This is a genomic window from Virgisporangium ochraceum (assembly GCF_016863655.1).
Classification (GTDB): Bacteria; Actinomycetota; Actinomycetes; order Mycobacteriales; family Micromonosporaceae; genus Virgisporangium; species Virgisporangium ochraceum.
Genome location: NZ_BOPH01000130.1, coordinates 1 through 43,783 on the forward strand (window position 1 = coordinate 1; position 43,783 = coordinate 43,783).

The 43,783-nt window shown below is 68.5% G+C and carries 42 protein-coding genes and 1 pseudogene; 21 read left to right on the forward strand and 22 right to left on the reverse strand.

What is annotated here, in order from left to right:
* Nucleotides 1-13 precede the first annotated feature (13 nt).
* The 5 genes from Voc01_RS53735 (at nucleotide 14) to Voc01_RS45230 (ending at nucleotide 3,888) form a co-directional block, all read left to right on the forward strand.
* The gene (locus tag Voc01_RS53735) at nucleotides 14-133 is read left to right on the forward strand and encodes a helix-turn-helix domain-containing protein (RefSeq protein WP_373873951.1); all 120 of its coding nucleotides are present in this window, start codon (nucleotides 14-16) and stop codon (nucleotides 131-133) included.
* 288 nt (nucleotides 134-421) lie between these two features.
* Nucleotides 422-1,243, forward strand: a complete 822-nt coding sequence (locus Voc01_RS45215; RefSeq protein ID WP_203933980.1) for an SAM-dependent methyltransferase — start codon at nucleotides 422-424, stop codon at nucleotides 1,241-1,243.
* Nucleotides 1,244-1,427: 184 nt separating this feature from the next.
* Nucleotides 1,428-2,258, forward strand: coding sequence for a class I SAM-dependent methyltransferase (locus Voc01_RS45220; RefSeq protein ID WP_203933948.1), 831 nt, complete (start codon nucleotides 1,428-1,430; stop codon nucleotides 2,256-2,258).
* Nucleotides 2,259-2,262: 4 nt separating this feature from the next.
* The gene (locus tag Voc01_RS45225; protein ID WP_203933949.1) at nucleotides 2,263-3,288 is read left to right on the forward strand and encodes an ABC transporter substrate-binding protein; all 1,026 of its coding nucleotides are present in this window, start codon (nucleotides 2,263-2,265) and stop codon (nucleotides 3,286-3,288) included.
* Between the two features lie 213 nt (nucleotides 3,289-3,501).
* On the forward strand, nucleotides 3,502-3,888 hold the full coding sequence (locus tag Voc01_RS45230; RefSeq protein ID WP_203933950.1) for a helix-turn-helix domain-containing protein: 387 nt from the start codon (nucleotides 3,502-3,504) through the stop codon (nucleotides 3,886-3,888).
* A gap of 517 nt (nucleotides 3,889-4,405) precedes the next feature.
* Here the strand turns inward: Voc01_RS45230 and Voc01_RS54505 are convergent.
* Nucleotides 4,406-5,164 (reverse strand): prepilin peptidase, encoded by a 759-nt coding sequence (locus tag Voc01_RS54505; protein WP_307781615.1) that lies wholly within the window; start codon nucleotides 5,162-5,164, stop codon nucleotides 4,406-4,408.
* Nucleotides 5,127-6,371, reverse strand: coding sequence for an SAM-dependent methyltransferase (locus tag Voc01_RS45240; protein WP_239160945.1), 1,245 nt, complete (start codon nucleotides 6,369-6,371; stop codon nucleotides 5,127-5,129). Before Voc01_RS45240 ends, Voc01_RS54505 begins: the two co-directional genes overlap by 38 nt.
* A 564-nt stretch (nucleotides 6,372-6,935) precedes the next feature.
* Between Voc01_RS45240 and Voc01_RS45245 the strand changes: the two genes are divergently transcribed.
* From Voc01_RS45245 to Voc01_RS45310, 14 genes and pseudogenes are all read left to right on the forward strand, one after another.
* A complete protein-coding gene (locus Voc01_RS45245) occupies nucleotides 6,936-7,481 on the forward strand; it encodes a hypothetical protein (RefSeq protein WP_239160946.1) in 546 nt (181 codons plus the stop codon).
* Nucleotides 7,482-7,519: 38 nt separating this feature from the next.
* Nucleotides 7,520-8,341: a hypothetical protein gene (locus tag Voc01_RS45250; RefSeq protein ID WP_203933952.1), complete on the forward strand. Its 822-nt coding sequence runs from the start codon at nucleotides 7,520-7,522 to the stop codon at nucleotides 8,339-8,341.
* 150 nt (nucleotides 8,342-8,491) lie between these two features.
* Nucleotides 8,492-9,079, forward strand: a complete 588-nt coding sequence (locus Voc01_RS45255) for an SAF domain-containing protein (RefSeq protein ID WP_239160953.1) — start codon at nucleotides 8,492-8,494, stop codon at nucleotides 9,077-9,079.
* 1 nt (nucleotide 9,080) lies between these two features.
* Complete coding sequence (locus Voc01_RS45260) at nucleotides 9,081-9,893, forward strand: P-loop NTPase family protein (RefSeq protein ID WP_203933954.1); 813 nt, start codon at nucleotides 9,081-9,083, stop codon at nucleotides 9,891-9,893.
* Nucleotides 9,890-11,347: a TadA family conjugal transfer-associated ATPase gene (locus Voc01_RS45265; RefSeq protein ID WP_203933955.1), complete on the forward strand. Its 1,458-nt coding sequence runs from the start codon at nucleotides 9,890-9,892 to the stop codon at nucleotides 11,345-11,347. Before Voc01_RS45260 ends, Voc01_RS45265 begins: the two co-directional genes overlap by 4 nt.
* Nucleotides 11,344-12,273 (forward strand): type II secretion system F family protein, encoded by a 930-nt coding sequence (locus tag Voc01_RS45270; RefSeq protein ID WP_203933956.1) that lies wholly within the window; start codon nucleotides 11,344-11,346, stop codon nucleotides 12,271-12,273. Before Voc01_RS45265 ends, Voc01_RS45270 begins: the two co-directional genes overlap by 4 nt.
* A complete protein-coding gene (locus tag Voc01_RS45275) occupies nucleotides 12,270-13,175 on the forward strand; it encodes a type II secretion system F family protein (RefSeq protein WP_203933957.1) in 906 nt (301 codons plus the stop codon). The genes Voc01_RS45270 and Voc01_RS45275 overlap by 4 nt, the downstream gene beginning before the upstream one ends.
* 16 nt (nucleotides 13,176-13,191) lie before the next feature.
* Entirely contained in the window at nucleotides 13,192-13,380 is a 189-nt protein-coding gene (locus Voc01_RS45280; RefSeq protein WP_203933958.1) for a hypothetical protein, read from the forward strand.
* Nucleotide 13,381: 1 nt separating this feature from the next.
* Nucleotides 13,382-13,870: a TadE family protein gene (locus Voc01_RS45285; protein WP_203933959.1), complete on the forward strand. Its 489-nt coding sequence runs from the start codon at nucleotides 13,382-13,384 to the stop codon at nucleotides 13,868-13,870.
* Nucleotides 13,867-14,419 (forward strand): annotated as a pseudogene (locus Voc01_RS45290) (TadE/TadG family type IV pilus assembly protein). Before Voc01_RS45285 ends, Voc01_RS45290 begins: the two are co-directional and overlap by 4 nt.
* Nucleotides 14,420-14,432: 13 nt before the next feature.
* Nucleotides 14,433-14,732, forward strand: coding sequence for a hypothetical protein (locus Voc01_RS45295; protein ID WP_203933961.1), 300 nt, complete (start codon nucleotides 14,433-14,435; stop codon nucleotides 14,730-14,732).
* Between the two features lie 50 nt (nucleotides 14,733-14,782).
* Nucleotides 14,783-15,244: a pilus assembly protein TadG-related protein gene (locus Voc01_RS45300; RefSeq protein WP_203933983.1), complete on the forward strand. Its 462-nt coding sequence runs from the start codon at nucleotides 14,783-14,785 to the stop codon at nucleotides 15,242-15,244.
* 20 nt (nucleotides 15,245-15,264) lie between these two features.
* Nucleotides 15,265-18,081 carry an AfsR/SARP family transcriptional regulator gene (locus tag Voc01_RS45305; protein WP_203933962.1) on the forward strand — a complete coding sequence of 939 codons (2,817 nt, stop codon included), beginning with the start codon at nucleotides 15,265-15,267 and terminating at the stop codon, nucleotides 18,079-18,081.
* Entirely contained in the window at nucleotides 18,078-19,067 is a 990-nt protein-coding gene (locus Voc01_RS45310) for a DUF2637 domain-containing protein (RefSeq protein ID WP_203933963.1), read from the forward strand. The genes Voc01_RS45305 and Voc01_RS45310 overlap by 4 nt, the downstream gene beginning before the upstream one ends.
* Nucleotides 19,068-19,176: 109 nt before the next feature.
* Here the strand turns inward: Voc01_RS45310 and Voc01_RS45315 are convergent, their stop codons facing one another.
* The 20 genes from Voc01_RS45315 to Voc01_RS45410 form a co-directional block, all read right to left on the reverse strand.
* Nucleotides 19,177-20,898, reverse strand: a complete 1,722-nt coding sequence (locus Voc01_RS45315; RefSeq protein ID WP_203933964.1) for a pentapeptide repeat-containing protein — start codon at nucleotides 20,896-20,898, stop codon at nucleotides 19,177-19,179.
* Nucleotides 20,899-21,035: 137 nt separating this feature from the next.
* Nucleotides 21,036-21,677 (reverse strand): hypothetical protein, encoded by a 642-nt coding sequence (locus Voc01_RS45320; protein ID WP_203933965.1) that lies wholly within the window; start codon nucleotides 21,675-21,677, stop codon nucleotides 21,036-21,038.
* Nucleotides 21,678-21,883: 206 nt separating this feature from the next.
* Nucleotides 21,884-22,414 (reverse strand): hypothetical protein, encoded by a 531-nt coding sequence (locus Voc01_RS45325; protein WP_203933966.1) that lies wholly within the window; start codon nucleotides 22,412-22,414, stop codon nucleotides 21,884-21,886.
* Nucleotides 22,415-22,438: 24 nt separating this feature from the next.
* The gene (locus Voc01_RS45330; RefSeq protein ID WP_203933988.1) at nucleotides 22,439-23,053 is read right to left on the reverse strand and encodes a hypothetical protein; all 615 of its coding nucleotides are present in this window, start codon (nucleotides 23,051-23,053) and stop codon (nucleotides 22,439-22,441) included.
* Nucleotides 23,050-23,415 (reverse strand): hypothetical protein, encoded by a 366-nt coding sequence (locus tag Voc01_RS45335; protein ID WP_203933967.1) that lies wholly within the window; start codon nucleotides 23,413-23,415, stop codon nucleotides 23,050-23,052. The genes Voc01_RS45330 and Voc01_RS45335 overlap by 4 nt, the downstream gene beginning before the upstream one ends.
* Before the next feature lie 42 nt (nucleotides 23,416-23,457).
* On the reverse strand, nucleotides 23,458-23,901 hold the full coding sequence (locus Voc01_RS45340) for a hypothetical protein (RefSeq protein WP_203933968.1): 444 nt from the start codon (nucleotides 23,899-23,901) through the stop codon (nucleotides 23,458-23,460).
* The gene (locus Voc01_RS45345; RefSeq protein ID WP_203933969.1) at nucleotides 23,898-24,320 is read right to left on the reverse strand and encodes a hypothetical protein; all 423 of its coding nucleotides are present in this window, start codon (nucleotides 24,318-24,320) and stop codon (nucleotides 23,898-23,900) included. Before Voc01_RS45345 ends, Voc01_RS45340 begins: the two co-directional genes overlap by 4 nt.
* Nucleotides 24,321-24,457: 137 nt before the next feature.
* A complete protein-coding gene (locus Voc01_RS45350; protein ID WP_203933984.1) occupies nucleotides 24,458-25,444 on the reverse strand; it encodes a DUF932 domain-containing protein in 987 nt (328 codons plus the stop codon).
* A gap of 282 nt (nucleotides 25,445-25,726) precedes the next feature.
* Nucleotides 25,727-25,981 (reverse strand): hypothetical protein, encoded by a 255-nt coding sequence (locus tag Voc01_RS45355; protein ID WP_203933970.1) that lies wholly within the window; start codon nucleotides 25,979-25,981, stop codon nucleotides 25,727-25,729.
* Nucleotides 25,982-26,397: 416 nt separating this feature from the next.
* Nucleotides 26,398-27,516, reverse strand: a complete 1,119-nt coding sequence (locus Voc01_RS45360; RefSeq protein WP_203933971.1) for a MarR family transcriptional regulator — start codon at nucleotides 27,514-27,516, stop codon at nucleotides 26,398-26,400.
* A gap of 346 nt (nucleotides 27,517-27,862) precedes the next feature.
* Entirely contained in the window at nucleotides 27,863-28,918 is a 1,056-nt protein-coding gene (locus Voc01_RS45365) for a M23 family metallopeptidase (RefSeq protein WP_203933972.1), read from the reverse strand.
* Nucleotides 28,906-29,721, reverse strand: a complete 816-nt coding sequence (locus tag Voc01_RS45370) for a replication-relaxation family protein (RefSeq protein ID WP_203933985.1) — start codon at nucleotides 29,719-29,721, stop codon at nucleotides 28,906-28,908. The genes Voc01_RS45365 and Voc01_RS45370 overlap by 13 nt, the downstream gene beginning before the upstream one ends.
* A 59-nt stretch (nucleotides 29,722-29,780) precedes the next feature.
* Entirely contained in the window at nucleotides 29,781-31,382 is a 1,602-nt protein-coding gene (locus tag Voc01_RS45375; RefSeq protein WP_239160948.1) for a type IV secretory system conjugative DNA transfer family protein, read from the reverse strand.
* The gene (locus Voc01_RS45380; RefSeq protein WP_203933974.1) at nucleotides 31,379-32,689 is read right to left on the reverse strand and encodes a hypothetical protein; all 1,311 of its coding nucleotides are present in this window, start codon (nucleotides 32,687-32,689) and stop codon (nucleotides 31,379-31,381) included. The genes Voc01_RS45375 and Voc01_RS45380 overlap by 4 nt, the downstream gene beginning before the upstream one ends.
* Before the next feature lie 24 nt (nucleotides 32,690-32,713).
* A complete protein-coding gene (locus Voc01_RS45385; protein ID WP_203933986.1) occupies nucleotides 32,714-34,492 on the reverse strand; it encodes a VirB4 family type IV secretion system protein in 1,779 nt (592 codons plus the stop codon).
* Nucleotides 34,492-35,430 carry a PrgI family protein gene (locus tag Voc01_RS45390; RefSeq protein WP_203933975.1) on the reverse strand — a complete coding sequence of 313 codons (939 nt, stop codon included), beginning with the start codon at nucleotides 35,428-35,430 and terminating at the stop codon, nucleotides 34,492-34,494. The genes Voc01_RS45385 and Voc01_RS45390 overlap by 1 nt, the downstream gene beginning before the upstream one ends.
* Before the next feature lie 107 nt (nucleotides 35,431-35,537).
* Complete coding sequence (locus Voc01_RS45395; protein ID WP_203933976.1) at nucleotides 35,538-36,995, reverse strand: conjugal transfer protein TrbL family protein; 1,458 nt, start codon at nucleotides 36,993-36,995, stop codon at nucleotides 35,538-35,540.
* 382 nt (nucleotides 36,996-37,377) lie between these two features.
* The gene (locus Voc01_RS53740) at nucleotides 37,378-37,800 is read right to left on the reverse strand and encodes a pilin (RefSeq protein ID WP_239160949.1); all 423 of its coding nucleotides are present in this window, start codon (nucleotides 37,798-37,800) and stop codon (nucleotides 37,378-37,380) included.
* Between the two features lie 293 nt (nucleotides 37,801-38,093).
* Nucleotides 38,094-38,927 (reverse strand): hypothetical protein, encoded by an 834-nt coding sequence (locus tag Voc01_RS45405; RefSeq protein WP_203933977.1) that lies wholly within the window; start codon nucleotides 38,925-38,927, stop codon nucleotides 38,094-38,096.
* Between the two features lie 846 nt (nucleotides 38,928-39,773).
* On the reverse strand, nucleotides 39,774-42,134 hold the full coding sequence (locus Voc01_RS45410) for an AAA family ATPase (RefSeq protein ID WP_203933978.1): 2,361 nt from the start codon (nucleotides 42,132-42,134) through the stop codon (nucleotides 39,774-39,776).
* 928 nt (nucleotides 42,135-43,062) lie between these two features.
* On the opposite strand from Voc01_RS45410, the gene Voc01_RS45415 reads away from it, so the two are divergent.
* Both Voc01_RS45415 and Voc01_RS45420 read left to right on the forward strand, forming a co-directional pair.
* Nucleotides 43,063-43,362, forward strand: a complete 300-nt coding sequence (locus Voc01_RS45415) for a hypothetical protein (RefSeq protein ID WP_203933979.1) — start codon at nucleotides 43,063-43,065, stop codon at nucleotides 43,360-43,362.
* Nucleotides 43,355-43,783: TRM11 family SAM-dependent methyltransferase (locus tag Voc01_RS45420; RefSeq protein ID WP_239160950.1), on the forward strand; the 429-nt coding region annotated here is incomplete at its 3' end. The genes Voc01_RS45415 and Voc01_RS45420, both read left to right, overlap by 8 nt.

Sequence of the window (43,783 nt, forward strand, 5' to 3'; positions counted from 1 at the left end):
CAGCAAGGAGTCGATCCGCGACATCGCTGCAGGGTTGGGCCGCAGCTACGGCTTCGTCCACACACTTCTCGGCGAGGCCGGCGTGCCGATGCGTTCACGCGGCGGCAAACGACGACAGCGTCGAAGTCCCTGAACCGGTGCCGGGTCCCACCCGGCGACCGACACCCCTGGCAACCCTGAAGGCACGCCCACCCATCCCGGCTCCCATGTATCGAATCCGAAAGAGCCGTCAAAGGAAGCATCGAAGGAATGTGGTCGAAGTGGTGAACACACCATGAGTAGCGAGTCGGAGCCGGTGCCGCCGGGTAAGGAATGGGCTGCGGCGCAGCGGCGCCAGAACCGGGGTGGACGCGACGGGGAGCCCTCGGGTCGAGGGCTGTCGGGAGCCGTCGGCGGTACCTCGGAAGAGCGTGTCGGCGTGATGCAGGTTGACCCGAGTTCGGGGCTGGACACGTCGGTGGTGCATCCGGCTCGACGGTACAACTACTGGCTGGATGGCAAGGACAACTTCGCTGTCGACCGGGATTCCGGGGACGAGATCGCGAAGATCTACCCGTCGGTGCGCACGGCAGCCCTCCATAACCGGGCGTTTCTGCGACGGGCGGTCACCTACCTGGCCGGACAGCGGGGTGTGCGCCAGTTCCTCGACATCGGCACCGGTCTGCCCACGGCCGACAACACTCACGAGGTGGCCCAGCAGATCGCGCCGGAGTGCAGGGTGGTGTATGTCGACAACGACCCGATGGTGATGACCCACGCCCGTGCCCTGCTCACCTCCACGCCGCAGGGGCAGACCGCCTACATCGAGCAGGATCTGCGTGACCCGGACGGGATCGTCGGTGATGCGGCCATGTCGGTGCTGGACTTCGACGAGCCGGTCGCGTTGATGCTGGTCGCCGTCGCGCACTTCGTCCTCGACGACGAGGTCCTGGCCTGGGCGGTCGCCGCGCTGCGTGATGCGATGCCGGTCGGGAGCTACCTGGTACTCAGCCACGCCACCGCTGACCCGGTCGACCCGGTTGTCCGTGCCGCCTGGGACCAGGCCGTGGCTAGCGGCCGGCACGGCGACTTCAAGTACCGCAGCAAGGAGCAGATCCTGCCGCTGCTAGGTGACTGGCGGCCCGTCCCGCCGGGCCTGGTCCCGGTCGCCGACTGGCGTCGCCCCGCCGTCGACCCGGTGCCGTTCACCGACGCCGCAGCCTACGGCGCCGTGGCCGTCAAACCCCGCCCCCGCGCACGGTAGCGGACTGAAAGGCACGGCCGCCTCTGTTGCCGGCCGCCCTGCTACCGGCCGCCTGTTCCGGAGCGTGTGCCTCTTGGCGGCTGCCGTGTCGTGGCCGCTCTGCTGGCTGCGTCATTGCCGGCCATTCCCGATTGCCTCAGGGCTGGCCGGTGTTCCCAACCCCTCTTGTAGAGATGGAGTAGCGATGACGACCGCCCCTGGTCGGTATGCCCTGGACAACGCCCACGAGGGTGCACCGGGTATGCACGAGTGCCTGTCCGGTGTGCTGGACACCAACACGACCGACCTCCTCGTGAAGTACCTGTCCATCGCAGACGGCGCCCTGCGGCACGACACACGCACCCTGCTGCTCGGCGCGGGCAACGGCAGCATGGCGCTGAAGGTCGCCGACGAGATCAGTTACGGCGCGATCGTGGTCCTGGACCTGGACACCAGCCGGATCCGGCCTGAGGTGCGCGATCATCACCAGGTCGAGGTGATCACCTGCGACCTGCTCGCCGAACCACTGCCGCCGGGTCCGTGGGATCTGGTCCACGCCCGGCTGCTGTTTGCCCACCTGCCCAACCGCGACAAGCTCCTGTTGGACGTGGTCGACACGTTGGCACCCGGCGGCACCCTCATGATCGAGGACTGGGGGGTGGCCGGCCCGGGACTGGTCCTGGATGCGCCGAGCCCGCGTACTAAACGTCTGTTCCAGCGGTATCAGCAGGCGCTGATCGCGGTGTTCGCCGACGCCGGTAACGATCCGCGCTGGGCGACCCGCACCCACGCCGCAATGAGAGATGCCGGCCTGGTCGATGTCGAGACTCATACCCGCGCCCGGTCCTGGACCGGTGGCAGCCCCGGCTGCCAGCTGCCCATCGCCGTGTCCACCGAGTTGGAAGACCGGCTCGTCACCCACGGGCTTACCCGCAGCGATCTCGACGAGCTACGCCACGACCTGACCGACCCCCGTGTCGTGCTCACCGGCAACCTGACCTGGTCCACCATCGGCCGCACACCACTGGAGGACTGAACAGATGCTGTCTGCGGACAAGGTGGCCGCACTCGGCCGCCGCTCACTGCTCACCGCCGGCAGCGGCGTCGTGGCCGCGTCGCTCGTCGGCTGTGGTAGTGACAAGCCGAAGAACTCCAGCGCACAGACCGACGAGGTCACCTTCGTCACCGGGTTCAACATCACCGGCCAGGACGCGTTCGTCTATGCCGCGATCGAGAACGGCTACTACCGGGAGGTCGGTCTTAGCGTCAAGGTGCAGCCAGGCAGGGGCACCCGAGAGAACCTGCTTGCGCTGAAGGCGGGCAACGCCCAGTTCGCGGTCATCGACATCACCGGTGGACTGCTGGAGATCGATCGCGGCACGCCGGCCGACTTTCGGGTCTTCGCGGCGATCTACCAGCAGACGGTGTCGTGCATCGTCTCGCTTTCGAAGGCGGGGATCAACTCGCCCAAAGACCTCGCCGGCAAGCGGATCGCCTACTTCGAAGGCGGCGTGAACAAGACCGTCTTCCCGGCGTACGCGCACCTGGCCGGCATCGACGAGGCGACGATCAAGTGGCAGCCGGTTCAGCCGCAGGCGATCCGGCAGGTCGTCGTCGCCGGCCAGGTCGACGCAGGCGTGGAGATCGTCGTCGGCCGCCCGGCCCTGGAGGCGCTCGCCAAGCAGCGGATCTCCATGCTGCCGTACTCCGACGTCGTGCGGGACCTCTACGGCAACGGGCTGGGCGCCTCGGCCGATCTCATCAGGAGCAACCCCGACCTGGTACGCCGCTTCCGCGACGCCACCCTACGAGGGGTCGCCTGGGCCATCGAGAACCCCGATCAAGCCGGCGCCATGGTGCACAAGCACGTGCCCGAATACAAGGCCGAGGTCGCAGCCGGTGAGATCCGAGAGTCCGTGAACTACATACGCGGCAGCGCCCGCGTCATCGGCCAGATCGACAGGCCTCGGGTCGCCCGGAACATCGCGATCCTGCAAGCGGTTGGCACGATCAAGCCGGACCTGAACCCGGATCGTGTCGTGGCGTTCGACCTCGTTCCGCAGTAGTGGCGGGAATCGGGCCAGCCCTGATCGCGCTCATGGTTGCGCTGGCGCCCTATCTCGGCCACGTGCTTGCCCACCTTGCGCGACTGGCGTGGTGGGTCGTGAACCTCCCCGTGTCGGCCCTGGCTGGCTAGACCAGCCATCGCGTAAGCGCACCGTTGCTCCAGCCCGTCCTCGTCCGCCGAGGGCGGGCTGGCCCACGCCAAGGAAGGCGCCATGCTCAGATCACCAACCGACCCGCCGTCCGACATGATCCTGTCGGTAGGTCGGGCGGCAAGCATCCTCGACCTCCTCGCCGACGCACGTCCGCCAGGCATGTCAATGCGCGGCATCACCACGCGCCTCGACCTCAGCTTCGGCACCACCACTCACTACATCCGCACATTGCAGTACCTCGACCTGGTACAGCGTTGGGACCCAGGCACCTACACCCTTGGGCTCGGCGTCTTCGACCTCGCTCGCGCTCTCTCCAGGCAACTGACAGTGGCCGGCGAGAACATGCCGGTGGACCTGATCGCGAGAGCCACGGACAGGGACCCCGGCGAGATCAAGGAAGCTCTTGACCTCGCGACAATGATCGTCCGGTCGAGCGACCCGGGGTAGTTCGGACAGGTGGATGACCTCGAAGCCTTCGTCGCTGGCCGGGTGGGCTGGACGTTCGAGGACGGGGTGGCGTCCTACGGCCGATGCCCCGCGGCCGTCGAACCTGGACCCGTTCAAGCCCTCATCGACGCAATCCTCCGCGTGGACCTGGACGCACCCGCAACAGCGGCACACCGTCAAGCGGATCCACGACCGGCTAATCGCCGAGCACGACATGCACGACTTCGTCCTACGCGGGGGTCCGCGCTACGTCGCCGACCGCGAGCCGACGATCCGCGTCGAGGCCGGCCCACGGTCAACGTGTTCTTCCCACAGATCCACCGGTTCAGACGAAGGAAGTCAACGACGCGACTACGACGATCAGCTGCAGTGAACGACCGGTCTGCACTCGGACGCGATTCGTGAGCAGCCGCTCTACCCCGCGTTCCTGCGGTAGACGGCGCCACGAGAGGTGGTCTGCCGACTCGTTTGACGAGTCGAAGGACGACTTCGTGGCCGGCGTCTCCCTGCTCCCTGATCACAGGGCGACCACCACCGCCGTGATCAGCCATCCTGCGACCAAAGACGGGCCGCATGGCAACCGTATGTTGCTCTCGGCGCTAGCAACGACTGCAACAGCTGCGACTACCGCTTGAAGAACCAGTCCAACGAGAACGGCAATCAGGCCGGTGGTCCAGCCGGACCACGCCAGCGACAGCACGACTGTGCCCGCGAGGTTCACGTCGCCGAGGCCGAGCTGCCCCGGTAGCGCGAAGGCGATGCCAAGGAGCAGCACAACGACACCGATTGTTGTCGTAAAGGCTTCGGCCGCCGGCGCGAGCTCGCCCCGAGCGGTGGCCTCTGTCAATGTCGCGAGCACCGCGGTCATCCAGGCCGCAGCGGTAAGCCGATGCGGAAGTCGGCGTACGCGTAAGTCGGAGACCGCAAGGACGGCGTATACAGTCGCCGTCGCGATGAGTGCAGCGCCCATCGCCACGCGATCCGTCGCGGCTGCAAGAAGACCTGCCGAAGCGGCGGTTGTTGCCACGATCGCGGCCCGCGCCGGAAGAGGCGCGGGCGCGCCGGACCACCAGCGGGATGGGACAGCGACAGGGCCGCGTGGCGGTACCGCATACGCGATCGCAGCGCCGGGCACGCTTGTAAGAGCCGCTGCAATAACGAGCGTACCTGCGGTCGCCACCGCGGTCACGGGTGTGCCCGCCACGGATTCGCTGGTACCAGCAGCGTCGACACGATCGCTACGGGACTCGCGCCACTCCGCCAAGGCAAGAAACATCCGCCGCCGGCGGCGGAGGCGACTCGTCGCGTTGCCAATCGGCAACTGAACAGATGCCCGGCGGAACCAAGTCGGTGCCCTCGAAGAACTGGCCGAGTTCGGCGGCGGATCGAAACCGCACCTGACCATGCCTGCCGGTGGAGGCGGCCGCGTTGACCACCTCGACCTGCTCCGCCGGCATAAAGTCCTGGGTGACGTTTGTGATTGCTACATAGCTGCCTGGCGCTAGCTTTCCCAGGAGGCGCGCAACCAGGCCGTACGGATCCTCGTCATCCACGATGAAGTGCAGGACGGCGATCAGCAGCAGCGCGACCGGCTGATCGAGATCCAGCGTTCCCCGGAGATCAGGATGACCCAGGATCTTCTCCGGCTCTCGCAGGTCAGCATCGATGTAGGCGGTCCGGCCCTCGGAGGTGCCGGTCAGCAGCGCACGGGCATTGGCGAGCACCAGCGGGTCGTTGTCGACATAGACGATGCGCGACGTCGGGTCGATCGCCTGGGCAACCTCATGGGTGTTGTCTGGGGCGGGCAGTCCGGTGCCGATGTCGAGGAACTGGCGAATGCCCGCTTCGGCAGCCAGGAACCGAACAACTCGGCGCTGGAACTTCCGGTTCTCTCGCGCACCCATCACCACCGACGGCATGACCTTCTCGATCTCGGCAGCCGACTGCCGATCCGCGGGATAGTGATCCTTTCCACCCAGCCAGTAGTTGTAGCGTCGAGCGGGGTGCGGCTTGAAGATGTCGAAGCGATTGGCGCTGCCATCGACCGGCTCCTGCGCCCCACCGGGATCGCGGTCGTCCCAGGCCATCGTCGAATCATCGGCCGAGGTGGACTGTCTTGCAATACCGTGCGTTGCACCATCCCGAGTGGCATGGGGCGGACGGGCCTCGGTCCGAGCCGCCGCGCCGGCCGATTGCAGGACACGAAGCTTCGCCAAGCGTGCGCGGCCTGCGTCAGTCAACGCATAGCGGGACACGGTGCGAGCCCCATCGTTGTCCTTGATCGTCTCGACCATTCCAGCACGGAACAGCCGCTTGACCGTCTGGGTCACCGTGCTGTCACTGAGGCGCTGGCCGCTCCACTCGCTCATCTGGGAACCGAGGTCCGTGTAGCGCAATGCATGATCTTCCAGGCAGAACAGTGCGGTGGCGTCCCAGACGTTGTGGACCAGGCTGTCGATGTGCTGAAGATCAGCAAACCTCATTCAATCTCCCCGTCAGGCTCCACGCCGGACGTTGGTCATACGACCCGGCGCACTCCGCATATCGACGCTGACGAGTGTAGCTGCGTATTCAAGCCGTTTCAGCGAGTAGTAAGCCGAGGTGGACGGCGGCGTCGGGGTCGATGACTGCAGATGCACGTGCATGTTGACGGGACCACTCGGCGGACGACGCGAGCCGAGATCGCAGTCGGTAGCCAACTGACACGAGCGGAAGTTGAGCAGTCAGATTCAGGTTGCGGACACGGTCCCCAGCGACCAGGGATCATCTCGACAGTCGCCTTCTCGGCCAGCCCGCGATCGCTGCGAAAGGCCGCGCGCGATCACGGTCAGCTACGACAGGCTTGAACGTTTGCGTTGAACGTGACGCCCGAACGAAATAGGTCAGCGTAGCGATGGAGTGACATATTGCGATATGACATGTAGCGAGAACGTGACCTTCGCGATGATTGTGGATCTTCATCAGCGGTCGTGGTGAGGATTTGGTATGCGGTCCGGTCAAGGCTCGTAACGTCTGTGCGCAAGGAGCCGAGTGGGATAGGAAGCCGGATGAAGATTCCGACGCGGGTGTTCGCCAGCATCCTCGTGGTCGTGGCTGTCGTTGGTGGCTGCTCGAAGGACGATGACCCAGACGTCGAGCAACCGCCGTCGCCGACTGGGGCGCCGGCGAGTTCTGCGGATGCGCGAGGCGCGGCGGAGCGGGACGCTGTCGCGGCGTACCGGGGCATGTGGGACGCCTTCGTAGCGGCAGGCAAGACAGCTGACCCGGACGCTGCCGCCCTTCGTACATACGCGTCGGACGACGCGCTTAAGTTGATCGTCACTGCGCTGCTGCAACATCGGCAGAACCAGCAGGTGATCCTCGGCGAGCTCGTCATCGATCCGAAGCCAACCGAGGTACGTCCGGCTGACGCACCAACTGAGGTCATGATCCTCGACTGCGTCAACGACGAGGACTGGCTCGTTTACAAGGCATCTGGTGGTCTTGCTGACGATGAGCCTGGCGGCAAGCACCAGACGACAGCCGTAGTGACGCGCTCAGGCGGGGCGTGGAAGGTGAAGTCCTTCGAGCTGGGGCGGTCCGGGACATGCTGAGGCTTGTTCGCGGAGCGCTGGTGATCGTGCTGTTAACGATGATCGCGCCGCTGATCTCCTCAGCCGCCCATGCGGGTGGCGGCGGAGGGGGCGTCGTCTGCTCGAACCCGGCCAACCCGGTCTGCGACCCGTGGGTGAAGACACCCGGCGGGCCTGGCCAGAGCGGCAGCAACGGCGGTAGTGGCGGCAGCGGAGGTTCCGGCGGCGGCACCAGTGACGTGCAATGCACGTACACGCCGGCCGACCTGTCCGCCACGAGCGTCGCGGCCCTCGGCGGCCAGCCCTCCGGTGAAGGCGGTTGGTACTTCAAGCGGTGCTACGGGCCGGACGGCAGGGCGATTGCCTTTGAAGGACCAATGTGGATATCCGGTCTGCCGCCGACGGTGTCGCCGGAAATCCTGGCGCGGCAGGCACGGTCCCGCCTCCGCCTTCCGACCGTGGTGGTCGCGCTCAACCCGGCAGGTGACCAGATCGTCCAGCTGCCGACGTGGCTCGCGCTCGACCCGGAATCATGGCGGACCCAATCGGCGACGGCCTCGGTCCCAGGGCTGTCGGTGACGGCGACGGCCCGCCCGGTGAGCGCCTCGTGGTCGATGGGCGACGGTGGTTCGGTCAGCTGTCAGGGTCCGGGCTCGGTGTGGACGCCGGCCGCGGACCCGCGCGCGCCGTCGCCGGACTGCGGCTACACCTACCGGGCTTCGTCCGCGGCGAGCCCTGGCGGTCGGCACACCGTGACCGTGATGGTCATGTGGGAGGTGACGTGGGCCGGCGCGGGTCAATCGGGCTCGGTGCCGGGGTTGACGACGACGGGTGCCGTTCAGGTGCGCGTTGAGGAGTCGCAGGCGGTCGTTACGAGGTAGTCCATCGACAGGATTTTGTGCGCCTGAGCGGAGGTGTGTGCCATGGCGCTGGGTTCCGTGCGTCCATCAACCGGAGTGGAGCAGCGTCCGGTTGTCAATCAGGCCCGGGTCGGCCGGGGTCCGTGGCTGGCGGTCCGGCGTCGGCGACGGTTGCCGTTCGTCGCTCTGGGCGGCCTGCTGGTGATCGTGTCGGTGCTCGGCTATGCCTACGGTGCTGTGCGGTTGGGTGACCGGGTTCAGGTGCTGGCCGTCGCGCGTGCGTTGGCGGCGGGGCAGGTGATCACGGTGTCGGACCTGCGGACGGTGTCGGCGGCGTCCGATCCGGCGGTGCCGCTGATCCTGGCGTCGCGGGCCGCGTCGGTGGTGGGCCGGTCGGCGGTGGTGCCGCTGCTGCCCGGAACGCTGCTGACACCTTCGCTGGTTGGGGAGGCGGCGTTCCCGCCGGCGGGAAAGGTGGCGGCGTCCGTTGTGGTGAAGCCGGGTCAATTCCCGCGCGGTCTGGTCGCCGGGGCTCGGGTCGCGGTGTTCGTCTCGGCCGGTGCACCCGGCGCGGGACCGGCAGCGACGGCCGCCACCCAGGTCCGCTTGGAGGCAGCTGTCCTTGACGTGGATCCGGCCGGGGACGGGCAGGGCGGAACCGTTGTAACGCTGCTGGTCGATGAGGCCGACAGCGAACGTTTGGCTGCGGCGCCTTCCGGCGGTGTGGTGCTGATGCAGCTGACGCCGGGCGGTGGTTGAGATGGCGTTGCTGGCTGTGACCTCTGTGAAGGGTCGCCCGGGCGTGACCACGACAGCCGTGGGACTGGCGCTGACAGCGGCCCGCGCGGTGCTGGTGGAGTGCGATCCGTCCGGTGGCGACCTGATGCTGCGCCATCGGCTCGCGGCCCGGCCGACTCTGGTCGACCTGGCCGCAGCCTCACGCATTGCCGGAACCGCCCCGGACGCCGCGCTTGCGGCCGGCTCGCAGGTGCTACGGCTCGGCGACGCGTCGACGGCGGTCGTGCCCGCGCCACCGGGTGGAGCGCAGGCGCGGGCGGCGTTGCCGGAACTGATGGCCGCGCAGGCACCGGTCCTGACCATGCCCGACCGGCTCGTGGTCGCAGACTGCGGCCGCCTTACGGCGGAGTCCGTAGCCGGCTCACCGACAGCGCCGCCGATATGGCAGCTGCTCGCGGCTGCCGATGTGGTGCTGGTGTTGGCTCGCGGTCGGGCGGATGAGCTGGCGCATCTCCGCGAGCATCTGGGCGGGCTGCTTGATGCCGGTCCGGGCCTGCTGGTGGTGCTGCTGGCCCCGGGCGGCGTGTATAACGCGGACGAGGTGGCGAACGTGCTGCGTTCTCACGCGGTCACGGGGCTGGCTCGTGATCCCACCGCCGTGGCGGTGCTCGGCCCGCTACCGAACGATCCGAAAGCAGCGGCGGCTCTCAACGGGGAGCTGCTCGCCGGCCGCCGCTGGTGGCGCCTGCCACTGATCGCCGCGCTCGAACGTCTGCTGACCGACTTCGCGCCCCGCCTCCAGACCACTGCTGCGAACAGTTGGCCCGCGCGATGAGTCATCCCATCACCTCGATCCCGGTCGCACGGGTGAACGGCCACTCGCTGACTCCGACCGGGCAGCATCTACCGCTACCCGCTCTGCCACCGGCATCGGCGACCGATGATGCCGCCGTCGTGCGGCTGGTTCGCCGACGCGTCGCGGATCGGCTGACGCGGGAGGCGAAGGCCCACGAGTCGGCCGCCGGGTCTGCGATGACCATGGAGGCGCGCGTTGCGGCGGTGCACCGGCTGATCACCCAGGCGCTCGACGAGCACGCCACAGACGAGATGAACGCCGGCCGGCCGCCGCTGCGCCCGCAAGCGGAGTCCCGGATTGGTCGGGCGGTGGCGGACTCGCTCCTCGGTGCCGGCGGACTGGAGCCGCTACTTGCCGACAGCCGGGTGGAGGAGGTCAACGCCAACGGCTGCGACCGGGTGTTCGTCCGCTACGCCGACGGCACCCGGGTGATGGTCGCGCCGATCGCCGACAGCGACGCGGAGATGGTCGATCTGATCCGCCGCCTGGCGGCGGACGCCGGCCGGGCAATGCTCGGCGGCGAGGGTGGCGAGGAACGTCGCTGGGACCGCGCAGCGCCGCTGCTGAACCTGCAGCTGCCGGACGGGTCGCGGCTGCATGCGGTCATGTCGGTGACCCGCCGGCCGTCGCTGTCGATCCGCCGCCACCGCCACCCCCGCGTCACGCTTGCCGACCTGCAGCGGCTCGGCACGGTCAGCCCGGCCCTGCGGGCGCTGTTGGCTGCGGCGGTGCGGGCGCGGTTGAACATCCTCGTCGCCGGGCCGGTCGGGGCGGGCAAGACGACGCTGCTGCGGGCGTTGGCGGCCGAGATCGCGCCGCAGGAGCGGATCGTCACGATCGAGGACACCTACGAACTGGCCCTCGACGCAGATCCGATCGCCCATCCGGATGTGATGCCGCTGCAGACCCGCGACGCCAACGTCGAAGGCGAAGGCGCGATCGACATGAGCACGCTGTTCCGGTCCGGGCTGCGGATGGGGCCTGACCGGGTCATCGTCGGCGAGGTCCGCGGCCACGAGGTCATCCCGATGCTCAACGCCATGTCCCAGGGCAACGACGGCTCACTGGGCACCATCCACGCCTCGTCCTCGGCCGGCGTCTTCCACAAACTCGTCCTTTACGCCGCGCAGTCACCGGAACGGCTGGAGCCCGCCACCACCAACCTCCTCGTCGCCGAGGCCGTCGACCTGGTCGTACACCTCGGTTTCACCCCGGACCGTGCCGGCCGCGTCGTGACCTCGGTCCGGGACGTGGTCGGGGCGGACGGGCTGACCGTTGCCTCGAACGAGGTGTTCCGACCCGGTCCCGACGGCCGCGCCGTTCCCGGCGCTCCCCTGTCTACCGAACTGGCAGCGGCACTGACCCGGGTCGGATGCGATCCGCGCGTGGTCGACTCCGCCCGCTGGGCACCGAGCGGTGGGTGGACCCAATGACCGCTCTGGTTCTGACGGTTCCGCTGGCGGCGCTGCTCGGGCTCGTCACCGGTCTGGGCGTGCTGCTCATCGGCATCGGACTCACCCGGTCGGCAGCACCGGTCCTTTCGACCGACCGCGAGGAGCGGACTGAATCGCCTTGGTGGGTCCGGCTCGTGGTCGAAGCAAGCCGCCGCCGGGTGGCGGTCTGCCTGGCCGTCGGCGTGGTGGTAGCGGTGGTGACCCGCTGGCCGGTTGCTGCGGTGCTGTCGAGCGTCGCGGCCTGGGTACTGCCACAGATCATCGGACCCGACCGTGACCACGAGCGCACACTGGCCCGGATCGAGGCCATCGCGACGTGGACGGAGTCGCTGCGCGACAACCTGGCCGCGGCAGCGGGGCTGGAGCAGGCGCTCGACGCGTCGGCGATTGAGGCGCCGGAACCGATCCGGGACGAGGTCGCCCTCCTGGCGACTCGGCTGCGGCGCGGCTGGCGGCTGGCGGACGCGCTGCGGGCCTTCGCCGCCGAGCTGGCCGACCCGACCGCCGACCTCGTCGTCGCCGGGTTGCTGTTGGCAGCTCGCGGTGGGGCCGGGCAGCTTGCCGATGTGCTCGGCGAACTGGCGGCCTCCGCGAGGGCGAAGGTCGCCTCCCGGCAACGGGTCGCCTCCGGCCGGCAGCGCACGCGGACCTCGGCGCGGGTCATCGTGGGTGCGACGTTGGCGATGGCGGCTGTGCTGACGGTGATCAACCGGGGCTACCTGGACCCGTTCGACACCGCGTTCGGGCAACTCGTCCTTGCCGGGGCCGGAGGTTGCTTCGGAATAGCGTTTTGGTGGTTGGCCTGGCTCATGCGAGACAAGGACACCAGCCGCATTCTCGCGCGGGTCGCCGATCCTGCCACAGACGCAGGATCGGCTGTCGATGGTCGGACGGTGTCTCAATGACCGGGGCGCTGCTGTTGGCCGGCGTGGGGACCGGGCTCGGCGTGTGGCTCATGCTGATCGGCTGGTTCCCCCGGCCGCCCAGACTGGAATCCGCCCTCGATCCGGACCCCTCCGATCCGGCGGCGTACCCGCACAGCCCGACAGAAGCGGGCCAGGCCGGGTGGAGCGCGCGGCTGGGACGGCCCGGAGCCCGCTGGTTGCGTCGAGCAGGCCTCCCACGCGCAGGTGTCCGCCGGGACCTGGTGACGCTTGACAAGCCGGTTGAGGTCCACCTCGCCGAGCAGGCCACCGCGATAGTGTTCGGACTTCTTCTTCCACCGGCGGCGGTAGGGCTGGTCGGCGTTGCCGGCGGGGCCGGAGCGGGTGCGGCCGTTCCAGTCGTGGCGTCGCTGATCCTCGGCACGGCGGGATTCTTCGCCGCTGACCTCTCCGCGCGCAGCGAGGCGGCCAAGCACCGGGCGGCGTTCCGTGACGCGCTCAGCTCGTTCCTCGATCTCGTCGTGATCAGCCTTGCCGCTGGATCGGGCGTCGACCAAGCCTTGGACGAGGCCGCCGCGATCGGATCCGGTCCCGCGTACCGGGAGTTGCGCTACGCGCTGGCCGAGGCGCGGCTGGCGCGGGTGCCGCCGTGGGATGTCCTTGCCGTGCTCGGCCGTCGCATCGGCCTGGCCGAGTTGCAGCAGCTTGCCGCGACGGTGGCGTTGGCCGGAACCGAGGGGGCGAAGGTCCGCACGTCGCTGCGGGCTCGGGCGGTGGCGATGCGGGACCGGCAACTCGCTCACGCCGAGGGCGAAGCCAATGCTGCGACCGAACGGATGTCGTTGCCGGTCGTCGCGCTGTTCGCCGGGTTCCTCATATTCCTGGGCTACCCGGCTGTTGCGGCGGTATTGATCGGGCTCTAGAACGGAGATATAGCTGATGATTGGACTACTTACTCACCTCTCGGCGGAGCTTCGTCGCCGGTGGCAAGTGGTGCGCCGGACGGGTGACGGCGGCTACTCGACCGAGACGGTACTCGTGACCGCGTTGCTCGTCGCGCTTGCCATTGTCGTGGTGGGCATCATCGCGGTGAAGGTCACTGGCAAAGCCAACAGCATCAACCTGTGACATGCCCGCTCTCATGGTGATCCCGCACCGACGGCGAGCCGTCGGCCGTTCGACGCAAGGGTTTCGTGCGCGCTGCAGACGCCTCACAGCCCGTCCGGATGCCGGCGGTGCCACCGCGGAGCTGGCGATCGCGATGCCGTTGCTGCTACTGATCGTCATGTTCATCGTTCAGGCCGGGGTGTGGATGCACGCCACCCATGTAGCCCAAGCCGCCGCCAACCGTGCCGCGAGTGCTGCCGCCGCGTACACCGGCAGCGCCTCCGCTGGGCAGACCGCAGCGGCCGAAACCCTGGCTGCGCTCGGCGACGGCGTGTTGAAGAACCCGGTCATCACCGTGACCCGCACCGCCACCGAGGTTCGCGTCGAAATCGTGGGCACCGCCGCAACCGTGGTCCCAGGCATCCAATGGACGGCACGAGCGGTGGTCGTTCGTCCTGTAGAGAGGTTCGTCCCAGGCCGCGGAACGGCACCCACGGCAGGCAGCCGATGAAGTCCTCGTCTACCGGCATCCGTCGTCTCCGGACTGCCTTCGTGCAAAGGATGCGTTTGCTTCGCCTAACCGGGGACCGAGGTTCCAGCACCGTGGAGACGTCATTGCTGACACCGCTGCTGGTGATGATCCTGCTGCTCGTCGTCTTGTGTGGACGGCTGGCCTCCGTCCAACTCGACCTCGACGCCGCCGCGAGCGCCGCCGCACGAGCCGGCTCCCTGGCCCGCACAGAACAGGCCGCCCGAACGGACGCCGAACGCGCAGCCCGCGACACCCTCGCCGCCCGCTCCGCCACCTGCACCGTCCTGACCGTCACCGTCACCACCGACGGCCAGCGACCCGGAAGCGCAGTTACGGTGACGTTGTCCTGCCAGGTGCCGCTGGCCGACCTGCTCCTCCTCGGTGTGCCCGGCAGCCGAACCGTCGAGGCCACCGCCACCTCCCCGGTCGATGTCTGGCGCGGCGTTTCGCTCGAGTTCAGCAGCGTCGGAAGGGCGGTCGTCGGCAAACCGCCACCTCGGCTCTGCACGACAGAGAACGTTGCGATGAAGGGAGTACCACGATGACCTCCGCTGGGCCGCAGCCGCCGGTCGTGCCACCGAGCGATGACCCTGACGCCGACGCCAGGTTCGCCGCCTACCTCGCCGATGTCGCCGCGAACGTCGACGACCCGGAATGGGGCGAGGAACACCGAGCGATCCTCGATGACGATCCGGAGACGCAACGCGCCCTGTTCGACCTGGCCGAGGCGATGGCGGCGGGAACCGCCACGACCTCCCCATTGTCGACGCTGGTGACGGCAGTCGCCGTGGTGGTCCTCGCCGCAGTCGTCATGGTGTTCCTCATCGGGGTGCTGATATGAGCACCCGTCGCGATCGGTCTCTACGACGGCCGGCAGGCCACGCCGTGCAGATGTGGGTCGTGGCGGCATGGCGGTGGTTGCGCGCGCGGACCGGCGGACGAGTGGGCTCGGACGCCGGCCAGGTGACAGCCTTCGCAGTCATCCTGACCGTGGCGCTACTCGCCGTGGCCGGGTTGGTCCTTGACGGTGGGCTGGCCCTGTCACAGAAGGCGCGGGCGTTGGACATCGCGCAGGCGGCGGCACGCGCTGGAGCTCAGGAACTCGACCTGTACAAGTTCCGCACGTCCAACGTCGCCGAACTCGACCCGGCCCGGGCCGCCGCTGCCGCCCGCACATGGCTGGCGTCGGCCGGCGCCGACGGCGAGGCCACAGCCACCACCACCACGGTGACCGTGACGGTGCGACGCACCGCCACCGCTCAGCTCCTGCAACTCGTCGGCGTTCGCGAGCTGCGGGTGTTAGCGACGGCGACCGCCACGGCGGTACAGGGCGTCACTGAACCGGGCACCTGACTCAGGAAAGGGGCGGCTTCATGAGCCACGTGGCCGCAGTTGTGGGCCGGCTGCTGCGCGCACTCGTCGCGCTCACCATCCTCAGTGGACTCCTCGTCGGCATCCCGGCCGGTCTGGTCATCTTCGTCGGATCTCCCCTCCCCGACCACATCCCCACACCGTCCGAGGTCACCGAGGCCCTGACATCGCCTCTGAATGACGCGACGCTCATCAACCTGCTCGCCATCATCGCCTGGGCCTTGTGGCTGATCTTCCTCCGCGACGTCATCGCCGAGACCATCCTTGCCACAGCCGAGACGGCCGATGCCCGGCACAGACACCCGCGTCAGGAGCGACGACGGCCCGGCGGCCCAGTCCGACTCCTGGCCGCCGTCCTGGTCGGTGCGATCGCCGCCGCCATCGTGCTCGACCTCGCTCGCAGCGCGGTCAGTCCCAGCACCGCGGCCGAGGTCGCTGACGCCGCTGCCCGCACCCCGGCCATCGTCGTAACCGCCACACCCCAGCAACCCATACCGAGGCCCGACGCGCTTGCACCGCGGCCAGCGCTGTCCGTACAGCCGGCGTCGAATCTCGCCGCCGCCGTCACCGGCCCACCAACCCGGACGCCCGACGCACCCGGAGGCGTCCATCCAGTCGCCGAGGGCGACAACCTGTGGGACATCGCCGCCGCCACACTCGGTGACCCACACCGGTGGCGCGAGATCTACGTGCTCAACCGAGGCCACCAGCAAGCCAACGGCTACGCCCTGACCGACCCCGACGAACTCCATGTCGGCTGGATTCTCGCCCTGCCCGCCCCAACACCGGCCACACCATCGCCCCCTCCAGGCGGCGCGCCGACCCTACCGGCGCCTCCAGATCCGGCTCAGCCAGGGTCATCGCCCGGGGCGCACCCGTCGGCAGGCACACCCTCCGCGACGCCGCCACCAAGCAGCGCGGCGCCAGGGGCCGCTACCCCGTCGACGCAGCCCAGCTCGCCGCCAGCCGGCTCGACGACGCCGAGCTCCGCACCGTCTCCTGCCACACCCGACGCCAATGGCGACGCCACGTCCGACGGCGAGCAGCCAGGCATCACCATGCCGTCACAGACCTGGATCAGCCTCGGCCTGGCGGCAACCATCGCCGCCATCGCCACGCTGCTGCGCCTGCACCAACGGCGCCGCGCCCGACTCGCCTTCCCGATCCCGGTCCGCACCGGCCCCACCCCCACACCGGTCCCGGACTCGCTGCGGACCGCCGACACCGGCGGCCGTCGCCACCTCAACGCCACCGGACAACCGGCAACCGTTCCCGCCGCCATCGGAGTCGATGACAAAGGCCAGCCAATCAGTCTGTTCGACCTCCCAGGCGCCGGCATCGCCGTCCACGGCCCCGGCGCGGAACCGGTCGCCCGCGCCATCCTGGCCAGCACCCTGGCCACCGGAGTCACAGCAACCCTCGCCGACAGGCCAATCGTCGCCACCACCGCCGACACGCTCACCCGGCTCCTACCACCCGACGTCGCGCCGACCGGGCTGGACCCGCATCACCAAAGCTTCGACGGCGAACGGCTCGTCATCCTCACCGACACCGCCGCGGCAGTCACCCACGCCGAGGAAGAGATGATCCACCGCCGCCGGCTCCTGGACACGTTCGGCCTGGACACCATGGCGGCCCTCAACGACCGCGTCGACCACGCCGAACACCAACCGCCCTACGTCCTGCTCGTCGAGGCCAACGACCGGTACGCCGCCCGTCTCCAGGCCGTCGCCGCACACCGGCACGCCCTACACCTTCACCCCGTCATCCTCGGCACCACCGACGCCTTCACCGGCTACCACCTGGCCGACGACGGCGGACTCACCGAGCAGTCCGGGCCTGACCGCATCCTTGGTACTCCCGAGGGCCGGCTGTCCACACTCACAGCGCGAGAACTGGTCGACGTGCTCAACCTCGTCCGCGCGGCCGCACCGCGTCCCGAAACCGGTGAGGACGACGCAGCCGACAGCGACAGTCGGTTCGCCAGCGGGATCGAACCCCTCGGTCTCATGGAGGTCCCGACCCGCAGCCAGAACTCGCCGGCGCCCGTGCGGCTGCAGGTCCTTGGACCGCTTTCGGTATCGACCGCAAACTGGCCGATCACCGTCGGCGTCCGGAAGGGCTCCCTTGCGGTCCTCGCGGTTCTCGCCGCCCATCCCAAGGGACGTACGCAGGAGGAGATCGCCGCTGCCCTGCATCCCGACGCCCACCCCGACGCCGGCCTCAACCGAGTCCGCACCGATCTCAACGCAGCCCGCAGCCTGCTCCGTGACAACACCACCGTCACCGGCAAAGGAAGGTTCATCGTCCGCGACCATGGCGGCAGCAACCGGTACCGCATCGACCCTGACCTGATCGACGTCGACCTCTGGCGCATGCTCGCCGCCATCGACCGCGCCAACCACATCGCCGACGACGAAACCGCCTGCCTCGCAGCTCTCGAGGAAGCCGCTGCCTGCTACGGCGGCGACTTCGCCGAGGGCCACGACCGGACTTGGACCATCGACTACGCCACCACCTTCCGCCACCAGGTCCTCAGCGTCTACGCGCGCATCGCCGAACTCACCGAAGCCGACCAACCGGAACGTGCCATCGCCGCCCTGGAGAAGGCCATCGAACTCGACCCTGTCAACGAGGAGCTGTACCAGCGCATCATGCGTATCCACGGACGCCAAGGCCGCCCGGACGCTGTTCGCCGTACCGTTCGCCTGCTGGAGGAACGCCTGGCCGGCCTCGGCGAGGCTGAACCATCCGAAGCAACCCGCCGCATCGCCGCCCGACAACTCAACCTGTCCTCCGCCAGAGGCGGTGCTCGATGACGGCCGTAGCCGAGCAGAACGCGAACGGCCGGCGGGCGCCCGAGCTGAACTCGGTGGAGAGTGGTCAACGGGCCGACACGGCGACGGCTCCCGACCGGCGCGCGGCGGGTGCGGACCTGACTCAGCTGCGGCGAGTCCAATGGGCAGTACGGGCAACCCTTGCCCTCGGCGTAGCGGCTTCCGTGTGCGCGAACGTCCTGCACGCCCGCGACGAGCTGATCTCCCAGACCATCGCCGCATGGCCGCCGCTCGCGCTGCTCCTGACCGTCGAACTGATCTCCCGCGTTCCGGTATACCGCCGCAGCCTGGCCGTCATTCGGATCCTCGCCACCGTTGCCATCGCAGGCATCGCCGCCTACGTCTCCTACTGGCACATGGCCGCCGTAGCCGCACGATACGGCGAGAACGGCGTGGCGCCCTATCTCTTGCCGCTGAGCGTCGACGGCCTCATCGTGGTCGCCAGCGTGTCACTGGTCGAACTCGCCGGACGTATCCGCGATGCCGATGCGCAACCCCAGCCAGAATCGATCATCGCGATGGTCGGGCTAGGCAGCGCAGCAACCACTTTCACTCCAATTGAGAAACCCCCTGGCGCCGAGCCCTTCCAGACTCCTCGGAATCAAACAAGGAGCAGCAACTTGCCCGAGGCAGGACAGTTCGGTGAGACTGGGGTCGGTATTGTTGAGTCACCGATAAACTCGACGCCCGTGACATCAGGGTCCGAAACCCGGCCCGCCCAGACGAACGGAAACGACAATCCGGCCGTTGCGGCTGACTTCGTCCTCCTGCTGCCCGCCGCCCGCACAGCGCACGAGACCTTACGGCGGCAAGGCCGCAGCCTCAGCCGGGACGCTCTGGCGATGCAGCTCCGTGCAGACGGGTACACCATCGCAACCGGAAAAGTCTCGGCTTTACTCAATCTTCTCCGCACGGATCAAACGGGTGGCCGAGCTAGTGGGAGCGATCCGGCGTCGCCGCACCAGTGAGCCACAAGCGGCTCGCTTATGCATCTCGCCAAAGTTCCGCACGGGTTCGCACCACCGGCGGTCGCTCGGCCAGATCCAGCGACCGCGTGCTGTTCGTCCTGACTCGGTGTCAACCTCGCTTTATACGACCTCGGATAGCCAGGGCACCTAGCCCCAAGAGGACCGGACCAGCAATTCTTAGGCCAAGGTTGATGTATTCCCCGAGCACGTTGAGCGTGTCCGGTGACTGCCATCCGACGGAACCTTTCATCGCCGCGAGAAATCCGGTGGCCATCGTCGAACTGACGCCTCTAGGCGAACCTCCCCTTAAACCCCACAAGCTGATGGCGATGCCGGCTACCAGGAGCAGTGCAAGAAAGGCCGCGAACGCACGACTGGCGCGAAGGCCAAAACCGGAAGCTGCCCAGTAAACAGAGATTATCATCCGCTCGGCTCGCGACGAATGCGTGGATCGCATCCGCATTAGCATCTCCCCATAGTAAAAGTCTGCTGCGCCTGGCTCATCCTTCCGATCTTCTCGCCCCTTCCGCAATTGCCTGTAAATCGATGCCACTTGCTCTGCCGACACTGAAGGCGAGGCCGCGTTGGCGCGCGAGTTACGCCACTCGATTTCTTCGAGTATTACCATTCGCCTTGTTCCCCATGGCCCCACGCCGAAAAACTGAAACGGCCTGACCAAAGACTGGATTTGGAGCTTGTCGAGGTTGTGAGCGCCGACGAAACGACAGTCCGTGAGAGAGAGTTCCGAAATTACCAGGCCTGCCAAGTCGGCCCGACGTACCGACGACACCGACGCACGCGAACCTTCCTTCCCTGAAATCATGAACGGTTGAGGAAAGCTCGCGTCTTCGAGGTCAACGGTAGCATCCCCTTCTAGGCGAATATGCCCGCCATTCAGAAATCGAGCACCACGAAGCGAGACCGAGTTGGACTTAACATTAATGTAAACCGGTCTGGAGAACGTGATCCCATCTAGCGAGAAGAGCTCGCTTCTCACCTCCGCATCCGTGAACGCAACGTCGCCGTCTTCGAAGCTTGCGAATTCAAACGAAGTGTCTCCCTCGAAACGCGACTTATTGAAGGAGGCACCCCTCCCAAATAGCCGACGCCTAAAGCGAGCGGAACCCTGAAACTCGGTATTTGAGAACTGAACAGCTATACCGAACGAGCCAGCAGTGAAATCGACGGGCCCACTAAATGTCGAACGCGAGAAGTCTGCCTCCTCGCCAAGTCTGGCCCCGCTAAAGGTCGCCTTCGCGCCAAACCTGCAAAATGTAAAAGTCGCGTTTGGGCCGAACTTGGTATTTCCGAAACTTGCGTCTCCGTTCCATTGCGTCTTCCAAAACGTCGCCGCATCCCCGAAAGTTGCCCCGCCGAAATCTGCCTCTTCGGCAAATCTGACCACTCCGAACTTCGCTCGCGATCCGAAAGTCGCGTTCATGAACTGCGCTCGACCCTCGAACTTGCATGAGGTGAATTCGGCATCGGAACTAAAGTTCGCGTTGCGGAAGTCTGCATGAATGAAGGTGGCGCGCAGGAAGTTTACTGATTCAAGACGGGCGTCGTTGAATCTGCAGCCGTCCGCCAACCGACTGCTAACAAATGAGCAATTGGTCAACTCTCTTGCTCCGCGAGCAGTCGTGGCCGCGAGGAAGATCTGGTCCGGTAGTTCTGGCTTTACCTGTAGATGATCCAGAACTAAATCGCCACGCCCGGTCGCCCAGTCTTCGATGTATTTGGACCGGGCTCCTTCGTCGACATGGCCGATGCATTGGTTACGCATTGGTAGCGCCACACCATGACAATCTGGTTCTCCGCACTCCGTCGCCATAGAAGCACCCCACATACAATCACGAAGATCAGCGCATCTGGTGTGTAACTACAAGAGGAATCGATAGTATCGACTCATCGGTGAATCTGCGTACCAACGAATCGTTCGTCACGCCGGCCGGACCCAGATCAGCAAGCTCAGTCATGGCGAAGCGCCTCCATGATTAGACGCTGGGCAGTGCGTTCCGGGACGCTGAGAAGTCGAGCCAGCTCGGCTCCCAAGCCGACGATCGGCCGCTGAGCAGATCGCGCCTCGCCGAGGAGTGTTCGGGCGGCGTCGAGCCGTGGGTCGTCGATGTACCTCGGGGGTCTGTACTGGGTCCTGCCGATGCCAGTAGGGCGTCCGGTGGAGCGCCGCTGGGATCGGCCGTCGGCATAGGCCCACACAGTGCGTCGGTACCAGTAGCGGCGTAGCCGACCGCTGGGTAGTTGCTCGGTGTCGTCGGGGTGGTGGCGTAGGGCGTTGGGCAGGCTGCGGTGATCTTTGTAGCCGAGCACCTTGGCTGCCTGGGGTGCGGTGAGGCGGTCGCCGGGGTCCCCGCTGCGGTCTACCTCGGTGAAAGTGGCGGCGCGCGCGGTGAGGTGCGCGGTGTAGAAGGCGTCGATCTCTGTCTGCCACCACCAGTCTCGGCCGCTGGAGTCGGTGTCAGCTCGGTCGGGGAATCCAGTTCGGTCGCGGTGGAGGTACCAGTGGTCGACGGTAGCGCTACTCACGCCGACGTGGGTGGCGATGCCGGCGCGGTCGAGTTGCCGGCGTTGTCGGCGGTTCCGGCTCCCCACTTCGTTCTTCCCTCCGGCGATGGACGCGGGTGATCTGCATCGGGTTTAGCATCTCCGATACGTCCCGGGCGGGTGAAGGTGCAACGGTCTGACCTCGGTCGGACCGGGAGTTGGCCTGCCGGGGCGAGGTGGCCGGTCGGGGTTGCGCGCACCCGTTCGGGTGTGCCCGCCGGCCACCGCCCACGAGCGCGGCTGCTCCTATAAAATTAGGCGGACCGGCGCTGTTCGGGCTCCGAGGCCGGGACCGGTGGCAGCATTTGAGCGAGGCGCCCACCGCTGCTCAGCGCGGCGCAGGCGATCATGGCTGTGCCGACTGCCATGGCCTGGACTCCGGTGAACGTGATGGAGACTGCCCGTTGGCCGTGGTCGAGGGTGCCGTACACCTCGACGGCATGGCCGTCAGGAATGCGTACCGTGGCGTGGGGGTCGCAGGTGGCATAGACAGTGGGCGGCACGGCCGAGTTCACCGCGACGGTGAGCTTGGCGTACTGGTTGGAGACTTGGGCGTCCCAGAAGTCGGCGCGGGCGTTGAGGTGGGCGGCTTCGGCCTCGTGGTTGGCCATGCTGGCGAGGGTGCGGCAGGTGTGGGCCTTGGCGTAGGTCTCGACGAGTTCGTTGATCTTTTCGAGGAGCTTTTCGGGTAGCACGATCAGTCCTTCTCTCAGTGCCGAGTTGTGGCAGACCGGCCGGCCGTTGCGAGACCGTTCGGGCGCCAGATGGGCTCTGTCCTTGACCACCTACGACGATCGGGTCGCTTGTGATCAGGTGCTGTCGGGCGTCGGGTTCCGTTGGCCGGGGTGCTCGTCGGTGATCGCCGTGCGGCCGGGTTGGAGGGTGGCGAACAGTGGGCTGTAGAGGGCGTGGAGGTCGGCTCGGGTGCGGGCGAGGCGGCTGCCGCGCCGGTACTTGGCCGCCATGCGGTCCACTACTCGGCCGATGAGGCCGTAGAGGTTGCGTGCGTCGAGGTAGGCGGCACAGCCGTCGCAGGCGGTCCACCGCTCGCCCCACTGTTGGAGCGGTCCCATCTCGGTGTCGGCGCGCACGGTACGGGCGGCGCGGTGTCGCCGCTGGTAGTCGCCGAAGTCGACGACTTCGGACGTGACGACGCGGATGTCGGTCTCTTGATCGGCGCCGGTGTAGATCCACACCGGATCGGCGGCGGAGCAGAAGTCGCACACCAGCACCACCGTGCCGATCTCGGCGGCCGTTACCGGCTCGGCAGGGTGGCCGGCGGCGCCGCCGCGAAGCTGTTCGGCGTGCAGGTACTCGATGCGTCCCGCGCGTGCTCGGGTGTTCAGCGGGCGCCGGCAGGTGCGGCAGAACATCTGCGGCGGAGCCACGAACTCGTCGGATCCGGAATCGTTGTGCGGGCTCATGTGAGGTCCTCGATGGTGACGGCGGGGGGTCGCGCGTCGAGCGCTCCTTCGGCGCGGCATTCGTGGACGTGGTCGGCGCACAGCAGACGCTCCTCGGTCCACCGGCCGGGTGGGTCGCTGCCCGGCTGTTGCGGGTCGGGGATCTGGCAGGTGCCGTCGCAGCCGCACGAGGTGCCGTTGTGGCGGATGGTCAGCCGCAGCACCGGCACCTTCGCGCAGGGGCCGCCGTCAGACTCGGGCACGAACTCGGCGTTGAAGGTCGGGATGATGATCCGCTCCGTGCACGTGGTGTCCGCTGTGAGATCGGGCCGGGCATGGGTCGGGTCGAGTCCTGACACGGTGAGGCGTTGTGGAGTAGGCATGCTGGACCTCCGACATCGGTTGAGGAGTTGAGCGGCTGGGGGTTACCAGTCGCGGGTGATGCGCCGGATCACGTGGGCGAGGAACGCGTCGCGTTCGTGGCCGAAGGCGAGCTTGCGGGCGATGGCGGCGAGTGGTCCGACGGCGTCGTCGAGTGCCTTGCGGCGGGCATCGCTGCGGTCTCGTGCCTGTGCGGCGAGGCGGGCCGCGGCCGCGACGTCGAGGGCCTCCATCTCGCGGCGCATCTGCTCGTCATCGATGCGTTCGCCGGTGTAGCGCGCCTCGCCGTAGACGGTCACGTTCTTGTCGTCGTCGTCACGGGAGACGGAGATGGTGTACCGGCCACCGATGGTGAGACCCGGCAGCTTCGAGAAGAACCGCTTGGCGCCGCGTGGGTCGTGCCAGGCGAAGAGCCGCTTGCCTTTGTGCTCGCGGCGACCGGCGTACGTCCACACCTCGTCTGCCCGGTCGGCCTCCTCGCCGGTCACGGCTGTGGCTCGGTGTCGGCGCGGCGGTTCATCTCGACGCGGGCGGCGTCCCACTCCATGCCGTAGCGGCCGTTGCTGCCTTCCCACCGGGAGGCGAGTTCATCCCAGAACACGGTGTGCACGTTGTACCGGCCGCCGTCGGAGGTGACCGCGACACCACGAGCAGAGGCGCCGCCGTCGACGTGTCCGTATCGGATGAACGCCACCACCGGACGGGCCGCGACACGGCGTGGCGCAGCCATGTTCAGCCGACGCAGCAGCGCGACGAGCGCATCGATGCTGTGCGGTCCACAGGATCGGGCGACAGCGTGCACTGCGTCACGCAGGGCCTCGTCCGCGCCGAGGGACGTTGCGCCGCCAACGATCGCTGCGAGCGTTTCCGCTCGCGCAGCGCCGTTCGGTGCCTGGTGGAGGTCCACAATTGGCTCCCTTCTCATGTCTCCGGCGGTCACCGGAGACGCAAGGCGGCCCGCACGAAGGGTTGCCAGCCACCTGACGTCTCCGCCGCCGCACCCGGCCGCACCTCCACGGATGCGGCCGGGCATTGCGACCGGGGTCATACGGACAGCAGGTCGAAGGCGCGGGTCTTCAGTTCGGCGACCGGTGCGGACACGGCCCGGTTCGCGCGCAGCGTCGCGTCTTTGGCCGGGGCGTAGTGGTCGAGGTATTCGGTGATGGCCTGGTATCCGGCCCACCGGGTGCCCTTGATCGCGGCCTGGGTGTCGGCGTCGCGGATGAGGTACCGCAGCGTGGAGGCGCGCTTTTTGTGGTTGTTCTTCGTCTGGTCGGTCGCGTTGTCGGCGAGGGGCCACAGGTCGGCGACGACCTTCTCAAACTCGCCCATGGTCAAGGTGGCGTTGAGCATCTTTTCGGCCTCGGTCTGGAAGCCGTCGAGGTAACGCCACATGAGGCCCATCGCCTCGCGGGCCTGCGAGATCTGGGTGCGCACGTTGGAGGTGTGCCGGAAGACGTAGTGGCCTTTGCTGTGCGAGATGGCGGCGCGTTGGGTGTTGGCGCACACGACGCGGATGGGGCTTGCGTCCACGCGCAGGGCGGAGGTGCCGTCGTGGGAGGTGGTCGCGCACAGGTAGAGGTCCATGTTGTCGACTCCGGCGATCTGCATCGCGGTCGGCAGCTTCATGGTGATGAAGACCATGCGGCCGTTGCGCAGGGAGCCGGCCGTTTCGAAGTGGGCGCCGGCTTCGTCGACGAGGCGGTTGAGGACTTCGGCGGCTTCCTCGTTCTGGACGGTGGTGTAGTCGGTGCCGACGATGCCCAGATACTCGGTCTGGCCGGTGAAGATGTTCGTGCGGACGGTCATGCGCCGGTCCGGGGCCTCGATGATGGTGATGCCGTCGGCGGTGGTCTCGACGCCCTGTACGTGGATCTTGCGGACCTTCCAGCCGCCGAGGAACGCCTTGGCCATCACGTCTTCGGCGGTCATGCAGTCGTCGGTGACGGTGCCGAGCCGGTGCCACGCGGAGACGCGGGCGGAGACGAAGGCGGCCTGCCCGTTAGCGGCGATTTCCAGTTCGTGTGCCATGGCGATTTCCCTTTCCCTGGTTGGGTTTGCGGTGTCGTCGGGTGTTGCCGACAGCACTAATGCTGACTACTTCCGGGGGTGTGGTCGAGCCGCGCTCGGCGATGCCTTGAAGGTTTCTGCCGCCAATCTGCGGGCCATCGGACCCGTACGCCCGGTTGTGCCAGCCCGTTTCTGCGGCGACGACGCACCGGCAGTGTCTGGCCGCAGCAGCACAATCGGCGCGACGTGCTGACGGGCGGCGACGTCTGAACGTCGCCGCCCGTCGATCAGTCGGACTGTTCACTACGAGGTCCGCGTGCTGACGCCTTGTCGGCACGTCTCGCAGCGGCAGCCGTACGTGCGGTACGCCGCGACGCTGCCGTGCTCGAACCGGCGAACGAAGTAGTCGGCGCGCCAGTCGGGCAGACACGTGCGGCAGATCGTGTCGAGGTGTTCACACCAGTCCGGGTGCTCGGTGCGGGTGGGCCGGTAGACGCCGATCTGCCGTAGCCGGACGCTGCCCGGTGTCGCGTGTTCCTTCAACAACAGTTGCCGCACGTCCCCCGGAATCGACCGGGTCGGCGAGGTGGCGCACGGCGTCACGACGCCCGTGTGTACCTGCCGCGCCCCGGCCGGGTGCGCGTGAGGGTTGCCCGGTGCACGGGCCGGACAGCGCGCAGGGCAGTCACGGTGCACGGGCGGCGGGCTGGCCGGTACCCGGTGGCCCCGACCACGGGGCACAGCGGTTCACCGTCCCTGTGCGACCACGGCGGCCGTGGCCCGTTAGCCGGTACCCATTGGCGGGGTGGGCATGCGCGGGCCGGTTCATGGCACACCGGGCACACCATCCGCGCGACCACGACACGCCGCCAAGCAACGATCTTCATCGAAGGCTCCTGTCCATACGAAGGGGTGAAGGCGTACATGCGCGATCGGTCCGGCCCGTGCGGGGCCGGACCGATCGCGCGCCGGTGCTATTCGGCGCTGTCGTCGCTGTCGCTGCCCGCGTCGGTGGCGGTGGTACGGGCGGCGGTGTAGGTCATCGGGGCATCGGTGACCAGAACGGCCTCACCGGCGAGGTGCAGCTTGTCCAGGGCGTTGCGGATGGCCCCGCCGGACCGGTTGATCTCCTTCGCGATGGTGGTCGCGGTGAACTCGTGCCCGGGATGCGCGTTCAGGAAGTCCCGCACGATGGTGCGCAACCCGTTCTTGCCGAGGGTGGGCTGGCCGTCGCTGTTCTGCCCCGGCGCCCCACCGGCCCCGCGACGCACGGGCACGCCGTTACGGACGCGGGTGCGGTGACCGCACGTCGGGCACTCAGTCCACGTCGGCACCGCCACGAGGCTGACCGTGGTCAGATCGGCCTCGCCGCGCAGCCACAGTTCCGGCCCAGTTTCGTCGCCCTCGGCGGCCGGCTTACGCACAGCGGCACCGGCGAGCTCCATCGCGGCCAGAACGCGACCCACGATGGCCGCGCGCAGCCCGGACTCGTCGGCAACGTCGGCAGCGCTGACACCGTCGGGGTGGTCACCGAGAACACCCGCAACCATCACGATCTTGAAGTGGTCGGCGGATCCCACGGGTGCGCCCGACACAGGGGCATCGGCCGGGGTCGCCTCGTCCGGCGTGGACCCGTCCGGGGTCGCCTCATCGGGTGCGGTCTCGGCTGACGCGGTCTCGTCGGCAGGCTGGCCGGATGGTTCCGCGTCCGGGGCGGCGGTGATCTCGTCGGGCACCTCGTCGGTGTCGCCGGTGGTCGGGGTGGCGGAGGTCCAGACGTCGGCAACTTTCCGGTTGCCGTCGGGCGGTCCGGGGTTGCGAGTGGCCGAACCGGCGGCCTCCATGGCGGTCAGCGCGTTCTGGACGGTGGACTGCCCGAGGTGCGCCGCTTTCGCCAGTGCGCGGGTGGTGACGCCGTCGGGGTGCTCAGCCAGCACACGGGCGACAGTCTCGGCAGCGGTTTCGTTGGTGGTCGTGTTTTCGGACATGGCGAACTGCCTCCCGTAGGAATGGCGGAAATGCGACCCGGAATACCGCGTATCGCGATTCGTTGATTCCGGTTCGGCGGGCCGCTGTTGCGGCCCCACGTCCATGGACGCTCGGTGCCGATGGGTTTGTCAACATCGACGTCCAAGACTCTTTCCATAGACCCATTCCCACAGTCGACGGATAGCTCGATTGCACATGACAGTGGCGCACATCCGTGTGATGCGGCACCCTGTGATTGCGGTGAACGGCCACAGGGACGGAGCCGCAGGGCCGGGATAGGCGCATGTTCCGGTGGGCCCTGCGACGCCGTATAGGACTCGATTCGCAGCGCCTCGACGGACGTGCTCGATTTCGTCGCATTGTCAACGGCGTCGCACGGTGCTCAATTTCACGGCGCGATTCGGGTGGATCGGATCGATCCGATTACGCGCTATATGAAACGTAGCAACGTCAGATTGATACGCCTCGGTACCGCAGAAATCCGGCCGGTTCAATTGCGTTCGCCTCAGTCGCCGGATAGCCGGAGTGGACCTCAAAGTGAAGGTGTGGGCCGGATGAGTTGCCGGATGAGCCGACGAGGCCGATCGGCTGGCCGGCGGTCACGGTTTGCCCGACGGTCACGGCGGGTTGGCGCACCATGTGGCAGTAACGGGTCACCACGTCACCGGTGGGCTGGCCGGGGTGTCGGATCTGGACGTACCATCCGCACCCGCCGATCTGCGGGTTGCCGTCCACATCGCAGGGCAGGGTGCCGCCGGTCGGCGTGTACGAGCGGCCGGCCACGTTGCACAGCACCGTGACCACGACACCGGCCGAGGCCGCGCGGATCAGGGTGTGGCGGGGTGCGCCGATGTCGATCCCGTCGTGCCCCGGCCGCGACGAGGTGCGGAACCCGGACACGACCGGCCCGGGAACGGGTCGCACCCATCCGGACGCACTGACCGCCACCGGGTCACATCCGGGCAGGGTTCCGCCGGTGTAGGCGGTCACGATGGCCGTAGCCGGTTGCTCGTCGTCGGCGTAGGCGTCCGGGTAGGCGCTGCCCTGGACGGCCTGCGCGGCCTCGGTGAGCGGCAGCGTCTGCCAGTCCGGCACCCGCAGCAAGGCCTCGTAGAACCGGGTCGCGGCGTAGTCCGGGTCGAGGAGTTGCGCGGGGGTGCCCCATCCCTGTGATGGGCGTTGCTGGAACAGTCCGACCGAGTCCCGGTCGCCAGATGAAAGGCTGATCAGACCGGACTCCTGCCGTGCGGTCGCGACCGCGATCACCCATCCCCGCACCGGAACGCGCATCCGCGCACCGACAGCCACGATCGCGGCAGCGTTGCTGGTCTGCTCGGCGGTGAGCCCCGCCGGTGTCGCATTCGGGGCGGTCACGGTCGCGGCGCACAGTCCGCCGGTGCCTGCGGTGCCGCCGAACAGCAGTGACGCGATACCGGCCCCGGCCGCGCCGATGATGACCACGACGGCCAGCACGATGGTCACGGCGAGCGTGATCACTCGTCCCATCGAGTGCCGCCTACCGTGGCCCCGGGAAGGTCGGTCAGCGTGACGCGTCCGGCCCGGCCGGGCACGTGCCACACCGGGCCAGCGGGGCCACCGTGACCGATGGCGTGGTCGGCAGCGCCGGTCGCGACGGTGAGGCCGTCGGGTAGCCCGGTGCGTGCGATCAGCGCGTGCAGGTTGGCCTCGCGGACCGCCGTGGGTAGCCAGAACAGCACCGGGTAGGCGCGGCGGGGGCCGAGGTTGGCGTAGCCGTCCACTTTGGACACTACCCGGTGTAGCGGTTCGGTGCCGAGGTCGACCTCGAGCCAGAACGGCACCCGCTGACCCGCCGCCACCCACACCCCGTGCCCGTCCGGGCGGATGAGACCGCCGCACGCCTCGCGGCAGCGTGCCTCGTTCCACCACCGGGCCAGCCCCACGCCGTCGCGGGTACGCGCGTACGCGGTGAGCGCGACGAAGAACCCATTCACGGCCAACAGGTGACTCAACGTCGGGGATGTCGCGAGCCGCGCGGTTGCGTCGCGGACGGCGAACGGGCGCGGCATCGGCTCACCCCGACTGGCCGCGACGATCGCGGCCCCGAGCGGGCCGACCGTCCAGCGCCAGGATTGTGACCCGGGTCGGTGGTAGTGCCGGAACCGGTCGAGTACGCCTCGGCGGTGCAGGTCGGACAGCCGGTTACGGGCTCGGCCGACGGAGGTGAAGGCGAGGTCGGTGATCTGGCCGGTGGTGAACGTGCGGTGCTGGTCGAGCAGGTCGAGCAGCTGGCGGTCGCGGGGCGTGATGCGGGACAGCTCGTCGGCCACCGCGGTCGCCGTCAGGTGAGCCGTGGGGCCGGCGGCTGTCGTGCTGGGTTTGATGTCTATCAGTCGGTTCCGTTCCACCAGTCCTCCTCCTCAGCGCCGACCTGCGGGAAGGCCGCGCCGGTGGGGGCGTGTTGACCCGGGTGTTCACCGCTCGGCGACCAGATGTGAGAAGCCTCCTGAGGGTTCTCGTGAGATCCCTCGCCCCGTGTGTTCGCAGTCAGGTCGAAGTTGCTCCGCTGACGGCCCGTCGCAGCGTGATCGAGAGCCGGCTCGCCGGCGCCGGACTCGTCCTCGGAGATCGCCGCGGCGTCACCGAGCAGCCGGCGGCGGGCCTTGGTCTCCAGACCCGTGTTTGCCTGGGCTGCCTTCCGGAGTGCGTCGGCGCGGCCGGGAACAGGTCCGGGCGGTGCGAGTGTGTCGGCGGTGACCGGGGCGACGATCCGGCCACCGGCGACGGGCCGCAGCACGACTTCGAACCCGCCGAGGCGGATCAGGTCGCCGTCGTTGAGCCAGGGCCGGACATGATGGGCCTGGTCGACGGCGTCCTTCGGGGCGAGGGCGAAGTAGACCTTGTTACGGGCGTTGGCGTCGATGGCCTCCGCCATGCCGGACGACAGTTGGCCAAGGTACTGGTGGGCGAGGACGAAGCTGGTGTGCAGCCCGCGGGCCTCGGCCAGGGCGTCGTCGATGCCGATGGGCAGGTGCAGGAAGTTGTGGCACTCGTCGAGATAGACGGCACAGTCGAGCCGATCCTTCTCGGGGATGCGGGCGCGGGCGGCGGTGGCCTGCCACAGCCCGGCCAGCAGCAGGGACCCGATCAGGCGGGTGCCGTCCTCACCGATGACGCCCTTTGGCAGGCGGCACAGCAGGACGCCGCCGTCGAGGATGTCGGCGAACCGGAACGTCGTCGCCGGCACGCCGAACAGCGCCGTGGCGAGAGGGTGGGCCAGGACGAGGCGGAGCCGGGACAGCAGCGGTGCGGTGAGGCCGGCCCGGTGGCCGGCCGGCAGCGCGTTGAACCCGTCCCAGAACTCGGCCAAAGTGGTCGCTTCCCATGATCCGAGCCGCTCCGACACCACTGCGACCCTGCGGGTACGCCACTTCTGGTCGGACAGCAGCCGTGGCAGCTGGCCGAGGGTTGAGCCGGGGAGGTGGGCGAGGGTGAGGAGGCCGTGGTAGCAGATGTCGGCGGTGCGGTGGCCCCACCACCGCGCCCACACCTTCGCCATCACCGACGTGGCCGCCGCAGCGACGTCGTGCGGGCGGCCGCCGTGCACCGCTGGGTCGAGTAGGTTCATCGCCGGCGGCGCCGTCGTCTCGTCGGGGTCGACGATGACGAGACGGTCGCCGCACGAGCGCGGAAGCCGGTCGAGGAGGTCGCGGATCAGGTCGCCTTTGGCCGGGTCGAACGCGGCCACCCCGTGGCCGGCGTTGACGTCGTCGAGGATCATCCGCAGTAGCAGCGACGTCTTGCCGGTTCCTGTCGGGCCGCAGACGTGGATGTGGTGCCGGCAGTCCGTCTGGGAGATCCCGACCCGCACCGACCGTCCGGCATTCGCCGTTCCGATCACCTTGCCGCCCGGCCCTGTCCGCAACTGCGGCGGCACGATGTTCAGCCGCGTGGCGTGGCGAGGAGTAGCAGCCGAGGGTTCGGCGGTCACGACGCGGTCCATACCGACGGCGATTCCGCATCGTGAATGTCTGCGTCGCGGGGCTCGGATGCGGTGAAGATGTCGCGGCTGACGGGCAGCCGTCGGGACGCGGCGGCGGGTAGGCCGTAAGCGGCCGGCTCGGCGGGGAGCCCGGTGAGTGCGGCTACTTCGGCGACCGAGGCCAGCGACATCCTCGACGTCGACGCCCATCGGGTGGTGACGGAGGGGCCGGGACGCCGGATTCGGCGGTGCCGCCAGTGCGGCGAGAGGAGGCTGTAGCCGGAGGCGATGTCCTGTGCCGCTGCTCGCGCCGCCTCGATGGTCGGGCCGGCGGCGGTGGCGTGCACGGCGACGAGCAGATGCGGGGCAACGGCGTACTTCGTCCGGGCCTGCCGGGCAAGGTCGGCGTGGTGCGGGTCAGCCGCCCGACCGGACGACGACCTGGAGGTGCCCGGCGTCAGTATGTCCAGGACCGCTGCGGCAGCAGAACGCGCCACAACGGCCGCCACGGCGACTGGACGAGCGCTCCTGCGAGGGCGGAAGGCCCGCTGCGGATTGACGGTGGCCCGGCGCAGCACCGCTACTCGCCGGCCCGGGGCGCGACCCACGATGACCTGCAACAGTCCGCTTCCGGTTCGGCCGGCGGCGGCGAGTCCGTCAAAGACTGCCCTGATGCGGTCCTCCTCCGGCGGTGCGAATTCGCGGCGTCGGGATGCAACCGGCGGGACAGGGTCGTCTACTAGCGGTAGCCAGTCCGGCCGGGACGGTTGCACCCTGACGGCGAACACCGGATCTCTGTTCCAGTCAGTTGGTTCGGTGGTGTGCTCCACGCGTGCGCCGGGCCAGGCGCGGTGCAGAATCCGCGTGACGGCGGTCGGGTTGACGCCAGGCGGGATCCACAGCCCGCATCGCATCCCGGACGCGGTGGCGTGGACCTCCCAGACGAGTCGGTGAGGGCGCAGCGCCCACCGGCGTGGTGCCGGGAGCAGGGTGGCGAGCAGCCGCCACAGGCCAAGGGTCGCGGCCGGGGTCGCGGTGACCGGCGGGACGATCTCCAGCCAGCGCGCCTGGGCCGCGTGTCGGCGCCACACGCGGCGTCGCTGCAGCTCCCAGCCGCCCCGGATCCCGGCAAGGACCACGAGCGTGGCGAGCAGCTGCGGCCAGTGCAGGTGGGCGAACTGCGACAGCGCGGTCGGCGCGTCGGTGAGGTAGTCGCCGCACAGGAGGCGGCCGAGCGGCGAGTCCGGAATGCCGTCACGTCCGGGAACGCACGTGGTCGAGGTCGGCAAGGTACGCAATAGGTGCGGGAGAACCACAGAAAACTCCGAGGAGGTCGGGTGCTACCGGCTGTGGGATGCTGTCGGCCCTGTGACGACCAGGCTGTGCTCGATGTCGGAGGCCAGGGCGCGAAAGGCGCACCGGTTGGGCCCCGACACCAAGAGCGCGTCGCCGCGACCGGAGGATAGAAGGAAGGCGCGTTCGCCGTCGTTGAGCTCGAATGCCTCGGCGACCGTGCCGATGGCTTGCGGTGCCTGCCGCAGCAGGATCTGGGTGGCGGCGTTGGAGATCACGGCGCGGCCGATGTCTGTGCCGAGTACGTCGGCGGCGTCCTGGGTGACCACGGTCAGGCCGGCGCCGTGCTTGCGGGCGGACTTGGCCAGCCGGCGCAGGAACTGCGCCCCGAGGCCACCGGCGAGTAGCAGCCACGCCTCGTCGACCAGCACCAGCCGCCGCACATCCGGCGCCGATCCGGCCGGGCGGGTGGCGATGCGTTTCCAGATGGCGTCGAGGGTGAGCAGCGTCCCAATGGCCCGTAGCTCGTCGGGCAAGTCCTTGATCGCGTACACGACGAGGTGCCCGTCCGAGACCGTGGTGGTCGGCCCGTCAAACATGCCCTTGAAGCTGCCCTGCACGTACGGGCGAAGCCGGGCCGCCAACGCCTTTCCGGCTCCGTTGCCATCGCGTAGCGCCGCAGCCACGTCGGCGAGCAGCGGCGCCGGACGCCGCCACGAACGGGGATCGGTGGTGATGCCCTTGCTGCGGTACGCGGCAAGCACCGCGACATCCAGCGCCGCTGCCTCCTCTGGCGACAGCTGGCCGTGGCTACCAGAGTCGGCGCCGGAGGTCAGGACGGTGATGAAGGTCTGCATGAACTGGGTGCGGGCGTAGAGCGCGTCCTCGCCGTCGGCTGGGTTGAGGTCGAGCGGGTTGACGCGCACACCCGTTGCTCCGGGCCGGATGACGGTCCCGCCGACGGCTGCGGCCAGGGCGAGGTACTCGTCCTCCGGGTCGATGACGAACGCCTCGACCCCGAGGTACAGGTTGCGCAGCAGATCGAGCTTGGCGAGGTAGGACTTGCCGGCCCCGGAGCGGGCGAGGATGACGGCATTGAAGTTGTCCTGTGCCCACCGGTCCCACACCACCACCCCGGCCGAGGCCAGGTTCATCCCGAACAGAACCCCCATGCCCACGTTCCCAGCGGTGAGGGGCAGGTCGGGGCTGGCGAATGGGAAGCTCGCCGCGAGGGCGTCGGTGTCGAACATCCGGCGCATACCGATCGCGTCGAAGCCGAACGGCAAACTCGTGATCCAGCCCTGCAACTGCCGCCACGTCGTCGGGACGGTGTCCAACAGCAGCGACGCTGCCAGCGCCCGCACCTCCGCGACCCGCTCGGTCAGCTCGTCCTCGGTGCAGGCGTGGACCGTCAGGTAAAGGCCGACGCGGAACAGGCGTGCCTCTCCCCGGGCTACCCGGGTGGCGAGTTCGGCGGCGTCGTAGGCGGCGGCGTCGAGGTACGGGTCGTCGAGGCGGCCCCTTGCGGCGTCGGCGCGGCGGGTCGATTCGAGGCGACCGCGTTGCTTCTTCAGCCCTTCCGCCGCTACTGCCGGCGGCACCGGCTCGATGTGCACAGCGACGTCGAGCCGGCCCGGGTAGGACAACAGCGGCTCGAGCCAGCCCGCGCCGACCTCGGCCGGATAGCCGGTCACCGCCAGAGTGGCGCAGCAACCGTCACCGACCTCAACCGACCGCGCGCCGACGCTGACCGCCGAGGGCCGGAACCCGGGCACAGAGCCGGCGGTGTCGTCACGCCGGTCACGCCGACGCCATGTGAACGGCATCATCGGGGCGCAACCTCCGTGCGAAGGTGATGAATGACGGCGCCGGCAGGTGCGAGCCCGGCCGGCGCCGGAGGTGCATCGGGTTCCAGGCAGCTCGCCACAGCGGCCGCAGTCTCGTACGGGTCGAGGACCTGCGCGGTGACCTCGCACGCGGCCAACGCCCGGACCGCCTCGCCGGCACGGTGAACGGCGTGGCCGGGACTGCGCTGGTCGCGGACCGCGATGGTCACCTGCCGGCGCAGCAGCTCGCGTTCAGCGGCCAACCCGTCGAGGAACGCCACGTGGGATACGGCGGCCTCTTCCAGCGCGGGGTGCGGCAGGCCGGGTGCGTGAGCGTGGATGCGGTCGCCGACGGTGGTGAGGTCGACCCGTTCCGCCCGGACCAGGATCTGCACCGGCCCGTCGAGCGAGTTCAGCCACCGGCCGAAACCGGCGACGAGGCCGTTCTGTTCACCGGCGCTGCGCAGCCCGAACGCCACGGTGGACGCAGCGACGAGAGCTGTGCTGCCGTCGGAGCCGAGATCGATCAGCCCGTCCGGGCCGACGCCACGCGAGGGCAGACGCAGCGGCGCCGGTGGTTCCTCGTCGCGGCCGCTGTCGGCCCACACCGGCGGCGGAGCGATGGGCTCACCGGCGGGGACGAGGCGTCGCGGTGACCGGCGATGCCGGATCGCGGCGAGGAGCCACGCGTCCAGGCTCACGCCGTCGCGACGGCCGACCGCGACCACAAACGACGCCGCAGCGACCGGCATCGTCGCCGCGAGGAGCACCAGCGGCGATACCGTCGGGGCGAGCGCCGACCAGACGGCGTAGAGGACCAGACCGGTCACGGACAGAATGACCAACTGCCGCGCCGTGAAGCTCCACAGAAGTTGATCTTTGCGTTCGACGTCGCCGGGCACCTTCGCCCGCAGCGGTCGATCGTCTCGACGAGACATCACAGAAACCTTCCGATCAAGCGTGCTGTGCCCTGTCCGCGGACAGTGACGGCAGTCCTGGACGATCCGCGGACGGGACCGGCGGACGGCCGGTCGAGTCGGACGGCTCACCGTCCCGACCGCGGACGGGACGACGAATCGGGTGGAGTGCGTGTGGTCCGTCCCGGGCTGCGTGGCGGTGTCCGTCCGTCCGCGGCCGGCCCGTTCGCGGTCCGGGACGGGGACGAGAAGACCGGCGTGACAGGGGCCGGCGGCCGGCGCGGCGCGGTCTGCGAACGCGGCGGGGACGAGAACGTCGCGGCCGGCGCGGGCCTGGTCGGTGCTGGCGGGGACGGGCTGGTCGGCGGGTGGCTGAACACGACCGGCTCCGGACGAGCCCCGGTCGACCGGGGCGAGGTGACCGGCGCGGACCGGTCCGAGAACACTGCCGGCGGCACTCGGGCCGACGACGGCGGTCTCGGCACTGCCGGGGTCGGCGGGTCACTGAAGACCGGTCCGGCGGTCGAACCGGCCGGTTCCGGCAGCGGGGTGTGGACGGCCGGTGCATGGCTGAACGGGACCGGTCCCGGTCGACCGGTCGGGCCGGTCCGGGGACGGGATGGGGTACGGGTCGACGGTGTGCGGGTCGGGGACGGACGGGGATCGGTCCGGCCCGGGGACGGACCGGTCGGACGGCCGACCGCACCGGCGGCCCGTCCGGCGGTCGCGCCGCCTTTGATGAGTCCGGCCGCCGTCCCCATCGTCTTGATCATGAGGATGGTGTGGACGAGTTGGCTCAGCAGTCCTTTGCCGCCGCCGGGGCCGAGGACGAACTGCCGCATCCAGCCGGGCAGTTTGATCAGCAGGTAGAGCATGGCGTAGCAGACGAGGACCTGGATGTAGCCTTCGCCGCTCGCGACGAAGCCCAGCACCGTCGGCCCGGCCGGGGTCAGGAACAGCCGGATCGCGGCGAGCAGGATGACCGCCTGGCCGATCTGGATGCCGAAACACGCGACCACGGCGCGGCCCCAGGTGCGGGCGATTGGTTCCGTTTGTGGCAGGCCGAGGCACAGCAATGCGGGCGGTGCCAGCCCGATGAGCACACCGAGCACAGCGATGCGGAGAAGGAACGTGATGGTCACGACGATCGCCATCACCACTGCACCCAGCACGAGCAGCGTGACCAGGAAGTTGCTGCCCTCCCGTGCCGCGCCCAACGCGCCGACCAGCGCCTGGGCGGCGGTGTCCGGGTTCACTCCCTCACCGGCAATGGCTCGGGTCAGGGCGTTGACCAGCTCGATGACCTTGTCGAACAGCAGCAGGCTCGTGTTGGCCAGGACCATCGCCAGGACCAGCCGTGGTGCGAGTTCCTTAACGCCGTGCCGGGTTTGCAGCGTCTGCCGCACCGAGACGATGAACGCTGCGGCGGTCACGAACAGGACGAAGAACGAGTTGGCCAGCACCAGGTTGGTCGTCCACATCGACCGGATCGCCTCGTGACCGGTCAGATCGGGTGTGGCGAGCAGGGTGTGGCCGAGCCAGTCGAGCACCGGGTTCAGCGCCTGTTCGACCATCCACGCGAACAAGCTGGTGATGGCCTTGCGGATCTGGCCCGGGATGTCGAACAGTCCCGGATCATCCGACGGCGGACCCGGTGCCGGCGCCAGGCTCGGAGCATCCGACGGCGGCTGAGACGGCGCCCCGGACGGCGATCCGGATGGCGATCCGGATGGAGTGGCCGGCGAACTGGCGCCCGGTGGACGCACGCCCGGATCAGGCACACCCGGCCCCGACGGCGACGGTGTCGGACTGGACCCTGGTGGAGTCGGCGCCGGTCCCGGGCTGGGTGCGGGCGTGGGGTCGGCGAACGCGGGCGCGGTGACCACGACGAGGCCGAGCAACGCCGCTGCGACGAGCCACCGCCAGCGCCTGCGGCACCGGGCGAGTGGGCGGGTGAGTAGGCGCATGTCAGCTCACCCAGCCGGCGACGATGGTGACCAGCAGCGGGGCGAGGAGGGCACCGGCGTAGCCGATCGCGGCCGACCGCAGCGCGGTCTTGCCTTTCTCCGCCTCGCCTGGGTCGCCGTTGGCCCACATCAGCCGCATGAACCCGACCGTCAGGAACAGCGTCGCGCCGGTGGCGAGGATGGCCACGAGCCAGATCCGGATGTTGTTGATGACCGCGGTCAGCGACTCCGGGCCGCCGCCCGGCGGTACGCCGGGTGACGGGTCCGGCGCGGGCTCGGCGACCGCCGGGTCCACAAGAATCACGGCGAGCAGGACCACGACGATGGCCAGAACTGCGGCCCCACTTCGAAAGGTGGGAGCGGCTGCGCCGCGCCGGACGGTGTACCGCCACGGCCAGCAGCCACGGAAAGGCTTGTCGTTCATGAGATCGGAGGCACCTCCGTAAGCGGACCGTGTGGCCCCGCCCAGCCCGCAGGGGGCAGGGCGGAGACATACGGCGCTGGTGAGCGAGATGCGGGATATGCGAGTCCGATGGCGTCCGACCGGCGCGGCCGTCCTCCTTCGCGAGAGAGGGCTCAGAGCCGGACGTTCGGGGGTGTCAGCGCCCGTCGCGCGGGGCCGGTCGGCGCCAGAGGATCGCGAGTGTTCCCGCGTAGAGGAAAGACAAGATCACGACCAGAATTGGTGATCTCTCCTGATCGATCGGCGTCGCCGAGTCAGTGCGTCGGCGCGTTGCCGTCGAACACAGTCGTGAGCGTGGCTTCGGTGATGACCTCGGCGTCGGGGTCGGACAGTCGGCCCTCGCGGATCGCTGTGGCCAGCCGAGTCTTGGCGAGGTCGCGCCGGCGGTAGGCGGCCCACCGGGAGATGCCGATCCGGTCGGCGTACTCGGCGAGCGGAACGTTCTCCAGGTAGGTGGCGCCGATGAGTTCGGCGTCGGCGGCGGTGATCACCCCGGCCGCGACCGCGCGGGCGAGGACGAAGTCCGGGTGCCCGTACATCCGAGGTGGCAGCCGCGATCCGGGGGCATCGGCGGCTTCACCGCTCGCGGCAGCTTCCTCGGCCGCGGCCCGGCGGCGGGCGGTCACGTAGGCGGCGTTGCACAGTCGGGCGCAGATCCGCGGCTGCTCCAGGTCCACGGTGGACAGGGCCTGGGTGAAGCCTTCGAGCAGGTCGAGTTGGACATCGGTGCTCGACGTGGACCGGGACAGCCGTCCGGCTGCGCGCCGCAGCCCCGGCAACGCGACCCCGACTGCGCCGACCGTCCACCGGCCGCCGTCATCGCGGGCACGGCGCACGAGCAGCCGCCACGCGGCGTCGCGGGCCTGAAAGCTCGTGGCCGGGTGCATCAGCTGCGCGGCCAGCTCATGCAACGGAATCATGCGACGCGGCAGTCCGTGGCCGAGAGTGCGGCCGTCCACGGCCAGCGGCTGCGGCCCGGTGCACAACAGGTGCAGCGTCACATCGAGGCTGTCCAACGGAGTCGCGCCCCGGACCAGGGCCGGAACCGCGGCATCTCCGGCCGGACGCGAACGCGGGCGGTGTGACATGAGAACTCCCGTGACAAGTGGAGGTCGACACCGCCGACCCCCGCGTGCTGCGGAGGGTCGGCGGCTCGGGCACCGCACACGTCACCAGGCAGGTTGCACACATCTGGCACAGCAAAGATCAAGAACTGAGTGGAACACCGCGTAGCTGCCAGCCACGGTCGGGCACCGTCGCGGGCAGCTGTCCACTCACGTGAAGGGCGCATGTTCCACCCGCCGCCAGCGTGTTCAATAGGCGCGATCGAAGGTCGGAACCGAGGTGGGCCACCGCCAGCTGGGCCAGGCCAAAAGATCTTGCGATGAGCGGACTACGAGGCATTGGCGGCTGCGCTGTGCCAGCGGCTCTGGCGTGTGCCACACCGGTCGCAGCGATGCCCAGCCGGTGTTGTCGGTGCCAAACGTGTAGCGCGCGGGGCGCTGGCACTCGGCCGTCTCAGAGCCGTCACTCCGCCGTCTGCCATTACGGCGTGCTTGAGATGTGCCAGCCCGTGAGCTGCGTGTTCTTCTCGACATTCAGTCTGTGCCATCGAGGAAGCCGGCGTGGCACCAGCGTTGGCACAGCATCGACAGGTGTCCCGTATCAATGGAGTTGGCCAAGTGGTGCCGGTGAGCTGTGACAGTGCAGATTGATTGAGACGAACCCGACGGGTTCGTCTCAATCAATCTGTTCTGACGTGTGCGCTCACTCCGAGCCGTCTCACCCAACCCGTGCCGAACCACCGGCCCCGCCGTGGGCGAAGATCCGTGAAGTCGGTCGCAGGTAACCGGGATCGCAGTTCGCTGACTGCTTCTCAACCAGGGTCGGGCAGCCGACGGCCGCGCACGGTTGGGCGACCGCCTCTCGTATGGTCACGAGGCGGTCGCGCCCTCCTGCTGGTCGTGAAGGCGCTGCTGGTAGAGGAGCGACTTCACGCCGTCAGTGAACTTGTCGAAGTCAGGCACCTGTTCCATTGGATCGGAGTCGAGCTTGTGGTTGCGACGTAGCTGGGTGACCACAAGGCGGGGCTGGTCGCTGGCGCCGGAGTCGTCGAGGGCAAAGGTGATGTCATCGAGGAGTTGCTGCGCCTGTTCGCGGCGAAGGCCGTTGGGGTGGTCCTGAACGAATCCGTTGACGAGCCGGCGGAGCCTGTTGTCGCGTCGGGAGGCCGCCTCCTGCTCAGCGGCGGCACGCAACTTGAGCGCTATATGTGCGATGAGGCCAGCGAAGTTCGTCCGGAGGTACTCAAGGGCGGGTGGCTGTGGTGTGGCAGTTCGGGCGTTGTGTGCCCAGGTGATGACCTCTTTGGCGAAACCGACCTTGTCGATGTGACCGTCGAAACAGGCGGCGAATGTTGCGGCGAGGGCATTCCACACTGATCCATGGGCATCGAGGGCCGTGATCAGGTCAGCTTCCTGCAGCTTGGCGGCATCGTTGGTGGACAGGCCCAGGAACCGGCGGGCGTAGGCGCGGGCAGCCTCGACCGCAACGGCCGGTGGTACAAGATCCTCGACCTCCTCGACGGTGACGTTCGCGGGAGTGGTCAAGGCCGCATCTGTAGCCCAGGTGTCGATACGGACGACGAGCTTCTCGTCGATGACCGGCTTGTGCCGGGCACCGCCCCGGCGGAGAGCCTTTTCGGCGTCCTTGCCGGCGGGGTCGCCATCGAGGAGTACGACGCACGGTGGGCGGACCTGATCACGGCCGCGAGCGAGATAGACCAGGTACGGGATGCTGCTGGCGGATCCGCCCGGCACAATGGTCACCTCGTTGAGGTCGAGCGTCCGCAGAAAGGACCCGCCATCACCGCGCAGCAACGAGGACATTCCAGCCAAGAGCACCTGGTCGGCCAGGCCCTCGACGAACAGGTTGGAGCCGCCGATGAACGCGGTCTCGGCTACGAAGCTGCCCAGCGACGTGCGTAGGGGTTCGTAGTGGTTCTTGGTGGCGTCGCGCACTACCCTGGTTCCTTCGTCTTCCCGGCCCTTCTCGATGACCCGGATGCGATGGGCGGCATTGCGGTTGATCAGGAATGGTGAGTGGGTGACGTAGACGACCTGGTCCCGGCGCGAACCATCGTCGGGCTGGGCGTACTGCTCCAGGATGCGCAGCAGGTCCTGCTGCCCGCTGCTGGACAGGTAGGCGTCGGGTTCATCCATGAGCAGGATCTCGTGCCGGTCTGTCGGGCGTTGATGAGCCAGAAGTTGCACGTAGTAGCTCAGAAAGAACTGGAGACCGCGGCTGCGTTCCTGAAACGAGTAGTCGGTATTGGTGCGGTCACGGATCGTAAAGCAAAGTTCGTGCTCGCGAGGTGACAACATTAGCTTGAACTCGCGATCCTGCGTCCACCAGCGGGGCAAGTTCAGGTTTCGGGCGATCTCGTTGTTCATCCGCTGGATCAGACCATTGACCTGCCCTTCGTAGCCCTTCTTCATCGCCTCAGCGAGGTCGTCGAATGCCCGCCGGTCGATGCCACACACGTCGATGAGGAGTTTGCGGCCGAGTTCACGCTGCTTACCGATCGCGCTATCGGCGTCGGCGGCCCCGCCTTTGATGATCGACAGGATTTCCGAGGCGTGTTGGGCGACCTGTTCGGTCGTGGTGATTCCCCCGCTGAATATCAAGTCGAAGAAGCTCGCGCGCTGTTCCCGTTGCTGCGACCAGGTCGGTGTACGGCCGGCGAGAAAGCTGATCGGGATGCTGTCAGGGAGGGCGACTCCGGTGTCGAGCCGGTACACCCGCGGGAGTGCCTCGCAGATTGCCCCGAGGGTCGCTGGCGTAACCGGGGTCGGCGTGTCAGCGTCGCTGTACAGGACGAACGGCTGACCCGATCCCGGCCGGAACAGTCGGAATCGGTCACCGATGCGAACGGCCCGATCGAGCGCATCGGTGAGCGCGGTGCTGGCCGTTTCGGAGATGATCTCGAACTCGGCGCCGAACTCGGGCGAGTGCATCTGGTCCCTGGCGACGGAGTAGAACTCGGAGTAGCGGCAGAAGGCCCCTCGCTCGATACCGTCACCGCTGGCGAGGATTTCGATTGCGTCCAGCAGGTGGCTCTTGCCGGACTCGTTGGCGCCCACGATCGCGGTGATCGACGGATCGATGTCGACTGTGATGTGCGGAAACCACCGCTCCTCGAAGTCTTCCCACGTCCGGCGCATGGCGTTGGGGGCGGCTTTACGTTCGTAGTTGTAGTTGAACGACTTGTAGAAGCGGACGTACAGCCTCGTCATACGCATAGATGTCTTGGTCCCCCAACGATGCGCCAGATGTAGCCGACCTGAAGTCGACCCCCATGGGCGGTGGTCTCCGTCCGCCGACCTTGATTATGCCCGCGCCGGCGGAAGCGGGGGCCGACACGCGGCCGGTTGGGTTTGGCAAGTTGATCCGAAGCGGCGGCGGCCGAACTGGTGACCAGTTCCAGTCCTCCGGGTGGGTCCAGGCTGGACTGGTTGTCGAAGCCACATCCAACGAACCCGACGGGTCGCAGTTGCTCTGGGCTGTCTCGTCCGAGCTCCCCAAAGCCGATCTTCTCGCGGGAAATGTCCTTGACGTCGCAGATGAACGGGCCACCTCAGGCCTCGGCAGCCCAACGGCCATCCGGTCCAGATCAGTTGCCATGAACAGCCGTGCGGGTCGGCCAACCTCCGCTGCGACCAGGGCAACTTTACTGCGACGGGACGACAGGCACGCATGATCACCAATTTCATCCGGTCGGCTGTCTTTACTTGATGTCAGCGCTCGTCTGCGGGCACGGCCACACCGCCTATGCCTCAGCACCCTCTCTCAGATGCCACCGGTGCTCCGTCGCCGGTGCCGATCAGCATCTTCCTCCATCGACCGCAGCCGTCCGATCCGCGCGGGAGCGGGCCGGTCGATTGGTGCGGAGTCCAGCCACCCGACGTCGCACACCTGATCCGCCGCCTCACCGACCGCGGCGACCTCATCGTCGACCTCGACCAGCATCCCCTCGTCATCCGAGCGGCGCGGCATCTCAGCCGTCAACCCGCACGCCTGCACACCGACAGCAGCCGGACCTGTCTACGGCCCGCACCGCCGACACGACGGTTCACCGGCCGCAACCGTCGAGTCGGTTTGGTCACGGTCCGGCTGCCCCGGTCAGACGCGCACAGCGCGGACCTGCATGGCACGACCCAGGCCATGCACACCTGGAGGGCGTTACTGCGCCCCGGCGGGTTCCTCCTCGCCGCCATCACCGACGTCAGCCCGGTCGGCGGCACGGTCAGCCACCGCACGACCGTCATCACCGCCGCTCGCGCCGCCGGACTCTACTTCCGGCAAGAGTTCCTCGTCCTACGCACACCGCTCCCGGAACACGAGCCACGAGCCATGCCCAACCCGACCGGCAGCCTAGGTCCGGCCCTCGTCGACGGGCGCCATGAGGTCATCCACCTACGCCTGGCGGCGTTCAGCACGGCTCCCGGAGGAACGCATGTCTGAACCCGACCCGTCCGTGCCGTCTCGATCAGCCACAACCGACCGGCCGACCCAGGGCTCGGTCATTATCAGCGGCCAGGTCGGCTCACGGGACCAGCGATGCGGCCGCTACACCTACGAATCGAACGAGCACCCAGGAAAGATGCTGCCGTCCATCGCCCGCTACCTGATCAACACCTACACCGTGCCGGGCGAGCCAGTGCTCGACCCGATGGCTGGCATCGGCACCGTCATCGTAGAAGCCATGCACCTGGGCCGACACGGTATCGGCGTCGAGTACGAACCCCGCTGGACGGCCTTGGCCGCCGACAACATCCGCCTCGCCACCACCCATGGCGCAACCGGAACCGGCGAGGTCTACCAGGGCGACTCCACCCAGCTGCCCGCGCTGCTGCCCGCGTCGCTGCGGGGCAGTGTCGCGCTG

Bases quoted from the DNA above. Each gene is read 5' to 3' on its own strand.
- Voc01_RS45215 (WP_203933980.1), top strand. From the start codon at position 422: ATGCAGGTTGACCCGAGTTCGGGGCTGGACACGTCGGTGGTGCATCCG.
- Voc01_RS45220 (WP_203933948.1), top strand. From the start codon at position 1,428: ATGACGACCGCCCCTGGTCGGTATGCCCTGGACAACGCCCACGAGGGT.
- Voc01_RS45225 (WP_203933949.1), top strand. From the start codon at position 2,263: ATGCTGTCTGCGGACAAGGTGGCCGCACTCGGCCGCCGCTCACTGCTC.
- Voc01_RS45230 (WP_203933950.1), top strand. From the start codon at position 3,502: ATGCTCAGATCACCAACCGACCCGCCGTCCGACATGATCCTGTCGGTA.
- Voc01_RS54505 (WP_307781615.1), bottom strand. From the start codon at position 5,164: ATGTTTCTTGCCTTGGCGGAGTGGCGCGAGTCCCGTAGCGATCGTGTC.
- Voc01_RS45240 (WP_239160945.1), bottom strand. From the start codon at position 6,371: ATGAGGTTTGCTGATCTTCAGCACATCGACAGCCTGGTCCACAACGTC.
- Voc01_RS45245 (WP_239160946.1), top strand. From the start codon at position 6,936: ATGAAGATTCCGACGCGGGTGTTCGCCAGCATCCTCGTGGTCGTGGCT.
- Voc01_RS45250 (WP_203933952.1), top strand. From the start codon at position 7,520: ATGATCGCGCCGCTGATCTCCTCAGCCGCCCATGCGGGTGGCGGCGGA.
- Voc01_RS45260 (WP_203933954.1), top strand. From the start codon at position 9,081: ATGGCGTTGCTGGCTGTGACCTCTGTGAAGGGTCGCCCGGGCGTGACC.
- Voc01_RS45265 (WP_203933955.1), top strand. From the start codon at position 9,890: ATGAGTCATCCCATCACCTCGATCCCGGTCGCACGGGTGAACGGCCAC.
- Voc01_RS45270 (WP_203933956.1), top strand. From the start codon at position 11,344: ATGACCGCTCTGGTTCTGACGGTTCCGCTGGCGGCGCTGCTCGGGCTC.
- Voc01_RS45275 (WP_203933957.1), top strand. From the start codon at position 12,270: ATGACCGGGGCGCTGCTGTTGGCCGGCGTGGGGACCGGGCTCGGCGTG.
- Voc01_RS45280 (WP_203933958.1), top strand. From the start codon at position 13,192: ATGATTGGACTACTTACTCACCTCTCGGCGGAGCTTCGTCGCCGGTGG.
- Voc01_RS45285 (WP_203933959.1), top strand. From the start codon at position 13,382: ATGCCCGCTCTCATGGTGATCCCGCACCGACGGCGAGCCGTCGGCCGT.
- Voc01_RS45295 (WP_203933961.1), top strand. From the start codon at position 14,433: ATGACCTCCGCTGGGCCGCAGCCGCCGGTCGTGCCACCGAGCGATGAC.
- Voc01_RS45300 (WP_203933983.1), top strand. From the start codon at position 14,783: ATGTGGGTCGTGGCGGCATGGCGGTGGTTGCGCGCGCGGACCGGCGGA.
- Voc01_RS45305 (WP_203933962.1), top strand. From the start codon at position 15,265: ATGAGCCACGTGGCCGCAGTTGTGGGCCGGCTGCTGCGCGCACTCGTC.
- Voc01_RS45310 (WP_203933963.1), top strand. From the start codon at position 18,078: ATGACGGCCGTAGCCGAGCAGAACGCGAACGGCCGGCGGGCGCCCGAG.
- Voc01_RS45315 (WP_203933964.1), bottom strand. From the start codon at position 20,898: ATGGCGACGGAGTGCGGAGAACCAGATTGTCATGGTGTGGCGCTACCA.
- Voc01_RS45330 (WP_203933988.1), bottom strand. From the start codon at position 23,053: ATGAGCCCGCACAACGATTCCGGATCCGACGAGTTCGTGGCTCCGCCG.
- Voc01_RS45335 (WP_203933967.1), bottom strand. From the start codon at position 23,415: ATGCCTACTCCACAACGCCTCACCGTGTCAGGACTCGACCCGACCCAT.
- Voc01_RS45350 (WP_203933984.1), bottom strand. From the start codon at position 25,444: ATGGCACACGAACTGGAAATCGCCGCTAACGGGCAGGCCGCCTTCGTC.
- Voc01_RS45360 (WP_203933971.1), bottom strand. From the start codon at position 27,516: ATGGACGTGGGGCCGCAACAGCGGCCCGCCGAACCGGAATCAACGAAT.
- Voc01_RS45365 (WP_203933972.1), bottom strand. From the start codon at position 28,918: ATGGGACGAGTGATCACGCTCGCCGTGACCATCGTGCTGGCCGTCGTG.
- Voc01_RS45385 (WP_203933986.1), bottom strand. From the start codon at position 34,492: ATGCCGTTCACATGGCGTCGGCGTGACCGGCGTGACGACACCGCCGGC.
- Voc01_RS45390 (WP_203933975.1), bottom strand. From the start codon at position 35,430: ATGTCTCGTCGAGACGATCGACCGCTGCGGGCGAAGGTGCCCGGCGAC.
- Voc01_RS53740 (WP_239160949.1), bottom strand. From the start codon at position 37,800: ATGAACGACAAGCCTTTCCGTGGCTGCTGGCCGTGGCGGTACACCGTC.
- Voc01_RS45405 (WP_203933977.1), bottom strand. From the start codon at position 38,927: ATGTCACACCGCCCGCGTTCGCGTCCGGCCGGAGATGCCGCGGTTCCG.
- Voc01_RS45410 (WP_203933978.1), bottom strand. From the start codon at position 42,134: ATGACGAGGCTGTACGTCCGCTTCTACAAGTCGTTCAACTACAACTAC.
- Voc01_RS45415 (WP_203933979.1), top strand. From the start codon at position 43,063: ATGCACACCTGGAGGGCGTTACTGCGCCCCGGCGGGTTCCTCCTCGCC.